This is a genomic window from Aureivirga marina, from assembly GCF_015767265.1.
GTDB lineage: Bacteria > Bacteroidota > Bacteroidia > Flavobacteriales > Flavobacteriaceae > Aureivirga > Aureivirga marina.
This window is the reverse complement of the sequence record NZ_JADPIB010000007.1, coordinates 115343-173013: the sequence shown is the minus strand read 5'-3', so window position 1 is coordinate 173013 and position 57671 is coordinate 115343. Positions and strand designations below refer to the sequence as shown.

Annotated in this window: 49 protein-coding genes (2 of these 49 running past the window's edge); 29 read left to right on the top strand and 20 right to left on the bottom strand. The window is 29.0% G+C overall.

The annotated features are described in order from the left end of the window. Positions 1–682, top strand: the 3' portion of a protein-coding gene (locus I1A51_RS14720) for a tetratricopeptide repeat protein (protein WP_196895232.1). The gene continues 143 nt to the left of window position 1, outside the view; only the last 682 of its 825 coding nucleotides appear in the window; the start codon falls outside the window, past its left edge; it ends in the stop codon at positions 680–682. A gap of 34 nt (positions 683–716) precedes the next feature. Here the strand turns inward: I1A51_RS14720 and I1A51_RS14715 are convergent, their stop codons facing one another. Beyond that, the gene (locus tag I1A51_RS14715) at positions 717–3101 is read right to left on the bottom strand and encodes an outer membrane beta-barrel protein (protein WP_196895230.1); all 2385 of its coding nucleotides are present in this window, start codon (positions 3099–3101) and stop codon (positions 717–719) included. A 452-nt stretch (positions 3102–3553) separates the two neighbouring features. Between I1A51_RS14715 and I1A51_RS14710 the strand changes: the two genes are divergently transcribed. The 5 genes from I1A51_RS14710 (at position 3554) to I1A51_RS14690 (ending at position 7092) form a co-directional block, all read left to right on the top strand. Further along, positions 3554–4141, top strand: a complete 588-nt coding sequence (locus I1A51_RS14710) for a hypothetical protein (RefSeq protein WP_196895228.1) — start codon at positions 3554–3556, stop codon at positions 4139–4141. Positions 4142–4179: 38 nt separating this feature from the next. Then, complete coding sequence (locus I1A51_RS14705) at positions 4180–5019, top strand: helix-turn-helix domain-containing protein (RefSeq protein WP_196895226.1); 840 nt, start codon at positions 4180–4182, stop codon at positions 5017–5019. 82 nt (positions 5020–5101) lie between these two features. Then, positions 5102–5500: a DUF4345 domain-containing protein gene (locus I1A51_RS14700; RefSeq protein ID WP_196895224.1), complete on the top strand. Its 399-nt coding sequence runs from the start codon at positions 5102–5104 to the stop codon at positions 5498–5500. Positions 5501–5525: 25 nt separating this feature from the next. After that, positions 5526–6116 (top strand): SRPBCC family protein, encoded by a 591-nt coding sequence (locus tag I1A51_RS14695; protein ID WP_196895222.1) that lies wholly within the window; start codon positions 5526–5528, stop codon positions 6114–6116. A gap of 55 nt (positions 6117–6171) precedes the next feature. Further along, complete coding sequence (locus tag I1A51_RS14690) at positions 6172–7092, top strand: SDR family NAD(P)-dependent oxidoreductase (protein ID WP_196895220.1); 921 nt, start codon at positions 6172–6174, stop codon at positions 7090–7092. Between the two features lie 184 nt (positions 7093–7276). Here I1A51_RS14690 and purE read toward each other — a convergent pair whose 3' ends face one another. From purE to I1A51_RS14675, 3 genes are read right to left on the bottom strand one after another with little or no spacing between them, the layout of a single operon-like run. Next, on the bottom strand, positions 7277–7768 hold the full coding sequence (gene purE, locus I1A51_RS14685) for a 5-(carboxyamino)imidazole ribonucleotide mutase (RefSeq protein WP_196895218.1): 492 nt from the start codon (positions 7766–7768) through the stop codon (positions 7277–7279). Between the two features lie 15 nt (positions 7769–7783). Further along, positions 7784–8239, bottom strand: coding sequence for a GNAT family N-acetyltransferase (locus tag I1A51_RS14680; protein ID WP_196895216.1), 456 nt, complete (start codon positions 8237–8239; stop codon positions 7784–7786). 5 nt (positions 8240–8244) lie between these two features. After that, complete coding sequence (locus tag I1A51_RS14675; RefSeq protein WP_196895214.1) at positions 8245–9393, bottom strand: 5-(carboxyamino)imidazole ribonucleotide synthase; 1149 nt, start codon at positions 9391–9393, stop codon at positions 8245–8247. A 432-nt stretch (positions 9394–9825) separates the two neighbouring features. On the opposite strand from I1A51_RS14675, the gene I1A51_RS14670 reads away from it, so the two are divergent. Together I1A51_RS14670 and I1A51_RS14665 are read left to right on the top strand one after the other, a co-directional pair. Next, positions 9826–12012 carry a glutamine synthetase III family protein gene (locus I1A51_RS14670; protein WP_196895212.1) on the top strand — a complete coding sequence of 729 codons (2187 nt, stop codon included), beginning with the start codon at positions 9826–9828 and terminating at the stop codon, positions 12010–12012. A 120-nt stretch (positions 12013–12132) separates the two neighbouring features. Further along, entirely contained in the window at positions 12133–13311 is a 1179-nt protein-coding gene (locus tag I1A51_RS14665) for a sensor histidine kinase (protein ID WP_196895210.1), read from the top strand. 15 nt (positions 13312–13326) lie between these two features. On the opposite strand, the gene I1A51_RS14660 is transcribed toward I1A51_RS14665, so the two are convergent. Together I1A51_RS14660 and greA are read right to left on the bottom strand one after the other, a co-directional pair. Beyond that, positions 13327–13725, bottom strand: a complete 399-nt coding sequence (locus I1A51_RS14660) for an HIT family protein (protein ID WP_196895208.1) — start codon at positions 13723–13725, stop codon at positions 13327–13329. A gap of 91 nt (positions 13726–13816) precedes the next feature. After that, entirely contained in the window at positions 13817–14293 is a 477-nt protein-coding gene (gene greA, locus I1A51_RS14655; protein WP_196895206.1) for a transcription elongation factor GreA, read from the bottom strand. 156 nt (positions 14294–14449) lie between these two features. Between greA and I1A51_RS14650 the strand changes: the two genes are divergently transcribed. Then, on the top strand, positions 14450–14872 hold the full coding sequence (locus I1A51_RS14650) for a Rieske (2Fe-2S) protein (protein WP_196895204.1): 423 nt from the start codon (positions 14450–14452) through the stop codon (positions 14870–14872). A gap of 55 nt (positions 14873–14927) precedes the next feature. Here the strand turns inward: I1A51_RS14650 and I1A51_RS14645 are convergent, their stop codons facing one another. The 4 genes from I1A51_RS14645 to I1A51_RS14630 form a co-directional block, all read right to left on the bottom strand. After that, on the bottom strand, positions 14928–16106 hold the full coding sequence (locus I1A51_RS14645) for an AIR synthase related protein (RefSeq protein ID WP_196895196.1): 1179 nt from the start codon (positions 16104–16106) through the stop codon (positions 14928–14930). 97 nt (positions 16107–16203) lie between these two features. Further along, positions 16204–17193, bottom strand: coding sequence for an ABC transporter ATP-binding protein (locus I1A51_RS14640; protein ID WP_196895194.1), 990 nt, complete (start codon positions 17191–17193; stop codon positions 16204–16206). 1 nt (position 17194) lies between these two features. Next, positions 17195–18820 carry an ABC transporter permease gene (locus I1A51_RS14635; RefSeq protein WP_317192852.1) on the bottom strand — a complete coding sequence of 542 codons (1626 nt, stop codon included), beginning with the start codon at positions 18818–18820 and terminating at the stop codon, positions 17195–17197. A gap of 116 nt (positions 18821–18936) precedes the next feature. Continuing rightward, positions 18937–19989, bottom strand: a complete 1053-nt coding sequence (locus I1A51_RS14630; RefSeq protein ID WP_196895190.1) for a Fe(3+) ABC transporter substrate-binding protein — start codon at positions 19987–19989, stop codon at positions 18937–18939. A 219-nt stretch (positions 19990–20208) separates the two neighbouring features. On the opposite strand from I1A51_RS14630, the gene I1A51_RS14625 reads away from it, so the two are divergent. Together I1A51_RS14625 and I1A51_RS14620 are read left to right on the top strand one after the other, a co-directional pair. Continuing rightward, positions 20209–20415, top strand: coding sequence for a PLDc N-terminal domain-containing protein (locus I1A51_RS14625; RefSeq protein WP_196895188.1), 207 nt, complete (start codon positions 20209–20211; stop codon positions 20413–20415). Between the two features lie 115 nt (positions 20416–20530). Further along, a complete protein-coding gene (locus tag I1A51_RS14620; RefSeq protein ID WP_196895186.1) occupies positions 20531–21190 on the top strand; it encodes a helix-turn-helix domain-containing protein in 660 nt (219 codons plus the stop codon). A 59-nt stretch (positions 21191–21249) separates the two neighbouring features. On the opposite strand, the gene I1A51_RS14615 is transcribed toward I1A51_RS14620, so the two are convergent. The 3 genes from I1A51_RS14615 to I1A51_RS14605 all read right to left on the bottom strand — a co-directional run bounded on the left by I1A51_RS14615 (position 21250) and on the right by I1A51_RS14605 (position 27027). Then, a complete protein-coding gene (locus I1A51_RS14615; protein ID WP_196895184.1) occupies positions 21250–23712 on the bottom strand; it encodes a TonB-dependent receptor domain-containing protein in 2463 nt (820 codons plus the stop codon). An 885-nt stretch (positions 23713–24597) separates the two neighbouring features. Then, positions 24598–25713, bottom strand: coding sequence for an imelysin family protein (locus I1A51_RS14610; RefSeq protein WP_196895182.1), 1116 nt, complete (start codon positions 25711–25713; stop codon positions 24598–24600). Between the two features lie 108 nt (positions 25714–25821). Next, positions 25822–27027 carry a DUF4856 domain-containing protein gene (locus I1A51_RS14605; protein ID WP_196895180.1) on the bottom strand — a complete coding sequence of 402 codons (1206 nt, stop codon included), beginning with the start codon at positions 27025–27027 and terminating at the stop codon, positions 25822–25824. Positions 27028–27213: 186 nt separating this feature from the next. Between I1A51_RS14605 and I1A51_RS14600 the strand changes: the two genes are divergently transcribed. Continuing rightward, complete coding sequence (locus tag I1A51_RS14600; RefSeq protein WP_196895178.1) at positions 27214–28749, top strand: YifB family Mg chelatase-like AAA ATPase; 1536 nt, start codon at positions 27214–27216, stop codon at positions 28747–28749. A 204-nt stretch (positions 28750–28953) separates the two neighbouring features. Beyond that, positions 28954–30168, top strand: coding sequence for an aminotransferase class I/II-fold pyridoxal phosphate-dependent enzyme (locus I1A51_RS14595; RefSeq protein WP_196895176.1), 1215 nt, complete (start codon positions 28954–28956; stop codon positions 30166–30168). A gap of 203 nt (positions 30169–30371) precedes the next feature. On the opposite strand, the gene lipB is transcribed toward I1A51_RS14595, so the two are convergent. Further along, positions 30372–31073: a lipoyl(octanoyl) transferase LipB gene (gene lipB / locus I1A51_RS14590; protein WP_196895174.1), complete on the bottom strand. Its 702-nt coding sequence runs from the start codon at positions 31071–31073 to the stop codon at positions 30372–30374. A 133-nt stretch (positions 31074–31206) separates the two neighbouring features. Here lipB and gldA point away from each other — a divergent pair, with 133 nt between their 5' ends. Together gldA and I1A51_RS14580 are read left to right on the top strand one after the other, a co-directional pair. Beyond that, positions 31207–32100 (top strand): gliding motility-associated ABC transporter ATP-binding subunit GldA, encoded by an 894-nt coding sequence (gene gldA / locus I1A51_RS14585; RefSeq protein WP_196895172.1) that lies wholly within the window; start codon positions 31207–31209, stop codon positions 32098–32100. Between the two features lie 294 nt (positions 32101–32394). Continuing rightward, on the top strand, positions 32395–33252 hold the full coding sequence (locus I1A51_RS14580; protein ID WP_196895170.1) for an AraC family transcriptional regulator: 858 nt from the start codon (positions 32395–32397) through the stop codon (positions 33250–33252). Here the strand turns inward: I1A51_RS14580 and I1A51_RS14575 are convergent. Both I1A51_RS14575 and I1A51_RS14570 read right to left on the bottom strand, forming a co-directional pair. Then, entirely contained in the window at positions 33243–33599 is a 357-nt protein-coding gene (locus I1A51_RS14575; protein WP_196895168.1) for an MmcQ/YjbR family DNA-binding protein, read from the bottom strand. The two genes, I1A51_RS14580 and I1A51_RS14575, sit on opposite strands and share 10 nt — an antisense overlap. After that, on the bottom strand, positions 33596–34342 hold the full coding sequence (locus I1A51_RS14570) for a cyclase family protein (RefSeq protein WP_196895166.1): 747 nt from the start codon (positions 34340–34342) through the stop codon (positions 33596–33598). Before I1A51_RS14570 ends, I1A51_RS14575 begins: the two co-directional genes overlap by 4 nt. A gap of 443 nt (positions 34343–34785) precedes the next feature. Here I1A51_RS14570 and I1A51_RS14565 point away from each other — a divergent pair, with 443 nt between their 5' ends. Further along, the gene (locus tag I1A51_RS14565; protein WP_196895164.1) at positions 34786–35862 is read left to right on the top strand and encodes a bifunctional 3-deoxy-7-phosphoheptulonate synthase/chorismate mutase type II; all 1077 of its coding nucleotides are present in this window, start codon (positions 34786–34788) and stop codon (positions 35860–35862) included. A 56-nt stretch (positions 35863–35918) separates the two neighbouring features. Here the strand turns inward: I1A51_RS14565 and nhaC are convergent, their stop codons facing one another. Next, positions 35919–37403 carry a Na+/H+ antiporter NhaC gene (nhaC, locus tag I1A51_RS14560; protein WP_196895162.1) on the bottom strand — a complete coding sequence of 495 codons (1485 nt, stop codon included), beginning with the start codon at positions 37401–37403 and terminating at the stop codon, positions 35919–35921. A gap of 341 nt (positions 37404–37744) precedes the next feature. Here nhaC and I1A51_RS14555 point away from each other — a divergent pair, with 341 nt between their 5' ends. The 10 genes from I1A51_RS14555 to I1A51_RS14510 all read left to right on the top strand — a co-directional run bounded on the left by I1A51_RS14555 (position 37745) and on the right by I1A51_RS14510 (position 49509). Then, positions 37745–38653, top strand: a complete 909-nt coding sequence (locus I1A51_RS14555) for a pseudouridine synthase (RefSeq protein ID WP_196895160.1) — start codon at positions 37745–37747, stop codon at positions 38651–38653. Between the two features lie 216 nt (positions 38654–38869). After that, entirely contained in the window at positions 38870–40759 is a 1890-nt protein-coding gene (locus I1A51_RS14550; protein WP_196895158.1) for a putative porin, read from the top strand. A 500-nt stretch (positions 40760–41259) separates the two neighbouring features. Next, positions 41260–42285 carry a Holliday junction branch migration DNA helicase RuvB gene (gene ruvB, locus I1A51_RS14545; protein WP_196895157.1) on the top strand — a complete coding sequence of 342 codons (1026 nt, stop codon included), beginning with the start codon at positions 41260–41262 and terminating at the stop codon, positions 42283–42285. Positions 42286–42288: 3 nt separating this feature from the next. Beyond that, positions 42289–44016 (top strand): SulP family inorganic anion transporter, encoded by a 1728-nt coding sequence (locus tag I1A51_RS14540; protein WP_196895155.1) that lies wholly within the window; start codon positions 42289–42291, stop codon positions 44014–44016. A 101-nt stretch (positions 44017–44117) separates the two neighbouring features. Beyond that, positions 44118–45530, top strand: a complete 1413-nt coding sequence (locus I1A51_RS14535; RefSeq protein WP_196895153.1) for an MBL fold metallo-hydrolase — start codon at positions 44118–44120, stop codon at positions 45528–45530. A gap of 32 nt (positions 45531–45562) precedes the next feature. Beyond that, positions 45563–45982: a rhodanese-like domain-containing protein gene (locus I1A51_RS14530; RefSeq protein ID WP_196895151.1), complete on the top strand. Its 420-nt coding sequence runs from the start codon at positions 45563–45565 to the stop codon at positions 45980–45982. Between the two features lies 1 nt (position 45983). After that, the gene (locus tag I1A51_RS14525; protein WP_196895149.1) at positions 45984–46253 is read left to right on the top strand and encodes a heavy-metal-associated domain-containing protein; all 270 of its coding nucleotides are present in this window, start codon (positions 45984–45986) and stop codon (positions 46251–46253) included. A 140-nt stretch (positions 46254–46393) separates the two neighbouring features. Then, the gene (locus I1A51_RS14520; protein WP_196895147.1) at positions 46394–47728 is read left to right on the top strand and encodes a cytochrome ubiquinol oxidase subunit I; all 1335 of its coding nucleotides are present in this window, start codon (positions 46394–46396) and stop codon (positions 47726–47728) included. A gap of 12 nt (positions 47729–47740) precedes the next feature. Continuing rightward, complete coding sequence (gene cydB, locus I1A51_RS14515; protein ID WP_196895145.1) at positions 47741–48817, top strand: cytochrome d ubiquinol oxidase subunit II; 1077 nt, start codon at positions 47741–47743, stop codon at positions 48815–48817. A 98-nt stretch (positions 48818–48915) separates the two neighbouring features. Continuing rightward, entirely contained in the window at positions 48916–49509 is a 594-nt protein-coding gene (locus tag I1A51_RS14510) for a LysE family translocator (RefSeq protein WP_196895143.1), read from the top strand. On the opposite strand, the gene I1A51_RS14505 is transcribed toward I1A51_RS14510, so the two are convergent. Beyond that, entirely contained in the window at positions 49506–50612 is a 1107-nt protein-coding gene (locus tag I1A51_RS14505) for a DUF4407 domain-containing protein (protein ID WP_196895141.1), read from the bottom strand. The two genes, I1A51_RS14510 and I1A51_RS14505, sit on opposite strands and share 4 nt — an antisense overlap. A 249-nt stretch (positions 50613–50861) precedes the next feature. Then, on the bottom strand, positions 50862–51650 hold the full coding sequence (nadE, locus tag I1A51_RS14500) for an NAD(+) synthase (RefSeq protein WP_196895139.1): 789 nt from the start codon (positions 51648–51650) through the stop codon (positions 50862–50864). A gap of 57 nt (positions 51651–51707) precedes the next feature. On the opposite strand from nadE, the gene gldB reads away from it, so the two are divergent. The 3 genes from gldB to I1A51_RS14485 all read left to right on the top strand — a co-directional run bounded on the left by gldB (position 51708) and on the right by I1A51_RS14485 (position 56546). After that, positions 51708–52679 carry a gliding motility lipoprotein GldB gene (gldB, locus tag I1A51_RS14495; protein WP_196895137.1) on the top strand — a complete coding sequence of 324 codons (972 nt, stop codon included), beginning with the start codon at positions 51708–51710 and terminating at the stop codon, positions 52677–52679. Then, on the top strand, positions 52679–53017 hold the full coding sequence (gene gldC / locus I1A51_RS14490; RefSeq protein WP_196895135.1) for a gliding motility protein GldC: 339 nt from the start codon (positions 52679–52681) through the stop codon (positions 53015–53017). Before gldB ends, gldC begins: the two co-directional genes overlap by 1 nt. Positions 53018–53159: 142 nt before the next feature. Then, a complete protein-coding gene (locus I1A51_RS14485) occupies positions 53160–56546 on the top strand; it encodes a hypothetical protein (RefSeq protein WP_231374048.1) in 3387 nt (1128 codons plus the stop codon). A 59-nt stretch (positions 56547–56605) separates the two neighbouring features. Here the strand turns inward: I1A51_RS14485 and I1A51_RS14480 are convergent, their stop codons facing one another. Further along, a protein-coding gene (locus tag I1A51_RS14480; RefSeq protein WP_196895133.1) for a choice-of-anchor I family protein crosses the window boundary here: on the bottom strand, positions 56606–57671 show its end. Its footprint extends 1598 nt past the window's final position; only the last 1066 of its 2664 coding nucleotides appear in the window; its start codon lies beyond the right edge, outside the window — the gene reads right to left on this strand; it ends in the stop codon at positions 56606–56608.

Below are 57671 nucleotides of genomic sequence, written 5' to 3'. Positions count from 1 at the left end.
CAAAAAATCACAAATGCTTTTGGACAAAGCGATTCTTTTAAACCCTAAAAATGACTTTGCTTTAAAAGAAAAATCTGTTCCTTTTTTAAAAAGAGGGTTTATTCTTGAAGGAATGGAAATCCTAAACAAAGCTGTAGAAGCGAATCCTAGAGATAATTTGGATTATAGAGCTTATTGGTTTTTCGCACTTGGAAATTATAAAATGTGTGTTGAAGATTTAGAAAGATATTATGCTTTGCCAAATGCATTTCCATATATTTATACATCAGGTGGAGATATGGATATGCGATTATTGTTAGCAATGTCTTATGCAAAACTTAATCAAAATAAGAAAGGACTTGATGTAATGAAAAAATATGTCGATAGTTATGAAGATACTTCTGATATTGGAAACTTAGATTATTACGTTCTTGGAATGCTTTATTATAAAAATGGTGAATTTGAAAATGCAATAAATGCAATTGAGAAACAGATGGCAATTTTACCTAATAAATATGGAAATTATTATTATGCTGCTCTTTCTCATAAAGCTTTAGGAAACACAGAAAAAGCGAAAGAAATTTTGAAGGATGCAATGTCAAAGTTCAGTAAACCTGATTATTATTCATTAATAAATTATAATTGTTTTAAAGTATATTTTGAAGATTTAGAAAACGAATATAATTTACTTGTAAAAGAATAAAAAAATCCCAAGAACTTTTCTTGGGATTTCTATTTTAATTATTACTATTAATTCTATTTTGTTCTTCTTGTGAGGAATTTTTTCTTTCTTTTTTCTTATTAAATCTTGAACCAAATTTATAAGTCAATTGAAAATACAACTTCTGTCTTGACCAATCACTAACGATATCTCCATCAATATTATCATATCGAATTGTTCCAAAAACTTTTCTATTTAAAATATCAGAAATTCCAAGATTTGCTTTTAATTTTCCATCGATAAATGTTTTACTCAAAGCAAAATCCATATTTGCTACCCAATCAACATCCAATTGTCCTTCTAAACTTCCTGTGTTATAATACATCGAAAATTCAGATTGAATGTCCCAAGGCAATTTATATTCAACACTTGTATACCAAGTTAAAGACCATTTATCAATATCTAAAGTTGGCATTAATCTATCTGACATATAACGATTATAATTCACAATAAATCCAGAATATCCATCTAAACTTTTTACAAAATTCACAGGAGCAAAAAGTCTAAAATTCCAATTTTCTCTTTCTTCTAAGTTAATCATCGACCTTGAAATTTGAGCTGTTTCATCATTTTGGGTAATTAACTGAAAAAGTGCATCTTTTGTAGTTCGATAACTAACACTAAAAAATGGTTGACTTTCATAAGTTAAATTGAACTGAAAACTGTTTGTAAAAGATGGTTTTAAATTCGGATTTCCTTCTTCAAAAGCATACGGATCATAATAATAAACAAATGAATTTAGAGAATCATAAGAAGGTCTTTGAATTCTATAACTATAAGAAAAACTTGCACCAAGAACTTTTGTAAAATTTCTACTTAAACTTGCGCTAGGAAAAATTTTTGAAATATTTCGAATTCTTGTTTCATTGGTACTTTTAGAAGTTCCGCTTGTTTTGCTGTCTTCCCAACGAAGTCCACCAGAAAAATTCCATTTTTCCCATTTCCAATTTACTTTCGCATAAACTGCAAAAATATCTTCATCAACAATAAATCGATTACTTTGATTTGGTTGAAAAACATAATCTTCATTTCCATTTTCTAAAAATGATTTTAAATCAGAATCTGTTTCGACCATAGAATATTTCACACCAAACATCCAATTTGATTCATCGTTAATCTTTCTTTTATAATCTGCTTTATACGTCTGAATATCATATTTTCCATCTTGAAAATAGCGTTGATTATCATATGGAACGGTACTATTTCCAACAGAAAAAAGCGTATTCATATTTTCATTATTATAGTTCACATAATTAAAATCAACTACTAATTTATTTTTCTCATTATCAAATTCATAATATGGATTTATATTGTAAATAATTCTCTTTTTCTCAAAATCATTTTCTGTATAAAGAGCATTTAAAAAACTATTTTCTGTGATTAATGTTCGATTTTCATCTGTTCTATCAGATTTTACTTGAATTCTTCTTCCACTTATTCCGAAATTATGATTTTCACTCACATAATAATCCATTCCACCTGTAAAACGATATGAAACAGGATGAAATGGCGATTCAGTAAACTGATCAAAAAGCGTTGGAGAAGTTTGTCCATCTTGCGGCGAAACTCTTCTACGGATTGTTAAATCTTCTCGCCAAGCAGATTTTCTATAAGAAGCGCTCGCTTGCCAATTTAATTTATTTTTATAGCTCGAAATAGAAGCACTTGTTCCATATTCTATTTCATTATCATAACCTGTATTTGCTTTTATATTTCCATGTGTCCCTAAAACCACATTTTTCTTTAAAATAATATTTAAAATCGGTCCAGAACCTTCAGCATCATATTCCGAACCTGGTTGTTGAATTAATTCAACTCTCGCAATATTATCTGCTGGAAAATCTCTTAAAAGTGTTTCTGTATCAATATAATTTGTTGTCTTTCCATTAATTAAAATCGTAATACCTTGTTGTCCTCCATAACTTATTTTTCCATTTGTAGCGATAATTCCAGGAACTTTTTTTACAACATCTTGTAAATTGGAATTTACCATAACAGATTTTTCAATGTCTACAATTAATTTTTCAGCAGTTTGTTTAATTACTGGACGAGTATTTATCTCGGTTTCGCCTAGCATTTGCATTTCTTCTTCTAAAGTAAAATGCATCGATTTTGAATTTCCTGTAATTTGAAAAGTTTCCGAAGTATGATTTTTAAATCCAATCATTGAAACTTCAATATGATATTTTCCGTTCGGAATATTTTTAAAAATATAATTTCCTTCATCATCAGAAGTAGTTCCTTTTATACTTTTAGAATCTTCTGAATTATGTAATAGAACATTTGCATAAGATAAAGGTAATTCGGAGGCATCAACGATTTTACCTGATATAGTGTTTTGTGCAAAAAGTAAAAATCCACTTAGCATAAAGAGGATATTTAATAGTAATTTTCTTTTCATTTTAAACTTTTTCGATTGTATAAATTATTTCTTGTTCATAAAAGCACTAATTTCTTTATTTAAAATTTATTGTCATAATTTGAAAATAATTCTTAACTTAAACTTGATTTAAAAAAGAAACCAACACATCTTAAAAGAAAGACGCATTGGCTTCTAAATAGTTGCCTCAAAAAAATTAATTTTGAAGATAAAGAAAATTGCAATAAGTAAATCCTATGGTAAAATGGGGTTTATATCAAAAAGAAAGAGTGATCCAAAATAACTTACGTAATTTCAAATCACTGCTTATCTTAACCTTTTATCTAGTAAATTCTCCCATATCTCCTAGAATCCTGATACAAATCTATTGCAGTTTCCCCAGTAAAACACTACACTATAGGGTAGTTTTTCATTTTATCTAACAAAATATCTATATTCGTAGAAAAAAGAAAAACAACTTCCAATTAGTACACATGAAGCATACATTTATTTTAATTCTATTATTTATCTTAAGTTTTTTATTCCTTTTTGTCATTCAAAAAAAAGGAAAGAAAAGTGAAGTTATTTCATTTATCTCAACTATAATCGCCACACTTATAGGAGTTTGGCTTGCAATTACACTTACAAATTCGGAAAGTTTAAAGAAAGAAAAAGAAGATACTGTCAAACTTTTACAATCTTCTATTTATATCATAAAAGAAACTTCTGATTACACTTCAAGTTTGAATGAAAAGCTAAATCAACAAAGAAATACTATTAAAAATGACTCTATTAAGGTTCAAGAAAGACTTAAAGAATTAAGAGATAAAAATCCGATTCCATATCCAGATTTATTTGAAGTAAATCTTTCAAATGATTTAATTACAAAAAATGTTTCAGAAGAAAGTTTGAGTAATATTTATAATATTCTTTTTAATTTAAAAAAAACTTCTGATTATAAACATGTAAAGATTCATCAAGAATTACTACTAAATTTAGAGACTATTCTTTTATTAGAAATTCAATATCAAAAAGAAGAAATTGATTTAGAAGAACTGGAGCAAAAAATAGATAAAATCTAGAATTTTTAATCTTTTTCAAATAATTTTAAATTTGTAAAATGGAATTTAGAGAACAAATAATTACATACAAAGATCGAGTAGTTTTTATCAAACTTTCGATGCCTTATTTCAACAGAACATTGAAACATTATGTGGAAGATGAAGCATGTTTCATGTTTGTAAATAAAGGAGAAGTAGCTATTCGTTCTCAAGAACATTTAATGACTTTAAATAAAAATCAAGGAGTTTTAGCCAAATGTTTGAATTATTTCTTTGAACCAGTTGATGGACGAAAAAACCAATGTGATAATGAAATTGAATCTGTTGGAATTTTTCTTTATCCTTCTCTAATTAAAGATATTTTTGAATTCGATTTGGCTTCTTCTAATTATACTTTAGATTATAATTTAAAACAAATTCAAGTAGACAAATTATTAGAAAACTATCGTGCAAGCATTGATATTTTATTAGATAATCCTGAACTTGCTGATGATAGTATGATTAAAACAAAGTTGAAAGAATTTGTTTTATTAATTACAAAATCACAAGATATTCCTTCGCAACTTGATTTTTTAGCTGCAATTTTCAAACCGAATGAAGTTGCATTTAAATCTACAATTCAACATAATTTATATGCTAATTTATCTATTGATGAATTGGCTACTCTTTGTCATTTAAGTACTTCTTCTTTTAAAAGAAAGTTTAAAGAAGTTTTTAATGATAGTCCAAAACAATATATTTTAAAGAAAAAAGTGGAAAAAGCTGCTGAGCTTTTAAAGAATAAAGAACTACGAATTTCTGATGTTGCTTTTGATGTTGGCTTCGATTCTTTGGCTACATTTAATCGAAATTTCGCAAAAATCTTCAAAAAAACACCTTCTGAATATCGTTTGAACTAAAATGATAAGTTTTTGAGCTGAAACAAGAAATTCAGCCGATGTCTTTTCAGGAACTTTGTAATGTAATTGAAAAGATAAAATCATGAAGAATTCAAAAGTATTAAAAATCTTCCTAATTATTTCGGGTGTAATTCTCGCATTTATAGGAGGTTCTACACTTATTATTCCAGCAGAAATGAAAGCAACTGCTGCAATTGATGTAAGTGGAAATGTAAATTTACTGAACGATGTCAGAGCTTTTGGTGTGCTTGTACTTTCTATAGGAATTTTGACAATTTCAGGAGCATTTAATAAAAAACTAACATTTACTTCCAATGTAACTTCATTCATTCTTTTTCTAGGTTTAGGAATTGGGCGTGTGATTAGTATTGTCGTAGATGGCACACCTGTAGACAGTTTACAAAAAGCTACAGGATTAGAATTTGTATTGGGAATTATTGGATTAATCCTATTCATTAAATATAGAGAAACAAAAAAGTAGTAGTAAAATTATTAAAAACAAAATCATGAAATCAGTATTTAAAATAGGATTTTCCATAATTCTTATTGTTTTTACGACGCAAGTTTTTGCACAGAAAACAGATAAGAAAGTGATTAAGTTTTCTGTGGAAAGAATCATCAATGCACCTATTGAAAAAGTTTGGAAAGTTGTAGGAGAAGATTTTGGTGCAATTGCAAATTCACATCCAAAAATTGTGAGTTCAGAATATAATCAAGGTCATATAACAGGCGGAGAAAATGTAACAAGAAAGTGTAATTATAATGAAAAAGGAACGAAATATTTAGAGGAAAAACAGATAGAGTTTGACGCTGAAAATCATACATTCAAAGTATTAATTTATCAAACAGATGGAATTCCATTAAACACAGATTATACATATGGAATTTATGATGTTGATAAAATTTCAGATACACAATCGAAACTTACAATGACAATGGTTTTACGAACAAAACCAGCTTTTTTAGGATGGATTGCAAAGGGTCAGTTTAAAAAAGATATTTCTAATTATCTAATAGCTGTGGAACATCATGTAATCACGGGTGAAAACGTGAACAAAGAAAATTTCAAAGAGATTAAAAAGAAATACAAAAACTAAAAATTTCTTTGAGTAAAGTCTTTAAAACCAACAAAACAATTTAAAATGTAAAGTGATGAACAAAGTAATAATGATAACTGGAGCTAATACAGGAATTGGAAAAGATACAGCAAGACAATTAGCATTAAAAAGCGAAACAACAAAAATATATCTAGCTTGTAGAAATAAAGCAAAAGCAGAAATTGCCAAAAAAGATTTAGAAAAAATCACTGGAAGAAAAATTTTTGAAATTATCATTTTAGATGTTTCTGATACAGATTCTGTAAGAAAAGCAGTCAGAAATTTAAAAGAACCAATTGATGCAATCATTTTAAATGCAGGAGGTGTTGGAGGGAAAACTCCGAGAGCATTAACAAAAGATGGTGTAACTACTATAACGGCAATAAATCTTTTAGGACATGTTGTTTTAGTGAATGAACTTTTAGATGCAAATAAATTAAGAAATACGGTTCTTTTTGCAAGTTCTGAAGCTGCTAGAGGAATTAAGAAAACAGGAATGAAACGTCCAGATTTAAAAACCTCATCAATAGAAGAGTTTAGAAATGTATTTAATGGGCAATATTTCGGAAGTGATTTTGATGCGCTTCAAGTTTATGGAGTGATTAAATATGGAGGAACATTATGGATGTCTTCTATGGCAAGAAAATATCCTCACATAAAATTCTTAAGTATCAGTCCAGGAGGAACTAGAGGAACAGAAGGTTTTGACAGTTTACCTTTCCTTCAAAAAATAATGTTTAAATATATTGGAATGCCAATATTTATGCCTTTAATGGGATTATCTCATAGTTTACCAAAAGGAGCGAAAAGATTTGTAGATGGGATTAACAATCCGAACTTAGAAAGTGGTGGGTTTTATGCTAGCAAAGAAAATGTTCTTACAGGGCCTATTATAGATCAAAGTGTTATATTTCAAGATTTAAAAAATGAACAATATCAAGACAATGCTTATGAAGCAATTCAAAGTTTTGCTTAATGTTGTAATCTATAATTCGTAATTCTTTTTTTTCTATTACACAATCACCCTTTTTAAGGTAAAAACCTCATTGTTTTATTACAATGAGGTTTTATTTTTCAGTTTTTACACTGGTCTCCACAAACGATTTATTTCTGTTTAAATATACTACTTATTTAAACATATAAAAATGAAAACCAGATATTTAAGAAATATTTTTCACTTCCTCAGACGCTTTATATACCTTCTGTTTTAAGCCTTCTTTATAAGCGATTATTTTGTCTAAAACTTTCGAATCACTTGCTCCAATAATTTGTGCAGCTAAGATTCCTGCATTTAAAGCTCCGTCTAAAGCAACTGTTGCTACAGGAACTCCTCCTGGCATTTGCAAAATAGATAAAACAGAATCCCATCCATCTATAGAATTTCTAGATTTTACAGGAACTCCAATAACTGGAAGTGGACTCATTGAAGCGACCATTCCTGGTAAATGTGCAGCACCTCCTGCTCCTGCTATAATTACTTGAATTCCTCTTTTATGTGCATTATTACTAAAATCCACTAATTTTTCTGGAGTTCTATGTGCAGAAACAATATCTACTTCTATTTCAATTTCAATGCTTTTTAAAAAATCAATTGCTTGTTGCATTACAGGAAGATCTGAATTACTTCCCATAATTATTCCTACTTGTGCCATATTTTTGTTGTGTTGTTAATCATTTATTTGTTTTTCAAAACAGCGACTATTTTCAACTTCAGCATATTGTCCGTAATTTGAAATTACCTTATATCCTTGTTTTTCGTATAATGCAATTGCCTCTGGTTGTTTTAATCCTGTTTCTAAAATACATTTTTCAAAAGAAAGCTCTTTTGCCCACTTTTCTAATTCTAAAAGAATTTTTGAAGCAACGCCTTTCCCTCTGCTTTCTAATTTCGTGAACATTCTTTTTATTTCCATCGTTTTAGAATCATATTGTTTAATAGCTCCACATCCTAAAGGATTTCCATTTTCATATGCTAAAACAACATATTTTATCGTATCAATGCCATTAAATTGATGGTAAAAATCATGTTCATCTCCATCTCTTATAGCTAATTCTTTATCAAGATTTTTCACTAAAGAAATGAAATCTTTATTTTCTGAATTTGTTCTTTTTAATGCAATCATAAAACTTATTCAGCAATCACACGAATTTTCTTTTTTACTTCTTGTGCAATTTCTCTTGCTCTATTGATGTCTTTATTTACAATAGTAACATGTCCCATTTTTCGGAAAGGTTTTGTCATTTTCTTTCCATAAATATGTGGCGTTACACCATCTAATTGCATGATTTCTTCAATATTTTCATAATGCACATTTCCAGAATAACCTTCCTCTCCAACAAGATTCACCATTACACCACCTACTTTGCTTTCCGTATTTCCAAGTGGTAAATTTAAAACTGCTCGAAGATGTTGTTCAAACTGATTTGTATAAGAAGCTTCAATACTATAATGTCCACTATTATGTGTTCTTGGTGCAACTTCATTTACTAAAATGGAATCGTCTTCTGTTTGAAACATTTCAACAGCTAAAAGTCCAACATGATTAAATGCTTCAGCAACATTTAAAGCAATTTCACGAGCTTTTGTCGCTACTTCATCTGAAATTCTTGCAGGGCAAATTACATATTCTACCTGATTTGCTTCTGGGTGAAATTCCATTTCCACCACTGGATATGTTTTCACTTCTCCACTCGCATTTCTCGCAACAATTACTGCTAATTCATGTTTAAAAGGAATCATTTCCTCTGCAATACATTGTGTTTCTGGTAAATTTTCTAAATCGGAAGCAGTTCGAACAACTTTTACTCCTGTTCCATCATAACCGAATTGTGTAGATTTCCAAACAAAAGGAAATTCATGTGAATCCTTTTTTAAATCTTCTACAGTTTCATATCGCTTATATGGAGCTGTAGGAATGGCATTTTTTGTATAAAAATCTTTTTGATCTCCTTTATTTTGAATTGTTTTTAAAACATTTGGTTGTGGATAAATTGTTTTTCCCTCCTTTTCCAATTGTTCTAATGCTTCAATATTTACATGTTCAATTTCAATAGTTAATACATCAACTGTTTTTCCAAAATTGTAAACAGTTTCAAAATCCATTAAACTTCCTTGTACAAATTCATTACAAAATTTCGCACATGGAGCATCTGGACTTGCATCCAAAATACTTGTAAATACATCATATTTTTGAGTTTCGGATAAAAGCATCCTTCCTAATTGTCCTCCTCCAAGAACTCCTAGTTTAAAATCTGTTGAGAAATACGATTTCTTCATTATGTCTTTAGTTGTGTTGTGTGTTGTTGTTTTTGATTTAAAGCTTTGTCCAAAATTTTAAACTTTAAAACAGGACAAAAATAAACAAGAATTAGAATTCTAACGAACAGAAAATCAAATATTTTATGCTAAAATTCAAAGTTCTTTTATTGTAAAATGAACTATTTTAAATTTTATAATATTCTTAAAATAAGCTATTTAAAAATTCAATAACTTTATATAAGGTTATCTTTTAAAAGTTTAAGATAGCTTTTATTTATGTAAAAATAATATTCATTAAAATTACATATTTAAAAATAAACACTTCATTTTTCAGGGGTAAAATTAATTTTTTATAACATTATTAACAAGTTACCCTATAAAAAAATAGGGTGTTTAGATTTTTTTTATAAATTTGTGTGCAACAAAACAACACAACTAATTTTTTTTACAATGTCAAAATTAAGATTTCAAGCATTAAAGGAAACGCTGAATCGTAAGCCAGTTCCTATTAAAGAAGAAAAAAGACGCTCAGAGTTATTTGGAAACGATGTATTCGATGAAACAAAGATGCGTCAATATTTGACAAAAGAAGCTTTCAAAGGTGTAATGAGTGCCATTGAGCACGGAGATAAAATTGATCGTTCTTTAGCTAATCAAGTAGCAGCAGCTATGAAAGAATGGGCAATCTCAATGGGAGCAACTCACTACACGCATTGGTTCCAACCTTTAACGGGTTCGACAGCAGAAAAACACGACGCATTTTTTGAGACAATTGGTGGAGGATTGGCTATCGAGAAATTTGGAGGTAGCGAATTAGTACAACAAGAACCAGATGCTTCTAGTTTCCCAAATGGAGGAATTAGAAATACATTTGAAGCAAGAGGATATACTGCTTGGGATCCAAGTTCTCCTGCATTTATTCACGGAACTACATTAAGTATTCCTTCTGTATTCGTTTCTTATACAGGAGAAGCTTTAGATTACAAAACACCTTTATTAAGAGCTTTACGTTCTGTAGATGAACATGCAACTGCAGTTTGTAAATATTTTGATAAAAATGTAAAAAAAGTAAACTCATCTTTAGGATGGGAGCAAGAATACTTTTTATTAGATTCTGCTTTAGCACAAAGTCGTCCTGATATTATTTTAACAGGAAGAACTTTATTAGGACATTCTGCTGCAAAAGGACAACAATTAGATGACCATTATTTTGGAACAATTCCAAGAAGAGCAATGGCATTTATGTCTGATTTAGAGCAAGAATGTATGCTTTTAGGAATTCCAGCAAAAACACGTCATAATGAGGTTGCTCCAACTCAATTTGAGTTAGCGCCAATTTTTGATGAAGCAAACTTATCTGTAGATCATAATTCATTATTGATGGATGTGATGCAGGCTGTTGGAAATCGTCATAACTTTAAAGTATTATTACACGAAAAACCATACAAAGGAGTAAATGGTTCTGGAAAACACAACAACTGGTCACTTTCTACTGATACAGGAGTTAATTTGTTAAGTCCAGGAAAAACTCCAATGAGTAACTTACAATTCTTAACTTTCTTTGTAAATACAATCAAAGCTGTTCATACTTATGAAGATTTATTAAGAGCAACTGTTGCTTCTGCTTCGAATGATCACCGTTTAGGAGCAAATGAAGCGCCACCTGCGATTATTTCTATCTTTATTGGAGAGCAACTTACTAAAGTTTTACAAGATTTAGAAGGAGTTAGTAAAGGGAAATTATCACCAGAAGAAAAAACAGATTTAAAATTAAATGTTGTAGGTAAAATTCCTGAAATTTTATTAGACAACTGTGATAGAAATAGAACTTCTCCTTTTGCATTTACAGGAAATAAATTCGAGTTTAGAGCTGTAGGTTCTATGTCGAATTGTGCAGATCCAATGACTGTTTTAAATTCAATCGTTGCAAAGCAATTAAAAGATTTCAAAATTGCTGTTGACAAATTGATTGATGAAAAAGACATGAAGAAAGATGATGCAATTTTCAATGTTTTAAGAGAATATATCAAGTCTTCTAAAGATATACTTTTCGAAGGAAATGGATATGGAGAAGCTTGGGAAAAAGAAGCTGCAAAGCGTGGATTAAGTAATAATAAAACTACGCCAACTGCATTAAAAGCAAAAATTTCTGAAAAAGCTGTAGAGTTATTCGAAGAAATTAATGTAATGAATAAAGTGGAAGTAGAAGCTCGTTATGAAATTGAGCTTGAAAACTACACACACAAAATTCAAATTGAATCGAGAGTAATTGGAGATATCGCAAGAAATCACATTATTCCTACAGCAGTAAAATACCAAAACATTTTAATTGAGAACGTAGCTGGATTAAAGAAGATTTTTAAAGATGATTTCGAAAATTATGCAGAAGAGCAAATTATCTTAATCAAGAAAATTTCAAATCATATTGCTGCAATTAACTCTCAAATTAGCAAAATGATTGATACAAGAAAAGTTGCAAACAAAATCGAAGATATCGAAGAAAAAGCAACTGCATATTGTGATCAAGTTCTTCCTTATTTTGATACAATTCGTTATCATTCTGATAAATTAGAATTAATTGTTGATGATGAGCTTTGGCCATTAACAAAATACAGAGAACTTTTATTTGTAAAATAAGACAATAAATTTTTAAATACGAAGAGCTATTTCCCCGTGAAGTAGCTCTTTTTTAATTTTGGAACATACTAAGTTCTTCAAATATTAGTTATATCTTTCGTGACAAATGGGAATGAATTTATGGATAGATTTAAAGAAATATTTTCTCCAAGAAAAATAGCTGTTTTAATTTCTTTCATCGTTGTTGCTTTGATTCTTTGGAATACTTATGATTTTTTCCAAAAATTTAAGCAAGAAGAAAGAAGCAAAATGGAGATTCTTGCAGGAGCTTATAAGAAAATTGCTACAATCGATGTGAATGATGATATTGGTTATTATGATCAAATCATTAACAAGAATAAAAATATTCCGATGATTGTAACAAATGAAAAAGGGGAAATTGAAATTTGGAGCAATTTAAAAATAGATAACAGTAAATATTTTGAAGAATTAGATGAAGATTCAAAAAAATATTTATTGAATCAACTGAAAAAAATGCGCCGAGAAAATGAACCAATTCATATAAGTTATACTAGAGAAAAAGAACAAGTAATTTTCTATCGAAATTCCGATTTATTAAATAAATTGACTTTATATCCAATCGCATTAATCTTCATTCTTTTCTTATTTTCTACTGTTGTTTATTTGTTTTTTAAATCTTCAAAAATTGCAGAACAAAACAAATTATGGACAGGAATGGCCAAAGAAACAGCACATCAAATTGGAACGCCACTTTCTTCTTTAGTTGCTTGGATTGAATTGTTGAAATTTGAAAACATCGATGAAACAATTGTTCCAGAATTAGAAAAAGATGTAAATCGTTTAAGCACTATTGCAGAACGTTTTTCTAAAATCGGCTCGGTTCCTGTTTTAGAAAATTATCCGATAAAAGAAGTTACAAAAACATCTATTGAATATTTACAATCTCGTGTTTCTAAGCAAGTGAAATTTACTATAAATCTTGATTGTAGTAAGGAAACACAAATCAAATTAAATTCGCAACTTTTTGGTTGGGTTATTGAGAATCTTGTGAAAAATGCTATTGATGCAATGCAAGGAAAAGGTTCGCTAAATATTGACATGTCTGAAAATCATAAATATGTTCAAATCTTAATTGCAGACACAGGAAAAGGAATTCCGAAAAACTTAAGAAAAAAAGTTTTTTCTCCAGGTTTTACAACAAAAAAACGAGGTTGGGGACTTGGACTTTCTTTAGCGAAAAGAATTATAAATGATTATCACAAAGGAAAAATATATATCAAAAAATCCGAAGTTGGAAAAGGAACAACATTTTGTATTTTACTAAAAAAGGAGCTTTAATTAGCTCCTTTCTCTTTATAATGAATTAAATTTTTCTGATATTAAATTCGCAGTTTCTTTAAATTCTTCCTCAGTTAATTTATCTTTTTTCATGAACTGAGCATCTTCCATTTTTTTTAATGGAATTAAATGAACGTGAACATGTGGAACTTCCAGTCCAATTACTGTCATTCCAATTCTTTCACATTCGATAACTTCACGCATTGCCAAAGCAATTTTTCTACTAAAAGTCATCAATTCTAAATAAGCAGCTTCATCCATGTCAAAAATCTTATTGATTTCTTTTTTTGGAACCACTAATGTATGACCTTTTGCATTTGGGTTTATATCTAAAAATGCTATAAAATTTTCATTCTCTGCAACTTTATAACATGGAATTTCTCCTTGGATAATTTTTGTAAAAATTGAGCTCATTTTTTTATTCGTTTTTGTAAAAATAAAAAACCCTTTTTAATTATAAAATCAAAAGGGTTTAATAATCTTTTCTTAATAGATTTAAGTAATTTTATGCTCTCGAAATTTCTAAAATTTCAAAATTCATCACTCCATTTGGAACTTTAATTTCTGCTATTTCTCCTACTTTTTTACCAAGTAATCCTTTACCAATTGGCGAGTTCACAGAAATTTTTCCTGCGCGTACATCTGATTCAGAATCTGCAACAAGTATATAATTAAATTCCATTCCGTTAGCTGTATTTTTAATTTTCGCTTTTGAATGAATTAAAATCTTCGAAGTATCAAGCATCGATTCATCAATAATACGAGCATTAGAAACAACTTGCTTTAACTGAGCAATTTTGAATTCTAAAAGAGATTGTTCTTCTTTTGCAGCATGATATTCTGCATTCTCACTTAAGTCTCCTTTATCTCTAGCGTCTGCAATTTCTTGAGAAACTCTTGGTCTTTCAACACTCTCTAAATGCTCTAATTCGCTTTTTAATTTCTTAAATCCTTCTTCTGTATAATATGAAACTTTACTCATAACTCGTCTTTTTATTAAAATAGAAAATCCCATCTGAACATTCTCAGAATAGGACCAAAAAACCAAATATACAAATAATTTGTAAATTGCAGCGTTCTTAAAATAACTGAATTACGAAGTAAGAACAATTATTTTAGAATTTAAAAATACACATTAATGAAAAATATATTTATCGTTTTAATATTTAGTTTTTTATTCATCTCTTGTGAAGAAAATGAAACTAATGATAATTTACCAGCACAAACTGTAAATCTATCTTTAAACCTGAGAAATCCTGAATTTATCTCTTTGAGAACTCCAGGTGGAATTGGTTATGCACAAGGTGGTTTTCAAGGTTTAATAATTTATAATGTAAATGGAAGAACTTTTAAAGTTTTTGAAAGAGCTTGTCCTCATTTAAATCCAAATACTTGTGGCGGAATGACCGTAAAAGGAAGCACAAGATTAGAATGTCCTTGTGATAATGCCGAATTCAATATTTTAAATGGTTCCCCTTTAACAGAAGGAATAAATTATTTTGCTCGAGAATATAGAGCAACGTATAATGAAGCAACAGATATTTTAAGAATTACAAATTAATACAAACAAAAAAGACTCTCAAATTGAGAGTCTTTTTTTATATCAATATTTCTTTTTAATATTCGAAAGTTCCGTGTTCTGAAGTAATTGTTAGTTTTTTAGAATCTGAAGCTTCTACTCTACCAATAATTTGTGCTTCTACACCAAATTCTTTAGAAATTTCCATGATTTCATTTGCGACTTCTTCTTTTACATATAACTCCATTCGATGTCCCATATTAAATACTTGATACATCTCTTTCCAATCAGTTTTTGATTGTTCTTGGATTAATTTAAATAAAGGTGGTGTAGCAAATAAATGATCTTTTATCACATGCACATTATCCACAAAATGCAACACTTTTGTTTGTGCTCCACCAGAACAATGCACCATTCCGTGAATATTTTCTTTAGCAACTGAATTTAAAATCTTTTTAATAATTGGTGCATAAGTTCTTGTTGGTGATAAAACTAATTTCCCTGCATCAATAGAAACTCCTTCTACAGCATCTGTAAGTTTTACATTTCCAGAATACACTAAATCTTCAGGAACAGCAGCATCAAAGCTTTCTGGATATTTTTCTGCTAAATATTTCGCAAAAACATCATGGCGCGCAGAAGTTAATCCATTACTTCCCATTCCTCCATTATATTCAGTTTCATAAGTCGCTTGCCCAAAAGAAGCTAATCCTACAATTACATCTCCTGCTTGAATATTTGCATTATCAATTACATCTTCTTTTCTCATTCTAGCAGTAACTGTAGAATCCACAATAATTGTACGAACTAAATCCCCAACATCCGCAGTTTCTCCTCCTGTAGAGTGAATTTTGATTCCGTGATTTGCTAAATCTTCTAAAAGCTCTTCTGTTCCATTAATAATTGAAGAAATTACTTCACCAGAAATTAAGTTTTTATTTCTTCCAATAGTTGAAGAAAGCATAATATTTTCCGTTGCTCCAACACAAAGTAAATCATCAATATTCATGATTAAAGCATCCTGTGCAATTCCTTTCCAAACAGATAAATCTCCTGTTTCTTTCCAATACATATAAGCTAAAGAAGATTTCGTTCCTGCACCATCTGCGTGCATCACGATACAATGTTCTTCACTTCCCGTTAAATAATCTGGAACAATTTTACAAAAAGCCTTTGGAAACAATCCTTTATCTACATTTTTGATTGCGTTGTGCACATCTTCTTTGGAAGCAGAAACACCTCTTTGGCTATATCTTTTACTTACTTCTGAACTCATTTTTATTTTGTTGTGTTGTTGTTTTCGCAAAGTTAATTGTTTCTATAAAACTAACTCTATGTATATCTGAAAATTATTTCACAACAAAATGAAAAGTTTAAAAAACCAACAAATCTTCTTTTTCAAAACCAATAGAAACAGTTTCTACATCTAATTTTTCTTTGGTATAAACTTGAAAAAACTGTTCATTATTTAAAGCTAATTTCAATTGGTAATTTTCACCAAGGAAGGTTGTATTGGCAATTTTCGCTAAAGATTTATAAGGTAAATTCTCCGAAATTTTCAGATTTTTATTTCGAATAGCATATTGTTTATTTTCTTCTACTTGATAATGAAATTGTTCTAAAATTTCTTTTTGTAATGGCAGAACTTCTCCAAAAAGCGAAGCAACATAAAGATTTTTAGGAAACTTATACAATGTTTCTGCATCTGCTTTTTGAATTAAATTTCCATGTTTTAAAATCAAAATTTCATCTGAAACTGCTAAAGCATCTTGTGTATCATGTGTTACAAAAATTGCAGTAATACCTGTTTTCTTTACAATTTCAAAAATTTCATTTCGAAGCTGAATTCGCAACATTGCATCCAAATTACTAAAAGGTTCGTCCAAAATCAATAATTCTGGTTTTGGAGCAATTGCTCTCGCCAAAGCAACTCTTTGTTGTTGTCCACCTGATAATTCATGTGGATATCTTTCTTCAAACCCTTTTAATCCAACTAATTCTAAAACCTCAGCAATTCTATTTTTAGCTTCTTTTTTATCTTGATGCAAACCGTAAGCAATATTTTTTGCAACAGTCATATGTGGAAATAAAGCATATTCTTGAAATACCATTCCAATATTTCTTTTTTCTGGTTTTACGAAAGATTTATTAGAGGAAACTAAATTTTCATTTAAATAAATTTCTCCAGAATCAGATCGTTCCAATCCTGCAATCATTCGAATTAAAGTTGTTTTTCCACTTCCACTTTCTCCAACAAATGAAACTATACTTCCTTTCATAATGGAAAAATCTATTTCATTTAAAACATTTGTTTTTCCTCTGTCGAAGGATTTTGAAAGTTTTTTTATTTGTAAAATTTCCATGTTAGTCAATGATTAATTTATTTAAAAATATTACGGGTAAAATTCCTGTAAAAATGATGAATAAAGAAGGAATCGAAGCTTCCATAATTAATTCATCACTTGCAAATTCATAAGCTTTTACAGCCAATGTTTGTACATTATATGGTTTTAAAATCAATGTCAAAGGCAATTCCTTCATCACATCTACAAAAACCAAAAGCATTGCACTTAAAATTCCTTTTTTAAGTAAAGGAAATTCAATTTTAAAAAAAGTACGAATATTTCCAATTCCTAACATTTTTGAGGATTCTGGCAAAGCATTTCCAATTTTCAAACTTGTGGCTTCAATTGGATTGTAAGCAACTGCTAAAAATCGAACAATATAAGCGTATGTTAATCCAATAATACTTCCATTAATGATTAATCCAATCGATTCGGAAGTAAAATTTTTTGCAACGCCAATCATCCATTTATCTAATGTTAACGTTGGAATCATCACACCAACAGCAATTACAGCTCCTGGGATTGCATATCCTAAAACACTAATTTTCGACAAATTTCCAATAAAAGGAATTCGATTCCATTTTGTGAAATAAATCAGACAAATTGCTACAAAAACAGTTCCAATTGCAGCTAAAATTGCAATTCCTAAACTTTGCATGGCAATTGTAAAGAAATCCGATGTAAAAACTTCTTTATACGTTAGAGTCGCCCAATAAATTAATTGTAGAACAGGTAGAATAAAACCAAGAATAACTGGAATACTTACCCAAGAAAAAACCAACCATTTCTGAGAATTTGATAAAGCTATTTTTTGTTGTTTTCTTTCTGATTTTACACTATTAGAATAAGATATTTTTCTTCTTTGGTATTTTTCTAAAAGTAATAATCCGAAAATAATTGCAACTAAAAGTGCAGCTAAATACACAGCTGTTTCAGGTTCTTCTAAAGCAAACCACGAACGGAAAATCCCAGTTGTAAATGTACTTACACCAAAATATTTTGCAGCTCCATAATCATTTAAAACCTCCATTAAAACCAAAACCAAACCTCCAACAATTGCTGGACGAGCCATCGGTAAAAGTAATTTGAAAAAAGTTTTAAACTCTCCTACACCTAAAAGCTTAGAAACTTCAATTAAATTAGCAGATTGATGTAGAAAAAAAGCTCTGGAAGCAACATATACATATGGATACAAAGAAACACTCAGAATTAAAGCTAAACCATGAATATTCATAATATCCAATTTAGGAATTTGAATAGCAATTTGTTTAAAAAGTAATTCTAAAGAACCTCCATAATCAAACAAACCAGCAAAAGCATAAGCAGTAATATAAGAAGGAATGGCAAGTGGTAAAATCAACAACCATTCTAAATATTTTTGAAAAGGAAACTTATATCTGGAAACAAACCATGCGGATGAAACTCCAAACAAAACGGTTAAAATTCCACAAACAATGATTAAATAAAGTGAATTACTAATATAAGAAGTCAATACATTTCTCACTAAATGAGACCAAGTTTCTCCTGGCCCACCAAATAGTTTTATAAAAATGGCGATAATTGGTAATGCGATAAAAAAAACAATGGCCAATAAAAAAATTGACCATCGATTAAAATCTCTTTTAAAATGCGTTGATTTAAACATAAATTGCATTTAGATTTTTATATTTTCAATGTTTCTTTTCAAATCTTAAGAAACAAACCTAGAGTTTCATTCAGAAATTGAACACACCTCTACCCCCTCTCAAGAAGGGAACAAAATTATTTCCACTGTGCTTCATCAAAGATGATTACAGCTTTTTTGTTGTTTTCTCCTAATTTCGACAAAGATAATGTATCTTCTTTAAATTCTCCCCAAGACTGTAATAATTCTGAAGGTTGAACTTCTGGATTTACTGGATATTCATAATTTGCTTTAGCAAAAACTTCTTGCGCATCTTTAGAAATTAAATAAGCGATGAATTTCTCAGCATTTTCTTTGTTTGGTGCATGCTTAGCAACTCCTGCTCCACTAATGTTAATATGCGTTCCAGTAGTTTCTTGATTTGGGAAGAAAATTGCAACTCCTTCTCCAGCTTTTACTTCTTCTGGTTTAGATGAGTTCAATAATTTTCCAATGTAATATGTATTAACAATTGCAACATCTCCTTCTCCATTTACAACAGCTTTTACTTGATCTCTATCATTTCCTTTTGGATTTCTAGCCATGTTTTTCACCATTCCTTCCGCCCAAGCTTTTGCTTTTTCTTCTCCGTCATTTGCGATGATTGAAGCTAAAAGAGATTGATTGTAAATATTATTTGAAGAACGAACTAATACTTTTTTATTCCATTTATCTGAAATTAAATCTTGATAAGTAGATAATTCTTCTGGTTTTACTCTATCTTTTGCATAAGCCATTACACGAGCTCTTTTTGTTAAAGCAACCCATTTATTATCCTCATCTTTTAAGTTAGCTGGAACTATTTTTAAGATTTCCTCAGAAACGATTGGTTGTAATAAATCTTTATCTTCTGCTCTAACTAATCTTCCTGCATCTGCTGTAATCAAAACATCTGCTGGAGAATGCTCACCTTCTTGAATCATCTTTTGGATTAACTCATCAGCTTTTGCATTTACAACATTTACTTTAATTCCAGTTTCTTTTTCAAATTTTGCAAAAATATCCTGATCTGCTGGATAATGTCTGTGTGTATAAACATTTACAACTTGCTCTTTTACTTCAGGTTTTTCTTTTGTTTCTTCTTTTTTCTTGTTATCTCCACAAGAAATTGCAACCATAGCTAATGCAAATATTGCGATTCTTTTTATCATGATGGTGTTTTTTAATTTTGATTTATTTTGAACAAATATAAAACATTATTTAAATCCAATCTAAATAATATTCAGTTAAAAGTTTAAAAGTAAATAGAATTTATAGAAGTCAACAAATTGATTTGAATTTTATATTAATTTTAATAAAAAGCTTAAATTCGTGAAAGATTCTTTTATAGAAGAAAAATGCTATATTATTAATTAGAAAAAATCATTATTATGTATTATTTAGCCATGCCTGGCCCTTATCAAATTATTTTATTACTATGTATTATTTTTGTCATAACAACATTTATCGACATTTTAAAAAGTAAATTCAACGGAAATTCTAAATTAGTTTGGTTTCTAGTTGTTTTCTTTTTAAATTTTTTCGGAGCTATTCTATATTTTACAATTGGAAGAAAACAAAAACTGGCAAAACAATAATATTTTTGATTATTCATTTTCAAGGTTTTAAAACCATGTCATAAAGATGACATAAGCATGACGCAAGCAAAAAGTACAATTTGAAAGTAGATTTGTTTTATAAAATTTTAGAAAAATGGATAATCAATTATTAGCACAAAATTTAAAAAGTCTGAGAACTCAAAAAGGAATGACACAAGAGTTTTTGGCAGAAGAATCTAAAGTAAGTTTAAGAACAATTCAACGAATTGAGAAAGAAGAAACTTCGGTTCCAACAAATGAAACTTTAAAAAGATTGGCTTTTGCTTTAGGAGTAACTTTTGAAGAATTAATTGGAAATTCTATTGTAAAAGAAAATAAAAGTATTCAAAACACAATTATACTTTTAAAACAATTACTTTCAAAAACAACTGATAAAAAAGAAATCAAGATTTTTAAGAATTTCATAAATCTTTTAAATTCTTTACAAGAAAAAGAATTAACCAAAGAACAAGAAACAGCAATTGAGTCGTATTTAAATTATTTAGAATTAGATAAAATTCCTTCTTTCAGCAATGAACTTTATAAAAAGAAGCTTTCCCAGTTCAAGAAATATTTAAAAACAAAACTGAAATTCATTCCAACAAATTTTTATTTAAGAATCGGTTTAAGCTTTTCTATTTCTTATATCGTTGCTTTTATCATTACAAAAGGTTTAGATTTTACTTTTGTGGCAATCGGATTAATTTTTCTTGTGTATTGCTTAATTATGGAATATAAAATAAACAAAAGTGGACGTTCACTTTCTAATTTATAGAATTAAAAAAGCCTACTAATTTCATTTTTTAGTAGGCTTTTTTTGTGTTTTATATAAACTTAGATTTTAATCTGTAATGTTGCATAATAAGTTCTTGGCGCTGAAGGAATAATTCCTGGTCCAGGATAACCTGTCGCTCTTCTTGTGAAATAACTTTTATCTAATAAATTATTGATTCCTGTTTCCAACTTAAACATTTTATAAGTGTAAGAAAAAGATAAATCTAAAATATCATAAGAAGGAATTGGACCAACAATTCCATTGTTTACACTTGTACTTGCAGCAACTCCAGAATTTTGTGCATCTGTATATTGCTTTGATAAATAAGTATATTGTAAATTTCCTAAGAAGTTTTTATATCCGAATTTCATTCCTGCACGCATATTTACTAAAGGAATAAATTCCACTTCATTTCCTTCCACATTTGTTTCTTCCGATTCTAAATATTCAGAAGAAGTAATTGCTACGTTTGAGAAAATATTCCACTGAAATTCTTCTTTTAAATCAAAAGTATTAATCAAATTCCAATCTAAAAGCGATTCAAATCCATAAATAAATGCTTTTCCAATATTCTTACGCTCATGATCTCCTTTGTTTGGACCTTCGCTAACTAAAACAATTCCAATTCTATTATCATATAAAAGTCCGAAACCACCAATATCATAAGAAAAAGCATTATTAATTCTTCCTCGAATTCCAAAATCTCCTGTAAATCCTTCCTCATCTTTGATATCTGGATCTACAATAAACGATGGATTTACTGTACGAATATCACTAAAAGTTACCGAACGATAATTTTGAGAGAAATTTCCATACATTTCTACTTTATTATTTGGTTTATAACTTGCTCCAATTCCAAGTAAAACGAAGTTTCTTGTCAACTCTCTATTATCAGGAATAATTTCTTCTAAAATTAAATTTCCTGCATTATCAAAAAGTCTTTTATAATAAGAACCTTTACTTTCTGTTTTAATATGTTCAAAACGAATTCCTGGAGTTAAAGAAAATTTATCTGTGATATTAAAGATATTTTCAGCAAAAACAGCAATATTCTCATTAGGGAAAACAAAACTTGATTTGTTTGGATATTCAGGATATAAATCATCTTTAAAAGAAAAATCTGCATCAGTTCCTTTAGATCCTGCTCCTTGTTGTTCTGAATTACTTGCTTTGTAATATTTTGTTCCAATTAAGAAAACAGATTCTTGATTTCCTAAATTATACCTAGTTAAAAGTCTCGCTTCAGCTCCCCAATTTTGATATTTTCCTTTTAACAAATCTCTTTCATAAATATAATTTCCATCCAAACCAATTGGATCTGGACTATTTACAGGTAAACCTCTATATCCAAGTGCATTTCTTTGCGCATCTAAACCAAAAACTTGTAAAGAAAAATCTGTCTTTTTTGAAAAAGTATGTTCTAGTTTAAAAGCATATAATTTCCAATCAACTTGAAACCAATTTCGACTTCTATTACTGAAATCTGAATTTTCATTAAATTGTGTATCAGTTAATCCTCCTGGTTGTTGTGCTAAATATTTTAAATAAGTAAATTCTCCAGAGATTTTTGTTTTTTCAGAAAGTTGGTAACCAATATGTGCATAAAAGTTTTTAGAATTAAAATGTGAATTTGGTCTAAATCCATCCCCTTCTTTAAAGTTGAAATAAGAATAATAACTTACTTTCCCTACGGTTCCGCTTAAACTATTAAAGCTTGTAAAAAGATTGTTTGAACCAACTGTCTGACGAGAAATTAATTCAAACTTTTTATTTGGATTTGGTTTCTTTAAAATAAAATTAATCAACCCACCGAATTGTGTTCCATATTGCAAAGAAGCAGCTCCACGAACTACTTGAATTTTTTCTAACGCTTCCGCAGGTGGTGTATAATAACTTTCAGGATATCCTAAAACATCCGCACTTATATCATAACCATTTTGTCTAGTATTAAAGTTAGAAGTTCTATTTGGATCCAATCCTCTACCTCCAACATTTAATTGCAATCCAGCATCATCATTTTCATAAATATTTAAACCAACAACTTGCGAATAAATCTGTCTAGGATTATTTGCAGCAAGATTTCCAACAGTTTGATCAACTAAAACTACTTCTGATTTTTTTCCTGCGTAAATTGCAGTTCCTTCTACAGGTTTTAATTTTTGAAGTGCAAAAACTTTTGCTTTTCTTTGGTTTAAAACAACTTCCGATAGCTGTTCTTGTAAAGGTTCTAAAGCAACTTGAATTGCTTTTCCAATTTGCAATGCAATTTTTTCTTCTTTTAATTGATATTGATAAGAAAAGAAAACCAACTCATAGTTTCCAGTTTTTAAATCATCTATTTCAAAAGATCCATCTTTTTTAGTTGTAGCTAGAAGTCCTCCAGTTTTGTTATAAATTTCAACATCTGCTACTCCATTTTTCGTTTGCGCATCAACTACTTTTCCTTTAAAAACTTCTTGCGCCAAAGCAACTGTTGACACACATAAGAAGAAAAAGAACATTTTTAAATCTCTTAGCTTCATTACTTAATAAAACCTTTATTGTTGTTTATTTTTTGTTTTGAATTCTAGAATTCAAACCGTTATCTTTTTTTATTCTAAATAAAAATATGAATTCTTGACAAAAGTAGTAGAAAGAGTTTAAATAAGAGAATAATTAAAACGTTATTTTTCCTAATTCTTTCATTTTCATGATTTTTGACAGTTTTAGCAACATCTCAATTTCAATACATTAATTTTAAATATTTAAAAAAATAAAAATAGTTTATTTATCAAAATACTATCTTAAAGAACATAACGTTAAGGAATATGTACAACTTTCATTAAGTTTTGATTTATAAACAAAAAACGGTATCCATTTGAATACCGTTTTTTTAGTTAAATATTTTTAGGATTAAAAAAGCAGAAATAGCTAAAAGAAAAATACTGAGAAGTATATCTTTTTTATTTGTTTGCTTTTTATCTAGATAAAATACGATTCCTATGATTAATAAAATTACTTTCATTAAAATAACAGGAAAACTAAGGGAGAACAAATAACGATTTATTAATTGAATATCTAAGTTGAGAAATTCATTTACATAAAGCGTAGAAAAAAAGAGTAAGATAAGCATGCTAATGCTAAGAAGTCTTTTTGTTTTTAGTTCTTGTCTCATAGTATCGATATATAAGTCTAACTAATGTAGCAAAAAATTAAAAACATCCTACTTAAAAGGAAGATAAATTTTAACATTATCCAAAAGCTGTTAAAAAATATGATATTGATTTTCAATAATTTGAATTATTCATTTTTTTCTTGATAAAAAACGAACCAAAAAATAGGTCAATTAAATTTTGAAACAATTTTCAAATAAAAAAGAGGATTATAATTAATCCTCTTTTTTATTTTTTATAACTATTAACTAAAATTTAATCTCCATCAGCATCGCTATAATCAACTGAAATACTCATTGCAGACATCATGTCTACTTTTAATAAAAGAACTGCTTTTTGAACTTCGTCGTATAATCCCAACATTTTTGCTTTATCATTTGTAATCTGATTTGCAAAATTAGCATCAACTGACTGAGAAAAAGTTCTTGCAGATTCCCATTGATTATTGATTGCAACATCTAAGTTTTCACCATTTTTCTTTGCATTTAAAGCAACTAAATATGATTTTAAACTTTCTCCAGTTGTTGCAGATGTATAATGTTTACCATTGAAGAAATTTTGTACAGCAGTTAAAGCTTCTTCGAAAAGCATTTTAGAATTTACTGCACTATAATATCCTTCTACCTTTTCTGGTAATGCTGTAGTTGAGAAAACTCCAACAGGAATACCAATTTTTCCAGCTCTTAAAAATTTCTCATAATAGAAAACATATTTGTTTACCATTGTGTTTACAGAACTTGAAGCTGTTCCTCCATTGTTATTTACAAAATCATTTCTAAAAGTACCTTTCCAATCTGCTACAACCTCATCTGTTAATGTTTTCATTCTTGAAACAACAGCTGTTAAATAATCTTTATATCCAGCAGCTTTTGGTCCAGTTGTAAAATGAATTTCATAAGAAATAGCAGCATCTGAAATTCCATATAATAAATAATCTAAAGCAGGAAAACCTTGTGCATCATAAGTAGATGGTAATTGTAAGTTGTAAGTTCCAGATGTTACAAAACCTTCAATTTTCGTTGCTGAAGTTGGGTAAATATTCATAAAATTTCTAAAAGTCAATTCTTCAGACTTCCCAATTTCATACATAGAAACGTGTTGCCAAATTTTGTAAGCATTTAACCAAGAAGTTCTTAAGCTTTCTAAATTTTCAGCAGTAGCATCTGCAACAAAAGCTTCTGTTTTCTGGTTTAAATCGTTCATTTTTGATTGAAAATCTTCGTAAGATGGAATAATGATATTGTCTGCCCAATTTTCCAACATTACTTTTCTATCAAAATTATCTGTTCCATTTCCATTCGATCCACTATCATCCGACCCACAAGAAATTGCTAGAACAGCAATAAGTAAGAATAAAACTTTTTTAATCATTTTTTGAATTTTTACCTTTATTTTAATTCACCGAAAATATGAATTTCCTATATACAAAAAAACTTGTTTAAAGCTTTTAACTTCAAACAAGTTTAATTTTTTTATGAATTATTTTGCTTGCTCAACAGTGAAGCTGAATTTTGCAGCAATTTCATTAGAAAGTTCTTCTAACGTAGCAGGAGTTACATCCCATAATCCGTTTGTACCTGCCATTAATTTGTTAATCATTGTTTCTACTTCTGCTTTCGTAAAGTAAGGTTGATTAGTTCCTGATTTTCTTGTAAACTGTAAACTATAGATAAATCCATATCCTTCAGATAAATCATGGAAAGCAGTTCCCATTTGATTTGCTTCAATAGCAGTTTTACCAGCTTGTAAATAGTGAACAGCTCTTACAGCAACAACTTTAGAAATTGCTTCTCTAATAATTGCAGCTTGTGCATCACGAGCTCCGTAATCTTTTGCTACAATTGCAGCTCTACCTTTTTTGAAAGCATTAAAAATTTCATCAGCGATTCCAGCAAAATCAGCATCAGAATTTACTTTTCCGATATATTTATTTAAGAAACTATCATCGTCTCCAATTGTAGTATTTGGTGTTGCTGGGTTTTGAGAAGCTCCGTAAATGTATCCATAAGCTTCATCCCACTTATGCTCCATTGTTGTATAAGTTTTCCCTTCTGCAACAGTTCCATTATTATTGTCTTCAACATTAGTTCCTGCATCTAAAACACCATCACCTAAATAGTTGTTTAATGCTTGGTCAGTCATTAATGCTCCGATTAAACTTTTACCAAAAACTTGGTTAAATTCTAATCCTTTTCCATTCACATAACGCGTGCTAGTTCCATCAGCAATTTGTCCTGCTGTTCCAGCTGCTGCTAATTGATCCCAATTTGGATAAACTTCTGTTACTTGTTTTGAAATCCAAGAATCAAACATTTCTTTGATTGCAGTTGCATCCGATTGATTATTTGAAAAGAAATCGTTTGAAGCTGCTGATTTACTTCTTACATTTTTACTTGAAGCATTTAAATCTGCATCCGAAAAATCTGCATTTCCTTCTTCATGAGCGAACATTCCATCTAATTGAGCTTCCGTATAGCTTGGATCTTTCAATTTAGAAATTATTTCTTCAGCCATTGCTATTCTAGTAGTTTGACCACTAAAACTTACAGTTGAACTTCCTTCTCTTGCGAATGTATAAGTATCTGGAACTTCAAATCCTGTTGTTGTATTGTTATCATCATCAGAAGAACATGCTGTGAAGAATAACGTTGAAAGTGCTACCGTAGATAATATGATTTTTTTCATTTATGTAAGACTTTAAAAGAAAATTAATTATTGAACATTTGCGGACAAATATATAGACTAATTCTAAATTAATGAAATTTATTTAGAATAAATTAAAATAATATGATTTTTGTCAGATTACTGATTTTCAGTGATTTATTATGTTTTTTAGAAAATTTTAGTATTTTTATCAAAAATCTATGAAAAATGTTAACAAAAATCTATGGAAGTGCCGTTTACGGTATTGAAGCCACAACTATTACTGTAGAAGTAAATATTGCAAAAGGAATCGGATATCATTTGGTTGGATTACCAGACAATGCTATCAAAGAAAGCAGTTATCGAATTACTGCTGCGTTACAAAACAATGGATATAAATTACCTGGAAAAAAAATCACAATTAATATGGCTCCCGCTGATATGCGAAAGGAAGGTTCTGCATATGATGTAACTTTAGCCATAGGAATTCTCTTTGCTTCCAATCAAATTCAATCAGAAATTATTGAAGATTATATTATTATGGGAGAACTTTCTTTAGATGGAAGTTTACAACCAATTAAAGGTGCTTTACCAATTGCAATTAAAGCAAAAGAAGAAGGATTTAAAGGTTTTATTTTACCAAAACAAAATGCAGAAGAAGCAGCAGTTGTCGATGGATTGGATATTTTAGGTGTTTCAAATATTTTAGAAGTTATTCAGTTTTTTGAAGGAGATTTAGAAATTACTCCTACTATATATAATATAGAACAATCAATTCAAGATTCTTTAGAAAATTTAGATGCAGATTTTTCTGATGTAAAAGGACAAGAATCTATTAAAAGATGTATGGAAATTGCTGCTGCTGGTGGACATAATATTATATTAATTGGTCCTCCAGGTGCAGGGAAAACAATGTTAGCAAAACGACTTCCTTCTATTTTACCTCCAATGACGATGAATGAAGCTTTAGAAACTACAAAAATTCATAGTGTTGTAGGAAAAACCTCAAATATTGGTTTAATGAAAAATAGACCTTTTAGAAATCCACATCATACAATTTCAGATGTTGCTTTGGTTGGTGGCGGACAATATCCGCAACCTGGAGAAATTTCTTTATCACATAATGGTGTTTTATTTTTAGATGAATTGCCAGAATTTAAGCGTTCGGTTTTAGAAGTAATGCGACAACCATTAGAAGATCGAGAAGTAACAATTTCAAGAGCGAAATTTACAATCACATATCCAAGTAGTTTTATGTTAGTTGCAAGTATGAATCCAAGTCCTAGTGGATTTTTTAATGATGGAAATAGTAATATGACATCTTCACCAAGTGAAATGCAACGTTATTTAAACAAAATTTCAGGACCTTTATTAGATCGAATTGATATTCACATTGAAGTTACTCCAGTTCCTTTTGAAAAATTAGCTGATAAAAGAAAAGGAGAATCCAGTTCTGAAATTCGAAAAAGAGTGATTGCATCTAGAGTTTTACAAACCATACGTTTTGAAAAAGAGGAAAATATTCATTACAACGCACAAATGAATACACGATTGATTCGTAAATTTTGTCCTTTAAGTAAAGAGAGCACTAATTTATTGAAAAATGCAATGGAAAAATTAAATCTATCTGCTAGAGCTTATGATCGAATTTTAAAAGTTAGTAGAACAATTGCAGACTTAGAAAATTCAAAAGAAATATTAGAATCTCACATTTCTGAAGCAATTCAATATCGAAGTTTAGATAGAGATGGATGGTTAGGTTAATTTTTTAAATTTTTGATTAAAAACATCTTTTAATATTGAGTTTCTATTTTTAGAACTTCTATATTTTATTACAAAAAATAAATAAAAATCATAATATTTTATCTTAACTAAAATATTATTCATAAAAATAATTTTTTTTCATAGGTCATCACCTAAATTAATTGTAATTTTTATAAATTGCGGGGAAAATTAAAAAGAGAATATATGAGCACAAAATCTGCGAATAACATACAAGACTTACAATTTTTTGGAGAATTTGGTGGGGTAAATCCATCTATTTCTGATTCAGCGACTTTCACATTTATGGCTGCAAAAACAATGCAGGATACTTTTGAAGGAGAAACAGAAGGTTGTTATTTATATTCTCGTCATACAAGTCCTAGTAATTTATACCTTTCTCAAGCTTTAGCAGCGATGGAAGGTACAGAATCAGCAAATGTTGCAAGTTCAGGAATGGGAGCTATTACTTCTACAATCATGCAACTTTGTAAAACTGGTGATCATATCGTATCTAGTAGAACAATTTATGGAGGAACTTATGCTTTCATGAAAAATTTCTTACCAAGATTAGATATTCAAACTTCATTTGTAGATATCACAAACTTAGAAAGTGTTGAGAATTCTATCAATGAAAATACAAAAATGATTTATTGTGAAACGGTAAGTAATCCTTTATTAGAAGTTGCAAATATTGCAGAACTTTCTAAGATTGCTAAAAAACACAACTTACCTTTAGTTGTTGATAATACTTTTTCACCTTTAATTGTAAATCCACAAGATTTAGGAGCAACTATTACAATTCATAGTTTAACGAAATTTATCAATGGAACAAACGATGCTGTTGGTGGAGTTGTTTGTGCTTCTAATGATTTCATCAATTCTTTAAAAGATGTAAATGATGGAGCTGCAATGTTATACGGACCAGTAATGGATAGTTTACGTGCTGCAAGTATTTTGAAAAACATGCGTACACTTCCAATTCGTATCAAGCAACATAGTAAAAATGCGCTTTATCTAGCAGAAAATTTTGAAAAAGATGGATTAAAAGTGGTATATCCTGGATTAAAAAGTCATAAAGATCATGAACTTTTTAACTCGATGAGAAATGAAGAATTTGGATTTGGAGGATTATTAACTGTAGATGTTGGTTCTCTTGCAAAAGCAAATCAATTAATGGAGTTAATGCAAGATAGAAACTTAGGTTACTTAGCTGTAAGTTTAGGATTCTACAAAACATTGTTTAGTGCTCCTGGTTCAAGTACATCATCAGAAATTCCAGAGGAAGAACAAAATGAAATGGGATTATCGGACGGAATAATTCGTTTTTCAATCGGATTAGACCACGATATCGAAAGAACTTATAACGAAATGAAAAAATGCATGGAAGAACTTGAGATTCTTTCAGCGACCGTATGTTAACAAGTAGTTGTTAACTGTTTTATCTATCATGTTTTAAGAAATTGTCTATTTTATAGGCAATTTCTTTTTTTATATACATACTACTTTGATACTGTCTAATTTCAGTGTTATATTTTCTTCGTTTTAATTAATTCAAATGAAACACTTTAAAAAATATAATTATAATGAAAACAAAGATACTTTTATGAAAAAAATACTGAAGATTACTCCCCAATTATTTCAGCTTCAAAAAGTGATTTAAAGTGTTTAAGTATTTTATTCTGAACTTCCTCCATTGGAATTTTCTTATTTAATTCAGCTTCCATAGAAGTGACTGCTTTATCTTTAATGCCACAAGGAATTATATTATCAAAATAACCCAAATTAGCATTTACATTTAAAGCAAATCCGTGCATTGTCACCCAACGACTACTTTTTACTCCCATCGCACAAATCTTTCTAGCAAAAGGCGTTCCAACATCTAACCAAACTCCGGTTTCTCCTTCACTTCTTACACCTTTTAGCCCATATTCGGCAATCGTCAAGATTATTGCTTCTTCTAGAAAGCGTAAATATTTATGAATATCAGTAAAAAAATTATCTAAATCTAAAATTGGATATCCAACAATTTGTCCTGGACCATGATACGTTATATCACCTCCACGATTAATCTTATAAAACTTCGCTCCTTTTTCTTCTAATTGTTGTTCATTTAGAAGTAAATTAGACATATCGCCACTTTTACCAAGCGTATAAACATGTGGATGTTCTACAAACAATAAATAATTTGGAGTTGGCACATTTTCATCATTTCGTCTATTGGAAATTTTAGTATCTAAAATTCCTTGAAATAATTCTGTTTGATAGTCCCAAGTTTCCTTATAATCTTTTTCTCCCAGATTAATATACTTTATTTGCTTATTCATTGTTTATACTAAGTAAAATTTGCTTAAAAGCTTTTAAGAGCTGCAAATTTCAGAAAAAAAATTAACATAAGTAAAAGCATTGGCATTTTAACATTAATTTATAAAATGTATTTTTGCTAAAAACAAGTAAAATATGGCAATAGAAGTAGTAAATCTTTCCAAAGAATACGGAACACAAACCGCTTTGAATAATATTAATTTTTCCATTGGAAAAGGTGAAATTGTAGGGTTTTTAGGACCAAATGGTGCAGGAAAATCTACTACGATGAAAATTCTAACTGGCTATATTAAAGCTACTAATGGAAATGCTTCTATCAATGGAATTCCTGTAACTGAAAATATATTGGAAGTCCAAAAACATATTGGATATTTACCAGAACATAATCCACTTTACTTGGAAATGTATGTAAAAGAATATTTACTTTTTCATGCAAGAATTCATAAAATTTCAAAATCAGAAATTTCAAAAATTATTGAAAAAGTTGGTTTAACTCCTGAATCTCACAAAAAAATCGGTCAATTATCTAAAGGATATCGTCAAAGAGTTGGCCTTGCAGCAGCAATGTTACACGAGCCAGATGTATTAATTTTAGATGAACCAACTACAGGTTTAGATCCAAATCAATTAATTGAAATTCGCGATTTAATCCGTGATTATGGAAAAACTAAAACCGTTTTATTCTCCACACATATTATGCAAGAAGTAGAAGCTGTTTGTGATCGTGTTATCATTATTAACAAAGGAGAAATTGTTTTAGATAAAAAAATGCAGGAATTAAAAGAAAATCAAGATCAAATAATTGAAGTAGAATTCGATTATCAAATTGAAAGAAGGTTTTTAGAAAAAATTCCAAATTTAAAATCTGTTGACAATATCTTTGATACAACTTGGCAATTTGTTTTTAATACATCAGATGATATGCGTTCAATGATTTTTGATTTTGCACAAGAAAATGGATTGAAAATTTTGAAAATGGATAGTAAAAATCAAAATTTAGAAAGCTTATTTACGGAGCTTACAAGCTAATTTTATAAAAAACAGAGGTTGTATTATTTTAAATACAACCTCTAATGAAAATCATTTTTTACTAATTTTTATTTTTTTAAAAGAATCCTACAACTTTTATAATATTTCAGAATATGACTTTCATTTTGTAATATATTTTTATTTTTTCTTACAAATCATTATAACAAATATAATTTATTCTTCTAACAAATTAACACAACATTTTTAACAAATACAAATACTATTTTAACTTTTTTTATTGCATATCTCCTTTTTTTTAACAATTTTTGTAGAAACCTAATAAGATAAAGTTCTATGAAAATAATACCTTTCAAAGTTTCTAAAGCTATCACAGAAACTATTGTTATCCAAAGAGATTATGGTAGTCACTTTTATAATCATCTTCACCAGCATTCAGAAATTCAAGTGACTTTAATTCTTAAAGGTGAAGGAACTTATATCATTGGTGATGCAATTGGTAACTTTAAACCTCTCGACTTATTTATTATTGGTGAAAAATTACCTCATGTTTTTAAAACCGATACCAATGAACAAAGCGACCGATGCGAGATGATTTCCATTTACTTTTCTCCCACTTCATTTGGAAGTCATTTTTTCGAACTGCCTGAAATGATTCACTTAAATCCAATCTTAAACGACTCACTTAGAGGTGTCAAAATGAATAATATTGACAAATCTATCATTCGAAGAATTAAACAAATTGAGTTTTTAAACAACTTTCAAAAATTTGTTTCTTTCTTAAATATAATGAGCGATTTATCAACTATTGAAAGTAATAAATATGTACTTTCTTCTTTAATAGTTGAAAAGCAATATTCTGAGGAAGAAGAGTTGAGAATGGATGAAATCATTCAGTTTACATTAAGAGAATTTCATCGAAATATCACGCTAGAAGAAGTAGCAAATATTGCAAATATGACACCGAATGCTTTTTGTAGATATTTCAAACAAAGAACAAACAAAACCTTTATCAATTTTCTAACAGAATTAAGAATTGGAAATGCTTGTAAATTATTATCCAAAAGAAACGAGTTAAATATCATGGATATTTGCTACAAATCTGGTTTTAATAATTTGGCTAATTTTAATCGAAAGTTTAAAGATATCAAAGGAATGACACCATCTAAATATCGACAAACGCATTATAAATAACCAAATTCTTCCTTTTCTCTCCTAGATAATCCTTCTATTACGCATTCATATGAATGATCAATTAGGTGTTTTAAAAACTCATTGGATAACCTTCCCTCAAAGTCGATTGTATTCCAATGTTTTTTATTCATATGATATCCTGATGTAATTTCATCATAAACTTCACGATATTCAATCGCTTTATCAGGATCGCATTTTAAATTTACTTTCATCGGATATTCATCCAAAGTAGTTATTGCAAAAACTTTTCCTGCAACTTTAAATACTAGTGTTTTTTCATCAAAAGGAAATCCTTCTGTTACATTTGATTTTTTAAGGCAATATTCTCTTAACGCTTCTATGTTCATAATTTTATCTTATATAAAATTGGTTTGCTTGGCGAGGCATCATTTTCAAACGATGCAATTTGTAAATTCATAAAAAACAAACCATCTTTTACTTCAGTTGGAACATAAATGAATTCTGTAATTGTCGCATCTAACCTTCTCTCTCCTTCAAAATTCCAAAATGCTTTATGCGCCACCAATTTCCCTTCATCCTTCTCTTTATCTACAGATGGTAAGTCAATTAATAAATGCTTTATCTGCTTCTTTCTTAAAAATAAAGCAGCTTCTTCTGTTAGGTATGCGGGGTTGGTATTTGAATATTGTTTATTTAATTTTTCTGCCGTATTTGGTAAAGTTCGGATAATAATCGCTTCTTTGAAATATTGCATTTTTTCTTCTAAAATCGCTTTTGTTATCACCAAATCTTCACCTATTTCTTCAGGTTTCACAGTAATTAATTCTGCTAAAAAATGAAATTCTTTTAAACAATTATTAATACTATAAAACTCTTCCGTAATATGCCCAATACACTCTGTATGTGTTCCATGGGCATGTGGATTAAAATGTATATTAAAAAAATTTGTCGATGATCCTTCTGTTACTTTTCCAATAAAATCTCCCATAACAACTGGCTCAATTTTCGGATGTGGAACATACCAAGCATTTGGCGTTTTTTCGTGTCCATAAATTGTTGTTGAAATATCAATTGGTTTTGATAAATCTACTTTATATGCTACATCATCAACATTGATTTTTATTTCCATACTCTTAAATATATAAAATTTTAGTTTTTATTTTCTGATTTTTTAACATTCAACTTAAAATTAAAAGTAAATTCTATTAAAAAATTGAAACTAATAATTAATTAAAAGAATACTCTTAAAAAATATTTATTAAAATCTCAAAATTACATACTTATTCAAAATTTATTCTTTTTTTAGTAAAAGAAATTTCCTTTATTTTAATCATTCATTTTTCCAAAAATCATGTTAAAATAAAGAGTAACTTCTTGCAATTAATTAATTTATAATTATTTTTGCGAGAAATTAAACAGTAATGATATATAATAACACTTGGTGGAGCTACTCTAAATTTTATCCCAACAGATAAAGGAGGCTATGCTATGGTGTATTATAAAATAAACTAAAGTCTCGATTTATCGGGACTTTTTTTGTATAATAGATTTTCAAAAAGTAAGTAAATAATAATGGAGAATACAGCAACTTTTAAAACATGGTTAGAAGGAATGCAACTAGAACATCCTCTAGTAATTGCAGGTCCTTGTAGTGCTGAAACGGAAGAGCAAGTTTTGCAAACAGCACACCAATTAAAAAATACGGACACCAATGTTTTTAGAGCTGGAATTTGGAAACCTAGAACAAGACCAGGACAATTTGAAGGAGTTGGTGAAATTGGTTTGAAATGGTTACAAAAAGTTAAAGAAGAAACTGGACTTTTGGTTACAACAGAAGTTGGAACTGCTGATCATGTTGAGAAAGCTTTACAACATGATATTGATATTTTATGGGTTGGTGCAAGAACAACTGTAAATCCTTTTGCTGTGCAAGAAATTGCAGATGCTTTAAAAGGAGTTGATAAAACAGTTTTAATCAAAAATCCTGTAAATCCTGATTTATCTTTATGGCTAGGAGCTGTTGAACGAATTAAAAATGCAGGAATCCAGCAACTTGGAGTTATTCACAGAGGTTTTTCTACATATCAAAAAACAGAATATAGAAATAATCCAAAATGGCAAATCGCTATTGAATTAAAAAAGGAATTTCCTGATTTACCAATGATTTTAGATCCTTCTCATATTTGCGGAAGAAGAGATACTATTTTCGATACTTGCCAAATGGCTTTAGATTTAAGGTATGAAGGATTAATGATTGAAACACATATCGATCCAGATAATGCTTGGAGCGATGCAATGCAACAAATTACTCCAAATAGATTGTCTGAAATTACGAAAGATTTAAAAATTAGAATTGATAATACAAACGAAAAAGATTATCAACATAAAATTAAAGCTTTCCGAAAAGATTTAGATGTTTTAGATAAAAACCTTTTGGATTTATTGGCACACAGAATGGGAGTTGCAAGTAAAATTGGTCGTTTAAAACACGAAAAGAATGTCGCAATTCTTCAAAGTGATCGTTGGGCGCATGTTTTAGAAAAAATGATTGTAAACGGTGAGAAAAATGGATTAAGCCAAGAATTTATCGAAAAGATTTTTAAGGCAATTCACATTGAATCTATCAGTGTACAACAAAGAAGTAAATAATTTATCAAATAAAAAAGGCAGCTTATTTAGCTGCCTTTTCTTTTCTATTTTATTTTTTAGAAGTTACTATCTGTAATTCCTGAAGGAATCGTAGTTTTCTTTACTAATCTTTTGATTTTAATTCCAAATGCTGCAAATGTTAAAGTCATAATTGGACTTAAATAATTAAAAATTGCAAATGGTAAATAGGTCAATGTAGGAACTCCTAATACACCAGCTTGAAATGCTCCACAAGTATTCCAAGGAATTAATACAGAAGTTACTGTTCCAGAATCTTCTAAAGTTCTACTTAAGTTTTCTGGAGCTAAATTTTTATCTTGATATGCTTTTGAAAACATTCTTCCTGGAACTACTATTGCTAAATATTGATCTGAAGCTGTAATATTTAATAATACACAAGATCCAACTGTATTTGCAAATAATCCAAATGTACTTCTAGCAATACTTAACAATGCATTACTCAATCTTTCTAAAGCTCCAATAGCTTCCATAATTCCACCAAAAACCATTGCACAAAGAATTAACCAAATTGTTCCTAACATTCCTGCCATTCCTTTTGCACTAAATAATTTTTCAGCATCAAAAATTTCATTTCCTGAAGCAATATATGTCTTATCTACGATTGCGTTCATAATCCCTTTATACATCACTTCAAAATTATAAACTCCATTTTCAGCTCCCGCAATTTTCTGAACGATTTCTGGTTGAAAAATAGCGGCAAAAACAGCTGCTAATAAAGTTCCTGCAAGTAGTGCTACCAAAGGAGAAGCCTTCTTTAAAATCATTAAAATAACAGCTACAGGTACTAAAAATAAAACTGGACTGATATAAAAAGTATCTTTAATACTAGCTAATAATTCTGTATGATCCATCATATTTCCAGATTCGTATTTAAACCCTAAAATAATAAACACAACCAGCGTTATTATAATCGATGGAACCGTTGTTAAAGCCATGTATTTAATATGATCAAAAAGTGTTGCTCCAGCCATTGCTGGTGCTAAATTTGTCGTATCCGAAAGTGGCGACATTTTATCTCCAAAATAAGCTCCAGAAATTACTGCTCCTGCAACCATTCCTTCTGGTAAACCTAAAGTTCTTCCAATTCCAACTAACGCAATTCCAATTGTTGCTGAAGTTGTCCAAGAACTTCCTGTTGCTAAAGAAATTATTGCTGTAATTATTACAGTTGCAGCTAAAAACCATGTCGGATTTAAAATTTGTAATCCATAATAAACCATCGCAGGAATTACACCACTAATTAGCCAAGTTCCCGCTAAAGCTCCAACCATTAAAAGAATTAAAATTGCAGAACTTGTAGATTTAATATTTTTGGAAACAAACTCCATCATTCTTTCATAACTGAAATGGTTTTTAAAACCAACAGCAGCAGCTACAGCAGCACCTAAAATTAATGCAAATTGATTTGGTCCTCCTGTTGCTCCATCTCCGAAAACATATACATTATACGCTAAGATTATTACTAATATAATTACGGGAAGTAATGCCTCGAATATAGAGATTTGTTTATTGTTTGTCATTTTGTAGTAAAAATTTTTTGAGAGGTGTAATTATACAGCTTTTTAAAAAAGTACACAAATAAAAGAAGTTAAAGAAATCAGCTTATTTTCTTCATTTTTAACAGAAAACAAATGTTATATATAACACATTTCATTAATTTAAGTTAAAAATAACACCAGAATCCTATTGCATTATTTTATTATTTTGATAAAAAGTAATATCTCTTTTTTTAAATTTCACAAAAAAGAATCTTTAAAAATTCCGTACATTTCAAAATCAATACTTTATTTATTAAAATATTAGAGGTTTAGTTTATTAATATTCAGAAGATTTAATGTAATTTTGCAAAAATTTTTAAACGATGAATGCAAATAGAAACTCGTCGAGAGGACGACACCAAGCAGGAGGAAGAAAATCATCAACTTCGAGAAATTCAAATTCAAGAAGTGGAAATGGAAAATTTAATCCAAGAAATCAATCTGGTACAAACAAATTTTCTGGAAGAAACGAAAGAAGGTTTGAAAAAGATGTAAAAAAAACGGTTAAAATCAAAAAAGAAAATGATGGAATCCGTTTAAATAAATACATTTCAAACTCAGGAATTTGTTCTCGTCGTGAGGCAGACAAATATATTCACGCTGGTAGTGTTACTGTAAATGGGAAAGTAATCACAGAAATGGGATATAAAGTTCAGCCAACAGATGAAGTTCGTTTTGATGGAACACTTCTAAATCCTGAAACAAAACGTTATGTTTTATTAAACAAACCAAAAAATTACATTACGACAATGGAAGATGAAAGAGGTCGTAAAACAGTAATGGATTTGGTTCGTAATGCAGCAAAAGAACGCATTTATCCTGTTGGAAGGTTGGATAGAAATACAACAGGACTTTTACTTTTCACTAATGATGGTGAAATGGCAAAAAAACTTACACATCCAAAACATAAAGTTCGTAAAATTTACCATGCAACTTTAGACAAAAAATTAGCTTTAAAAGATTTAGAAAAAATCGCAGCTGGTTTTGATTTGGACGGAAGAAGAGTAATTGTAGATGAAATTTCTTTTATCGAAGGACAAAAGAAAAATGAAATTGGATTAGAAATTCATTCAGGAAGAAACAGAATTGTTCGTAGAATTTTCGAACATTTTGGTTATACAGTTACAAAATTAGATAGAGTTTCCTTTGCTGGATTAACTAAAAAAGACATTCCAAGAGGTAAATGGAGACATTTATCACAACAAGAATTGAACTATTTAAAAATGGTTTAAACCAAAAATAAATTAGATTATCCTTTTATAAAGCGCAATCCACATTCTTTTTGAGTGTGGATTTTTTTATTAAAATATTAACGTCTTTGCGCAATTTTGACATAAGAAAAAACTTTAAAAGTTGTTTTAGATGTTGTATTGTAAATTGATTATTTTTGTGAGATAAATTTAATTATGAAAAAACATTTTATAACCATATTTCTGATTCTTCTTTCTATGAAAAGTTTCGCACAATTTTCTGGTGGGAACTTGAATAATAGAAATGTAAACGATAATGTAAGAAAAGGAGAATTATCAGTCGATTTAAGTGGAAAAACAAATTATACAGATTATAAAGTTATCTCTTATGATAACGATACTACCTACATTGACACTACGCTAACAATAAAAAAAGTTTATAAATATAATCCTAGAAGAAAAGACAATTTTGAATTGTTGGCTTTTAATAATATCGGTCAAACTTATACACGTTTAGGATATAATTTTCGAAATGAAAGTTGGATCCCAAACATGGGAGCAACAGCAAAAACTTTCGAATATTTTAATGTAGAAAATGTGCATTATTATTATGTTCCCACTCCTACTTCAGAAATATTATATAAAAATGCTTTTACACAAGGACAAGTTTTGAACTCATTTTTAACGATGAATACTTCAAGGCAATTTAATTTTTCTGTTCAATACAATGGATTGAGATCTCTTGGAAAATATCGTAATCAATTGAGTAGTCACGGTAATTTTATTGCAACTTTTAATTACCAAACTAAAAATAAAAAATATAAAATACGTGGACATTATACTTCTCAAGATTTTAGTAATAATGAGAATGGAGGATTAACTGCGGAATCTTTAGCTAATTTTAAATCTGGAAATACAGAATTTAACAATCGTGAACGTTTAGATGTAAATTATACTGATGCAACTAATTTTTATATCGGAAAACGCTATTATTTTGATCATGAATATAATTTCTTAAAAGAAAATGATTCCATTCAAAAACAAAATCAAATTAGTATAGGACACGCTTTTACTTATGAAACTAAACATTATGATTTTTCTCAAGAAACAGCCAATCAGATTTTTGGAGAATCTTTTAAAAGTGTTGTAAACGATCGAGTTTCTAACAAAACTATGTTGAATGAAGCTTATATCAATTTCGAATCTCCATATTTATTAGGAACTTTAAAAGGGAAAGCACAATATTATACATACGAACATGCATATAAAAGTGTCGTATTTTTAGACAGCCAAAGAATCCCAGCTCAAATTGATGGAAATGCAACTTCTATCGGAGCGGAATGGCATGCAAATATTAAGAAATTTCATCTAAATGCAGATGTAAATCAAGTTGTCGCAGGAGATTTAACTGGACATCGTTATATGGCAAATGCAAGTATTGGAGAAAAAGATAAATTTTTCATGAAATTAGAAGTTTCTGAAACTTCAAGAACGCCAAATTTTAATTTCCTTTTAAATCAAAGTTCTTACGTTGCTTATAATTGGTTTAATGATTTTAAAAATGAAATCTATCGAAATGGAAATTTCAATTTAGATACAAAATGGATTGATATTTCTGCGGATTATACTTCTATTGATAATTATGCTTATTTCAATGATGCAGAACAAACACAAGCTTCTCAATATTCTGGAACTATAAATTATTTAAAAATTAAAGCAGAAAATACTTTTAAAGTTGGTAAATTTTCTTTGACAAATACAGTAATGTATCAAAATGTCTTAGATGGACAGGAAGTTTTTAGAGTTCCAGAACTTTTAACAAGAAACTCTCTTTATTTTACAGATTATGTTTTTAAAGGAGATCCTTTATTACTTCAAACAGGTGTAACTTTCCGCTATTTTACAGAATATAATGCAAATGCTTACAATCCTTTATTAAGTGAGTTTTCAATTCAAAACGCTGAAAAAATAGGAAACTTTCCAATTTTTGACTTTTTTGTAAGTGGCCAAATTAGAAGAACTCGAATCTTCTTAATTTTAGAAAATTTCACTGCAAGTTTTACAGGAAGAGATTATTTTAATGCTCCAAATTATCCTTACAGAGATTTCAGTTTCAGATTTGGATTGGTATGGAATTTCTTTATTTAAAAGACGATTTATTACATCAATAATATTTTAAGAAGTGTTTAGATTTTTATATATCTAAACACTTTTTTCATAATTCCATTTTTAGATTCATTTGTTAAATATTTATTAAATATATTTTTTTAATACAATAAAAATATACTTTCATTTTTTTATAAGTTAAATAAATAGCATATAAATATTTTATTGATTTACAAATACTTGAACAACACTACTCTAATATTTATTCATTCATAAACTAATTTTAACGTAAAAATTAAACAATTTTCTTAAAAGTTAATTTTACTAAAAAAGCATTTTATATGAAAAACCTTTATTATCTTCACCTCGCAAGTGAATTTTCTTGTAAAATTTAAATCATCAAAATTTATTTTATGACTTTATTTTACTCAAACAGGGGAAACTTTGCTTCATATTGAAAAAGAGTATGGAGGTTGTAATTCAACCTCTTTTTTTGGCTCTTTAATACTCCAAAATCTTCCTATTCTCTGTATCTTTGTTTTATGAATGAGAATTTGAATCCGAATAAAGACCATTTTTCTAACGAAGAAATGGATGTCGAAAAAAAATTGAGACCTCTATCGTTCAGTGATTTTACTGGGCAAGAACAAGCTCTTGAAAACTTAAAAATCTTTGTACAAGCTGCAAATTTACGAGGAGAAGCTTTAGATCACACTTTATTTCATGGTCCTCCAGGATTAGGAAAAACTACATTAGCTAATATTTTGGCAAATGAACTTGGTGTTGGTATTAAAATAACTTCTGGTCCTGTTCTTGACAAACCTGGTGATTTGGCTGGTTTATTAACTAATTTAGATAGTCGTGATGTTTTATTCATTGATGAAATTCATCGTTTAAGCCCTGTTGTAGAAGAATATTTATACTCTGCAATGGAAGATTTTAAGATTGATATCATGATTGAATCTGGACCAAATGCTCGAACAGTTCAAATTTTCTTAGAACCGTTTACTCTTGTTGGAGCTACAACACGTTCAGGATTATTAACTGCTCCAATGCGTGCTCGTTTCGGAATTAGTAGTCGACTTCAATATTATAGCACAGAACTTCTGGCAACAATTCTTCAGAGAAGTGCAATGATTTTAAACTCAAAAATTTCTTTAGAAGCAGCAATAGAAATTGCTGGAAGAAGCCGTGGAACACCTCGTATTGCAAACGCTTTATTACGAAGAGTAAGAGATTTTGCACAAATTAAAGGAAATGGTGTAATTGACATTGAAATTGCAAAATTTGCTCTTGAAGCATTAAATGTAGATGCACACGGATTAGACGAAATGGATAATCGTATTTTGACAACTGTTATCGATAAGTTCGGTGGCGGACCAGTAGGAATTAGTACAATTGCTACAGCTGTTGGAGAAAGTGCAGAAACAATTGAAGAGGTTTACGAACCATTTTTAATACAAAAAGGATTTATTGTTAGAACACCTAGGGGTAGAGAGATTACAGCTGCTGCATATAAGCATTTAGGCAAAACGAAAGAAGGAAAACAGGGTGATTTATTTTTCTAAAAAATGAAGTTTAAAAAATACATTCCCATTTTAGATTGGCTACCTAAATATTCTTTAGATATTTTTAAAGGAGATTTAACTGCCGGAATTACTGTTGGTATTATTTTAATTCCACAAGGAATTGCATATGCATTGATTGCTGGAATTCCACCAATTTATGGATTATATACTGCCTTAATCCCACAATTTATTTATGCAATTTTTGGTTCTTCTAGACAAGTTTCTACTGGACCTGTTGCAATGGACTCCCTAATTGTAGCTGCTGGAGTTTCAACAATTGCAGTTGCAGGAACTGAAAATTATATTGCAATCGCAATTCTCCTTGCGCTGCTCGTTGGAGCTTTTCAGTTTTTGATGGGAATTCTAAAAATGGGATTTATCGTCAATTTTCTATCCAAACCTGTAATCACTGGATTTACTGCTGCTGCTGCTTTAATTATTGGCTTTAATCAATTTAAAAACCTCCTTGGAATTGATGTTTCTAGAAGTAACCAATTTCATGAATTAGTTGTTGATATTTGGAATCATATTGACACAATTAACTGGCATGCATTTCTAATTGGAGGAATTGCAATTCTTTTTATTAAAATTTTAAAAAAGATTAATAAAAAAATTCCTAGTGCAATTTTAGTGGTGATTTTGGGAATTTTAACCATGAAATTTGGAGCTACTTATTTTTCTACAGTTGAAATTGTAAAAGATATTCCAACAGGATTACCAAGTTTTACAGTTCCAGATATTAAAATGGAAATGATGGGAGATTTACTTCCAATTGCATTTACACTAGCAATGGTTGGTTTTTTAGAAATGATTTCTATTGGAAAGTCTTTGGAATGTAAACAAAATGAATATCGAATTCATCCAAATCAAGAATTAATTGCACTTGGACTTGGAAATATGGTTGGTTCTTTATTTCATTCATATCCATCTACAGCAAGTTTTTCAAGATCTGCTGTAAATCAAGAAATGGGAGCAAAAACAGGAATTGCAGCTTTAATTTCTGCTGGAATTGTTCTTATTACTTTATTATTTTTAACTCCTTTATTTTATCATTTACCAAAAACGATTCTTGCAGCAATAATTATCGTTGCTGTTTTTAATTTAATTAAGATTAGTGAATTCAAATATTTATGGAAAAGTAATAAAATTGACTTTTGGATGTTAATCGTTACTTTTTTGATGACACTTTTTGTTGGAATTAAAGAAGGAATTGGAACAGGTGTTGCTCTTTCTTTATTAGTTGTTATTTATCGATCTTCAAAACCTCATATGGCAATTTTAGGTCAGGTTGAAAACACACAATTTTATAGAAATATTCACCGATTTGATAATTTAAAAGTTGATCCAAGAATTTTGATTTTCCGTTTTGATGCAGAATTGTATTTCGCAAATACAACATATTTCAAAGAGAAATTAAAACACATGGTAAAACAGAAGGGAAAACAATTAGAAGTTATAATTTTAAATGCTGAAAGTATTAATGCCATAGACAGTTCTGCTATAGAAATGCTTGGTGAAAGTGTTAAGTTTTATAAAGCAAAAAATATCAAATTATATTTTACAAATCTAAAAGGTCCAGTTCGTGATGCGTTACACAGAAGTGGAATTTTGGATATTATTGGAAAGGAAAATTGTTTTTTATCTATTCATAATGCTGTTGAATATTTTGAAAAAAAGAATTCAGATTATCATCAGAAATATGATATATATTTAAATCAATCAAATACTTAGCATATTTTTTGTGGCATAAAAAAATGACAATTATTAGCTTTTGAAAGAAAACAAACACATAAATTTGTAAACAAACGCGTATCAATAAAAATTAAAATTACATGAAAGTTCAACAAATATTTACAGGATGCCTAGCTGAAATGGCATACTATATAGAATCGAATGGAGAAGCCGCAATTATTGATCCTTTAAGGGAAACTCAACCTTATTTGGATTTGGCTGAGAAAGATGGTGCGAAAATTAAATATATCTTTTTAACACATTTTCATGCAGATTTTGTTTCTGGTCAAGTTGATTTAGCTAAAAAAACTGGAGCTACAATCGTTTTTGGACCAAATGCAAATCCAAATTACGAAATACACCAAGGAACAGATAATGAAGAATTTATAATCGGAAATGGAAAAATAAAACTTTTACATACACCTGGTCATACAATGGAATCTTCTTCTTATTTATTAATTGACGAAGAAGAAAAAATGCCTTGTGTTTTCACAGGAGATTGCTTATTTATCGGAGATGTTGGTCGTCCTGATTTAGCTGTAAAATCTGATTTATCAGAAGCAGATTTAGCAGGACATTTATTTGATTCTCTTCGTAATAAAATCATGACTCTTCCAGATGATATTATTATTTATCCAAATCATGGAGCTGGTTCTGCTTGTGGAAAAAATATGAGTAAAGAAACTTTTGATACTTTAGGAAATCAAAAGAAAACAAACTATGCTCTTCGTGAAGACATGACAAAAGAAGAGTTTATCAAAGAAGTTACAGATGGATTAACAACTCCTCCACAATATTTCCCAAACAATGTAAAAATGAACAAGCAAGTGAATACAGAGTTTGACGAAATCGTTAATAAAGGAACTACTCCTCTTTCAGTTAAAGAATTTAATGATTTAGCAAATCAGGATGATGTTTTAGTAATTGATACTCGTTCAAAAAGTGCTTATACTGATGAAGGAACTATTCCTGGAGCTTGGTATTTTGGAATTGACGGAGGATTTGCGCCTTGGATTGGAGCTTTAATTAAAGATATTGATCAAAAAATCATATTTTTAGCTGAAGAAGGAAGAGAGAAAGAAGTTGTAACTAGACTTTCAAGAGTTGGTTATGATCATTCTTTAGGATATTTAAAAAGAGGATTACAAGCATGGATTGATGCAGGTTTAGAAGTAGATAAGATTGGTTCTATTTCTGCGGAAGAATTCAAAGAAAATCTTACAAATAATTCTATGGAAGTTCCAATGGATGTAAGAAAACCAAACGAATTTAATTCAGAACATGTTTTAGGAGTTTCAAGCTTTCCTCTTGATTTTATTCATGCTACTATTGATGATTTAGACAAAAACAGAAATTATTTTGTGCATTGCCAAAGTGGATATCGTTCGTTAATTGCTTCTTCAATTATGAAATCAAAAGGAATTAAGAATGTTACAGATGTTCGAGGTGGATTTAAGGCACTTAAAGCTTGTGGAGCAAAAACTTCTGATTTTGTTTGTCCTTCAACAATGTAAGAACTTAATAATTAACAAATACTAACTAATAAATGAAAGCCCTTAAATACTTTTGGATTTTTGTAATTGGATTAGCCTTGACAAGCTGTAATACTTCTAGTTCTAAAAGTTCAAATAATCAAGAAGTTCAAAAAGTGATCGTTGATATTACTCCTGAACAATTAAAAAAAGATCAAGAGGAAGATATCCAAATTGTGGATGTTCGTACTCCTGAAGAATTTAAAGAAGGTCACGTTACTGGTGCAAAAAACATTAACGTTTTTGATGATAATTTCGTAAAAGAAATGGAAACACAATATAAGAAAGATGAACCTCTTTATTTATATTGTAGAAGTGGAGCAAGAAGTATGAAAGCAGCAAAAATGTTGAAAAAAGCTGGTTATACAAAGATTTATAATGTAGATGGAGGGTTTTTAGCTTGGAAAAGCAAAAATTATAAAATCGAAAAATAAAATGACGCAAACTATTAAAATAAATAATTTAAAATGTGGTGGTTGTGCAAATTCAATCATCAAAAAAATAAATGAATTAGACGGAGTTTCAAATGTAGAAGTAAATGTAGAAACTTCAGAAGTTTCTGTAGATGTTTCTAATGATGAAATTTTAAACTCTGTAAAGGAAAAATTAGCACAAATCGGTTATCCAGCAGAAGGAATGGAAAATACATTCGTTCACAAAACGAAATCTTTTGTGAGTTGTGCTGTTGGAAAAGTAAGCAGCTAATTTTCAAAAAAATAGTTTTAAATATAAAATACTATTACTTATCTTAGTGATAGTATTTTTTTATGCTCTTTTTCTTTTCAACTCCTCCATTTCTACTCTCTATAAAAGGCATAAAAATCATCATATTAAAACTTTTCATTATGGAGGATATGATTTTTTATGATCGTATGCAATTTGCATTTACAATCACTTTCCATTATTTGTTTCCACAATTAACAATGGGTTTATCATTAATCATTGTTTTTTTTAAAGGGAAATTTCTTTTAACTAAAAAAGAAAATTACAATAAAGCCGCACATTTCTGGATGAAAATTTTCGCTCTGAACTTTGTAATGGGTGTTATTACAGGAATTCCAATGGAATTTCAATTTGGAACTAATTGGGCTAGATTTTCTGAATTAACAGGGAGCGTTATCGGGCAAACTTTAGCCATGGAAGGTATGTTTTCATTCTTTCTAGAATCTTCTTTTCTTGGTTTATTTCTTTTTGGTGAAAAATTACTTGGACAAAAACTACATTTTCTTACTGGATTTCTAGTTTTTCTTGGTTCTTGGCTCAGCGGATGGTTTATCATTGCAACAAACGCTTGGATGCAACATCCTGTAGGCTATGAAATTTTAGAAAATGGAAAATTTGTTTTGAATAACTTCTCTGCTCTTTTTACAAATCCTTGGCTACTTCCTGCATATCTACACAATCAAATGGCTTCTTTGGTTACCTCGTCTTTTGTTGTTGCTGGAATTGGCGCTTTCTATGTTCTTCAAAACAAAAATCATTCTTTAGGTAGAATCTTTCTTAGAATGGGCGTACAATTTGGAATTGTTGCAACAATTATAGTTGCAGTTCCTACAGGTGATATGGTTGCAAAAAATGTTGTCAAATATCAACCAATTACTTTTGCTGCAATGGAAGGTGTTTTTGAAACAGAACAAAGTGCTTCTATTGTGTTAATTGGGCAACCAAATATGCAAGAACAAAAGCTTGATAACGTTATTAAAGTTCCTGGAATTCTTAGTTTCTTAACTTATAAAAACTTCGAAACTGAAGTCAAAGGATTAAATGAATATGATAAAAAACTTTGGCCAACAAATGTTCCTGGACTTTATTATGCATATCATATTATGGTCGGTCTTGGAACCATTTTTATTCTTATAATGTTTCTTTCTTTTTTAAATCTTTGGAAAAAGAAATTACCAAATCGAAAATGGCTTCTTTGGATTTTAATTCTTTCCATGCCTTTTCCTTATATCGCAAATACTGCTGGTTGGTATACAGCCGAATTAGGCCGTCAACCTTGGCTTGTTTATAATCTTTTAGAAACACAACATGGAACTTCTCCAACTGTTTCTTCAGGAAATACACTTTTTACTCTTCTCGGATTTATAGGTTTATATCTTTTATTAGGAATGCTGTTTTTAGTGCTTGTTGGAAAAATAGTTTACAAAGAATTAAAACAAGAAAAAATCACAAATTAAAATCAAATCACTATGGAATTATTTTGGTATATCGTTTTACTTAGTATGCTTGCCATTTATGTTGTCTTAGATGGTTATGATTTTGGTGTTGGAATTATTCATTTGTTCTTTGCAAAAAATGAAAAAGACAAAAAAATTCTGAAAAATGCTATTGGTCCTTTTTGGGATGCAAATGAAGTTTGGCTAATCGCTTCTGGAGGTGTTCTATTCTTTGCTTTTCCACTTGTTTACGCTTCTTCTTTTAGTGGCTTTTATCTTCCATTAATCATGATTCTTTGGCTTTTGATTTTTAGAGCAATTGGATTGGAATTTCGTGGTCAAGTTAAAAATGTTCTTTGGTATAAAATCTGGGATACTGCTTTTGGTGTTTCTAGTTTATTACTCGCGCTTTTTTTTGGATTGGCTCTTGGAAATGTTGTTCGCGGCGTAAATCTTGGTGGTGTCATTGACGGTGTTGCAAAATATGATGAAAGTTATTTTTTCCTTCCTCTTTGGAATAGTACTTTAAATCCACATGCTGAATCTCTTGGAATTATTGATTGGTTTACACTTTTATTAGGTTTAATTTCTCTTTTAATTATAACTATTCACGGTGCAAATTGGCTTATTTTTAAAACAAATTGTTCTTTTAAAGAAAATCTAAAAAATTATATTCTTTATTGGAATTCTGGCGTTGTTTTTTTAACTATTATTGGAATTATCACTTGGCATTATGTTAGAGAAAATCCATTTGACAATTTTAATAAAAATCCTATTTTGTGGATTATTCCTTTAATTAGTTTAATCAGTATGCTAATGCTTTTTAGAGTTAAAAGCTTTAAAAAAGAAAGTACAGGTTTTATTTATTCTTCTTTATTTATCATCGCTTCTTTTTTCTCAACAGCAATCGCAATGTTTCCTGAAATTTTACCTTCTTCTAATACAATTCACGAACCATTGACAATTTACAATAGTGCAGCTCCAGAATATGGATTAATAATCGGAAGTTATTGGTGGATTTTTGGAGTAATTCTAGTAATGATTTATGTTTTTGTACAATACAGAATTTTTAAAGGGAAATTAGACGGAATTAATTATGGAGAACACTAAATATTAAAATAAACTTAATTTTCATAAACACCTGATTATCAATTAAAATATTCTTTAACTTTAAAATAACAGATCAACTTTCTAAACTTTTAAAGAATATGGTAAAGGCTTTTATGTTTGCTTTTATGGTTTCTATTGTCATTGGTCCAGTTGCAATTTTAATCATAAATTACGGATTAAATGGTGGTTTAAAAAAAGCATTATTAGGATGTTTAGGCGTTTGGGTTGCAAATTTCACCATGACTTTTGCTGCATATTCAATCAATTTAGTTTTTGAAGATTCTCTTTCTTTGGATGAAGATATTTTAGACATTGTCAGTTCTGCAATTCTTATTGTTTTTGGTTCTATGATTGCCTATAAAGCCATTAAAACAAATATTCTTAGTTCGTATGTTAAATGTAAAAAAAGAACAATGCATCCTGTTCTTGGTGCATTTTTACTTGCTGTAATTAATCCTTTAAGCTTTGTAGCATATTTTTCTTTTGCAAAAGAATTAAATGTTATGAATGTTCAAGAATCTTTTCAACTTGGTCTCGCTTCTTCTATAGCTGCCTTAATCGCCATGACTGCTTATGCTTTTTTAAGCGGACATTATTTAAATAAAATTTCAAATCCAACCATCTTAAAGTTTATCAATATTGGAAGTGGTGTTCTAATTATTGGGTTTGGTATTTTTAATTATTTCTATTAAATTTTAAATACTTGTCCTTGCTTTTGTAAATATGCTTCTGTTTGTGATTTCTGAACTTCTAATTCTTTCCCTGTTTTATATCGAATCAATTCTTCATTTTTTCGAACATTTTCATGCACAACTTTATTAATATGATTCGCAGATTTCAACATCTGATCTAATTTCGTTTCTTCTTGTTCCGCCCAATTTTTCACATGTGATTCTTCATTCTGAAAATGATAGTCATAAATTCCTTTTGGTGTTAAAAATTTTGTAATAATTGGAGCTGTTTCTACAATAATAAAAAGCAACATTATGAAAAATTGTGGTAAAAAATCCAATTTTCCCATCGCTTTAATTCTTCGTAACAAACCATCGGATTCTTTTAAAACTGCCAATGCAGCTGCTTCTTTTTCTGTTTGCAATAATTTATAATTCTTATTTGCTTCTTCTAAAGCTAAAATCTTATCTGAATTTATTTTTTGCAATAATGTCAATTCATTTTGTGCAAAATCATGCTTTTCTCTTTTCTCTTTATATACTGGTCCTTTTCCTAATTTTCCCGTCCCTGCTTTTCCTTCTGCTTCTGTAATATATGTTGTATAAAGTGAATCTACTTCGGCTTTTTTCGTCGAAATTTCAGCTTTTAATAAATCTATTTTCGCATTATTTTCCTTAATATCTTCCGTAAATTGTTGTCCGATAATATCTTTTTGTTGTAAAACTTTTTGATTTTCTTCTTCTTGTAAAATCTGATTTATTTCTTTCTCAAATAATTTTAATTCTAATGGTTTTGCAATCACAATTGCAATTACAACGGCTAAAACTATTCTTGGTAAAATCTGTGTAAATTCTTTCCATTTTGAATTTTGTTTTTTTAATGTAGAAACAATAAATCGATCTAAATTAAAAATTAATAATCCCCATAAAACCCCAAATCCTATGGAAACATATAAATTTTTAAAAACCGTAAATAATGAAAAACCTCCAGAAATACTTGCCATAATAGCAGTAAACAAGACCGTTCCACCTATTCCAAAATATTTTATTTTTTCTGACTTCGGACATTTTTCGAGCAATTCTGTATCTACACCAGAACACCATAAAAAGAATTTATTTAGCATAACCCAGTAGTTTGTTATACAAAGTAACGAAAAAATAATAGAAGTATTTTAATTTCCTTTCAATTTTTATTTGGAGCTTCCTTTTTCTCTTTCGCAAAACTCATAGAAAAAGTCGGGCTTTCCACTATATCTTTTGCTGCAAATCTGCAAGCAGCAAAAGGATGCCGTTTCAATCCCTAAGCCATAATTCAAAAAAAAATCCTACTTTCATAAAACTTGAAAAGTAGGATTTTTTATTTATTTAATTCTTTATTTATATTCTTCTGGAATCATGCAAACTGGAATCGGATTCATTTTATGTTTATTTGCTCGATTTCTATTTTTAAAAATTCTAAAAACTTCTTTTTTCCTTCCTTCAAAATCTTCTAAAGTTTTTCCATTTTCATCAGCTTTCATTGCCCATTCTAATTCATCATATGTTGCTCCAATTTGATCTTCATCAGTTCTATCATCACCAAAAAGTCCGTCTGTTGGTTTTGCATTTTGAATCGATATTGGAACATTTAATACGTTCGCTAAAGCAAAAACTTCCGATTTCATCAAATCTGCAATTGGACTGACATCTACACCTCCATCTCCGTATTTTGTATAAAATCCAACACCAAAATCTTCTACTTTATTTCCAGTTCCTGCAACCAGAGAACTATGCATTCCTGCAAAATAATATAAAGTTGTCATTCGAATTCTTGCACGAGTATTTGCTAAAGTTAAATCTAAAATAGGAGAACTTTCAGCAGTTGGCATCGCATTTTTAAAAGTTTCAAATGTTTCTGTTAAATCTGCTTCTATACTAGAAACATTCGAAAATCTTGATTTTAAATTCTCAATATGTTCTTTTGCTCTATTCACTTGACTTTGCTCTTGGTGAATTGGCATTTCCACACAAAGCGTATTAAAACCAGTCAAAGCACATAAAGAAGAAGTTACAGCAGAATCAATTCCACCTGAAATTCCAACAACAAAACCTTTAACTCCAGTATTTTCAGCATAATCTTTTAACCATGAAACAATGTGTTCTACTATTTTTTCAGAATTCATCTTAAACTAATTTTGTATTTTTGGCGTTTTACTAAAGCGGTAAATATATAAAATATAATGAGAATAAAATTTGTAGCCTTCACCCTATTGTTAGCACTTTTTGCTTGTGGAGAAAAACAGAAAAATCAAGTCGATGTATCAAACATTGCTATGGATACAGAAATTGTACGTTTTGAAAAGAAAATGTACGGAAAAAGTGATATCCCAGATCAAGAAAGATTAGAAAAATTAAAAGCAGAATTTCCAATTTTCTTTGATCACAGAGTTCCAGATTCTATTTATATAAATAAGATGAATTCGGAACAAAATAAAAGTTTATTTAAAGAAGTAGATTCTGTTTTTCCAAATATTGAAAAGCAAGAAAAAGAAATTAATGAACTTTTTAAACATGTAAAATATTATTATCCAAAATTTAAAGCACCAAAAGTAATTACAACTTTTTCGGAATTTGATTACACTTCTAATGTAATTTATGCTGATAGTCTTTTATTTATTTCTTTAGACATTTATTTAGGAAAAGAAAGTCCAGTTTATGAAGGTGTTCCAAGCTATATTGTAGAAAATTTTGAAGCTTCTCAAATCCCAGTTGATGTTGCAAAAGAATTTGCCTTACGCTTAAATCCAATGCGAAAAAACAGAACTTTTATTGAGAAATTAGTTTCAAAAGGTAAAATGATGTATGCAGTAGAATTATTTGCTCCATTCAAAACAGATGCTCAAAAGATTGGATATTCACAAGAAAAATTAGATTGGGCAGAAGCAAATGAAGCTTCAATTTGGAAATATTTCATTGAAAATAAATTATTGTATAGCACAGATTTCGAACTTGCAAATCGCTTTATAAATGAAGCTCCTTTTTCAAAATTTTATTTAGAAACAGATGGAGATTCTCCAGGTAGAATTGGAGAATGGGTAGGATGGCAAATTGTTCGTTCGTATATGAAAAATAATGATGTAACTTTGCAGCAATTATTTTTAACAAACGAAGAAGAAATTTTTAAAAAATCGAAATATAAACCTAAGAAATAATGGGAGTTATACATAAATCAGATATTAAATTCACTGTTGGATTAGACGAAAATAAAATTCCAGAAGAAATCAATTGGACAGCCGAAGATGGAGGAATTAAAGATGCAGAATCAAAAGCTTTAATGATTTCAGTTTGGGATCATAAAGCAAAAGATACTTTACGTATGGATCTTTGGACAAAAGATATGCCTGTTGATGAAATGAAACAGTTTTTTCACCAAACTTTAGTTTCTATGGCAAATACTTTTCAAAGAGCAACAGATGATCAAAAAATGAGCGATACAATGCGCGATTTCTGTGATTATTTTGCAGAAAAATTAGAATTGAAAAAACAATAATTTTAGAAAATTCGAATTTCAATTATAAAAGCACAATCCTTTAATTTATGTTTTGATGTAAAAATCGAGCTAAATTAAAGGGTTTTTCATTTCAATTCGTTAAAAAATAAACTAAAAATCACAACTCTTCGTTATTGCATCGATGAAGTATTTCTTTTACATAATTTTCCTATTTTTTTGCCAAATTACTTTTGCACAAATTGATACTTTACAACATTATTCTACCAAACATATTTCTTTACAAAAAAAAGAGATTAAAGTAGATTCTGTGAGTATTAATCCTGTGTATTTTGAAGTATTTAATGCAAAAAATCAAAAAATTGATACTTCTGCTTATAACATCGATTTTCAAACTGCAACTTTAACTTTCAAAACTGATTCTATTCCAAAAAATATTAAAGTTGTCTACAAAAAATATCCTTCTTTTCTTACTAGAAAATATGCAAAGTTTGATAAGAAATATATTACAAATTCAAGCTTTCAAGAAACTCAACGCTATGTTTTAAAACCTCGAAAATTAAAAAGTACTTTTAAACCATTTGACGGATTAAATACGAATGGAAGTATTTCACGAGGAATTACGGTAGGAAATAATCAAGATGCTGTTGTAAATTCAAATTTAGATTTACAAATTTCAGGAAAATTATCTGAGAAATTGACACTTCGCGCATCTATTTCTGATAGTAATATTCCTTTACAAGAAAATGGATACACGCAACAAGTAAATGAATTTGATCGTGTGTTTATTGAACTTTTCACAGATAATTGGAAAATAAAAGCTGGTGATGTTGATTTGCAAAATAGAGAAAGTAAATTTTTAAATTTTTCTAAAAAAGTTTCTGGAATTTCTGTAGATGGAATTATTAATGGTAAAAGAAGTGAAACAGATTTTATGGTTTCTGGTGCAGTTGTGAAAGGACAATTTACTTCCTATAAATTTGATGGAATTGAAGGAAATCAAGGTCCGTATAAACTTGCTGGGAATTTTAATGAAACGAACTTAATCATTGTAGCTGGAAGTGAAAAAATTTATGTAAATGGTCGTTTACTAAAGCGAGGAGAAAATAATGATTATGTCATTGATTATAATACAGCAGAACTTACTTTTACAGCAACATATCCGATAACTTCTTCAATGCGAATTACTGCGGAATATCAATATTCAGACAGAAATTATACTCGATTTGTAACTTATAATAAAGTTGGTCATAAACGAAAAGATTTTTCAATTCAAACATATTTTTATCACGAAGCAGATGCAAAAAATCAACCTTTACAGCAAAATTTAACAGAAGAACAAAAAGAAATTTTAGCTAATGCAGGAAATAATACTTCAGAAGTTTTTGCTCCTTCTGCGGTTCCTGAAGCTTTTTCTGAAAATAAAATTCTTTATAAAAAAGTATTAGCTGGTTCTGAAGAAATTTTCGAATTTTCAGACAATCCAGAAGATGAATTATTTCGAGTTACATTTACTTATATAGGAAACAATCAAGGGAGTTATGCAATAGAATCTACAATTGGAATTGGTAAAATTTATGAATATGTAGGCGAAAATCAAGGAGATTATTTACCTGTGGTTCGTTTAATTGCTCCAACTAAACTGCAAATTGTTGGTGTTCAAAGTGCAATTAACCCTACAGAAAAAACAGCTATTCAAACAGAATTAACTTTTAGCAATAATGATCAAAATTTGTTTTCTGATTTAGATAAGAATTTGGATCAGGGTTATGCTGGAGATTTTAATATTAAACAAACTATTTTTTCAAAGAAATATAAATTAGATGTAATTGGAAAATTCCTACATATTTCGGAAAATTTTAAAACTATAGAACGTTTTCAAAGTGTAGAATTTAATCGTGATTGGAACATTCCTTTAATTCAAGGAAAACAGCAAATGATTACAGGAGTTTTAGATTTTTATAATGAAAAAAATAAATTACAATTTACTTCTGAATTTTTAAATTTTGGAACAGATTATAAAGGAAATAAACAATCGATTCTTGGAATTATCAATACAAAACAATGGAAATTATTTTCTAATGGAAGTTATTTAACTACTGATAATACAACGATAGAAAGTAATTTTTTACGCTTTTATAGCAACTCTACATTTGATTTAAAAAAGAAATGGATTGGTGCGAAATTCAGCACAGAAAATAATGAAGAAACAGAAAAACAAACAAAACAATTGACGAATTTGAGTCAAAAGTTTGTAGAATATGAAGCTTCGTTTGGAATTGGTGATTCGCTGAATGTTTTTTCTGAAATTGGTTATAGAAATCGAATGACGGATAGTTTGCATTTACAGAAATTAGAAAGAGTTCAAAATGGAGAAACTTATTTCTTAAAGTCGCAATTAATTAATTCTAAAACTTCTAATTTGAAACTTTTTGTGAATTATCGAAAAGTAAACAATGTTTTTATAGAAAATGAGCAATCTTTAAATTCAAGAATTAGTTATCGACAAGTTTTTTGGAAGCAATTAGTGACAACAAATACAATTTATGAAACACTTTCTGGAACTTTACCTGAGCAAGAATTTACTTATGTAGAAGTGGAAGCTGGGCAAGGTTTTTATACTTGGATTGATTATAATGGAAATGGAATTAAAGAATTAAATGAGTTTGAAGTTGCACAATTTCCAGATCAAGCGACTTATTTACGTGTGAATCTTCCATCTTTAAAATATTTAAAAACAAATCAAGTAAAATTTAGTCAATCTTTACAATTAAATTTTAGTCGATGGCGACAAAAATCGGGAATTCGAAAGTTGTTATCACATTTTCATAATCAATCATTTATTTTAATTGATAACAAAAGAGAAAGAGAAGGTGAGCAATTTCATTTCAATCCGTTTGCAATTGATGAAGAAGATTTACTTGGTTTAAATTTCAGTTTTAGAAATAGTTTATTTTTCCATCGTGGACAAAGAAATTATTCTACAACCTATAATTTCACAAAGTCAGAAAACAAAATATTTCTTTCTATAGATGATGTTCAAAATACAATTACGCAACATCAAATTCAATTTCAACACGCATTGACGAAGTTTTGGGTTTTAGATATTTTGGGAACATTATCAGAAAATGAAAATCATTCAAGAAATTTTGCAAACAGAGATTATTTGATTAAAACAGAAAATATTAAACCTACAATTTCTTATGTTTTAAATCGAAATTCGCATTTAGATTTTTCATATGAATTTCAAGACAAACAAAATCAAATTGGCGAGCAAGAACAATTAGAACAACAAAATTTAGGATTTTCTTTTGCATTTTCGAAAGCGACAAAATATACAGTGACAGGAAACTTTAATTATATTTTAAATGCTTATGATGGAAATAATAATACACCTGTTGCTTATCAAATTTTAGAAGGGTTACAACCAGGAAAAAACTTTACTTGGGGAGCGATAATTCAGAAAAAACTGACAAGTTATTTAGATTTAAATATAAATTATTTAGGAAGAAAAAGTGAAGAAAACAAAGCTATTCATACAGGAACTGTACAATTAAGAGCTAATTTTTAAAAATAAAAAAGCGAGAAAAATTCCTCGCTTTCTTACTATTATGGGAAATATTAAATTGATTAATTCACAATTAATTTTGTATTATTTCCTTTTTCGAATTTTACAATATAAGTTCCTTTTGTCAGAGAAGAAATTTTAATTTTTGAAGCATTTTTTCCTTCTAAAACTTTTCTACCTAAAGTATCAAATACTTCAAAATTTGCTGGTTTACTTAAAAATACTACAGAATTTGATGGATTTGGATAAAGATTAATTTCAGAGGTTTTTGTATAATCTTCTACATGAATAGTTGGATCTACATTTTCCAAAGAATAAACTGAAATGGACGCACTTACTTCATTTGCGACAACAATTAATCCTTTTTCTAAGGAATTATCATTTGGAGCGATATAAATTAATCCTTCTGGACCTAAATCATCATTTTCCACATCGTCAAAAGTTCTATTATTCACATAAACTTCAAATATAGGAGCAGTTGGGTTTGTAATGTCAAAAACCATAATTCCTCCTATTCTTTCCAATCCAACAAAAGCATAAAATTTATCATTAATTTCTTGTACAATCACACCTTCTGGCTCTGGTCCTTTATCATCCGAACGATTTTTAAAACTATCGCTACTATTACTTGTGTTGAACATTTCGCTATACATCGGATTTTCTTTGATAATTCTTTCCATTAAATCTGCACTATCATAAACCAATTCTCCAGTTTGTGCATTAAAAATAGAAAACGAGCGAGCTCCATAAGAATATAATTCATCAAAATCACCATCGTTATCAGTATCTCCAAGAGCAGTTGTAATTTTTAGTCTTCCTAAGTTTCTTTTTTCTTGAATAAAATCAGCATTTGGAAAAGCAGTCTCATCAAGTTCTAAATCTTTTACTCTTTCTTCTTCGCTAAATCCATCATAATCTCTTCCATCACCTTCATTTGCAGTAACAATGTATTTCACACCATCTTTTTCAAAATTTGCAATTCCATCTGGTTGGAACATTCCTTTTACATTCCAAGTACTCATAAAGATAAAATCCGTGTCATTTGAAGTATCAAAAGCATTTTTTTCTAAAGAATGATCTTTAAAACCAAAAGACTTAATATCTGTGATTGTATTTGAAATTAAATCA

Bases quoted from the DNA above. Each gene is read 5' to 3' on its own strand.
- I1A51_RS14715 (WP_196895230.1), bottom strand. From the start codon at position 3,101: ATGAAAAGAAAATTACTATTAAATATCCTCTTTATGCTAAGTGGATTT.
- I1A51_RS14710 (WP_196895228.1), top strand. From the start codon at position 3,554: ATGAAGCATACATTTATTTTAATTCTATTATTTATCTTAAGTTTTTTA.
- I1A51_RS14705 (WP_196895226.1), top strand. From the start codon at position 4,180: ATGGAATTTAGAGAACAAATAATTACATACAAAGATCGAGTAGTTTTT.
- I1A51_RS14700 (WP_196895224.1), top strand. From the start codon at position 5,102: ATGAAGAATTCAAAAGTATTAAAAATCTTCCTAATTATTTCGGGTGTA.
- I1A51_RS14695 (WP_196895222.1), top strand. From the start codon at position 5,526: ATGAAATCAGTATTTAAAATAGGATTTTCCATAATTCTTATTGTTTTT.
- I1A51_RS14690 (WP_196895220.1), top strand. From the start codon at position 6,172: ATGAACAAAGTAATAATGATAACTGGAGCTAATACAGGAATTGGAAAA.
- purE (WP_196895218.1), bottom strand. From the start codon at position 7,768: ATGGCACAAGTAGGAATAATTATGGGAAGTAATTCAGATCTTCCTGTA.
- I1A51_RS14680 (WP_196895216.1), bottom strand. From the start codon at position 8,239: ATGATTGCATTAAAAAGAACAAATTCAGAAAATAAAGATTTCATTTCT.
- I1A51_RS14675 (WP_196895214.1), bottom strand. From the start codon at position 9,393: ATGAAGAAATCGTATTTCTCAACAGATTTTAAACTAGGAGTTCTTGGA.
- I1A51_RS14670 (WP_196895212.1), top strand. From the start codon at position 9,826: ATGTCAAAATTAAGATTTCAAGCATTAAAGGAAACGCTGAATCGTAAG.
- I1A51_RS14665 (WP_196895210.1), top strand. From the start codon at position 12,133: ATGGATAGATTTAAAGAAATATTTTCTCCAAGAAAAATAGCTGTTTTA.
- I1A51_RS14660 (WP_196895208.1), bottom strand. From the start codon at position 13,725: ATGAGCTCAATTTTTACAAAAATTATCCAAGGAGAAATTCCATGTTAT.
- greA (WP_196895206.1), bottom strand. From the start codon at position 14,293: ATGAGTAAAGTTTCATATTATACAGAAGAAGGATTTAAGAAATTAAAA.
- I1A51_RS14650 (WP_196895204.1), top strand. From the start codon at position 14,450: ATGAAAAATATATTTATCGTTTTAATATTTAGTTTTTTATTCATCTCT.
- I1A51_RS14645 (WP_196895196.1), bottom strand. From the start codon at position 16,106: ATGAGTTCAGAAGTAAGTAAAAGATATAGCCAAAGAGGTGTTTCTGCT.
- I1A51_RS14640 (WP_196895194.1), bottom strand. From the start codon at position 17,193: ATGGAAATTTTACAAATAAAAAAACTTTCAAAATCCTTCGACAGAGGA.
- I1A51_RS14635 (WP_317192852.1), bottom strand. From the start codon at position 18,820: ATGTTTAAATCAACGCATTTTAAAAGAGATTTTAATCGATGGTCAATT.
- I1A51_RS14630 (WP_196895190.1), bottom strand. From the start codon at position 19,989: ATGATAAAAAGAATCGCAATATTTGCATTAGCTATGGTTGCAATTTCT.
- I1A51_RS14625 (WP_196895188.1), top strand. From the start codon at position 20,209: ATGTATTATTTAGCCATGCCTGGCCCTTATCAAATTATTTTATTACTA.
- I1A51_RS14620 (WP_196895186.1), top strand. From the start codon at position 20,531: ATGGATAATCAATTATTAGCACAAAATTTAAAAAGTCTGAGAACTCAA.
- I1A51_RS14615 (WP_196895184.1), bottom strand. From the start codon at position 23,712: ATGAAGCTAAGAGATTTAAAAATGTTCTTTTTCTTCTTATGTGTGTCA.
- I1A51_RS14610 (WP_196895182.1), bottom strand. From the start codon at position 25,713: ATGATTAAAAAAGTTTTATTCTTACTTATTGCTGTTCTAGCAATTTCT.
- I1A51_RS14605 (WP_196895180.1), bottom strand. From the start codon at position 27,027: ATGAAAAAAATCATATTATCTACGGTAGCACTTTCAACGTTATTCTTC.
- I1A51_RS14600 (WP_196895178.1), top strand. From the start codon at position 27,214: ATGTTAACAAAAATCTATGGAAGTGCCGTTTACGGTATTGAAGCCACA.
- I1A51_RS14595 (WP_196895176.1), top strand. From the start codon at position 28,954: ATGAGCACAAAATCTGCGAATAACATACAAGACTTACAATTTTTTGGA.
- lipB (WP_196895174.1), bottom strand. From the start codon at position 31,073: ATGAATAAGCAAATAAAGTATATTAATCTGGGAGAAAAAGATTATAAG.
- gldA (WP_196895172.1), top strand. From the start codon at position 31,207: ATGGCAATAGAAGTAGTAAATCTTTCCAAAGAATACGGAACACAAACC.
- I1A51_RS14580 (WP_196895170.1), top strand. From the start codon at position 32,395: ATGAAAATAATACCTTTCAAAGTTTCTAAAGCTATCACAGAAACTATT.
- I1A51_RS14575 (WP_196895168.1), bottom strand. From the start codon at position 33,599: ATGAACATAGAAGCGTTAAGAGAATATTGCCTTAAAAAATCAAATGTA.
- I1A51_RS14570 (WP_196895166.1), bottom strand. From the start codon at position 34,342: ATGGAAATAAAAATCAATGTTGATGATGTAGCATATAAAGTAGATTTA.
- I1A51_RS14565 (WP_196895164.1), top strand. From the start codon at position 34,786: ATGGAGAATACAGCAACTTTTAAAACATGGTTAGAAGGAATGCAACTA.
- nhaC (WP_196895162.1), bottom strand. From the start codon at position 37,403: ATGACAAACAATAAACAAATCTCTATATTCGAGGCATTACTTCCCGTA.
- I1A51_RS14555 (WP_196895160.1), top strand. From the start codon at position 37,745: ATGAATGCAAATAGAAACTCGTCGAGAGGACGACACCAAGCAGGAGGA.
- I1A51_RS14550 (WP_196895158.1), top strand. From the start codon at position 38,870: ATGAAAAGTTTCGCACAATTTTCTGGTGGGAACTTGAATAATAGAAAT.
- ruvB (WP_196895157.1), top strand. From the start codon at position 41,260: ATGAATGAGAATTTGAATCCGAATAAAGACCATTTTTCTAACGAAGAA.
- I1A51_RS14540 (WP_196895155.1), top strand. From the start codon at position 42,289: ATGAAGTTTAAAAAATACATTCCCATTTTAGATTGGCTACCTAAATAT.
- I1A51_RS14535 (WP_196895153.1), top strand. From the start codon at position 44,118: ATGAAAGTTCAACAAATATTTACAGGATGCCTAGCTGAAATGGCATAC.
- I1A51_RS14530 (WP_196895151.1), top strand. From the start codon at position 45,563: ATGAAAGCCCTTAAATACTTTTGGATTTTTGTAATTGGATTAGCCTTG.
- I1A51_RS14525 (WP_196895149.1), top strand. From the start codon at position 45,984: ATGACGCAAACTATTAAAATAAATAATTTAAAATGTGGTGGTTGTGCA.
- I1A51_RS14520 (WP_196895147.1), top strand. From the start codon at position 46,394: ATGGAGGATATGATTTTTTATGATCGTATGCAATTTGCATTTACAATC.
- cydB (WP_196895145.1), top strand. From the start codon at position 47,741: ATGGAATTATTTTGGTATATCGTTTTACTTAGTATGCTTGCCATTTAT.
- I1A51_RS14510 (WP_196895143.1), top strand. From the start codon at position 48,916: ATGGTAAAGGCTTTTATGTTTGCTTTTATGGTTTCTATTGTCATTGGT.
- I1A51_RS14505 (WP_196895141.1), bottom strand. From the start codon at position 50,612: ATGCTAAATAAATTCTTTTTATGGTGTTCTGGTGTAGATACAGAATTG.
- nadE (WP_196895139.1), bottom strand. From the start codon at position 51,650: ATGAATTCTGAAAAAATAGTAGAACACATTGTTTCATGGTTAAAAGAT.
- gldB (WP_196895137.1), top strand. From the start codon at position 51,708: ATGAGAATAAAATTTGTAGCCTTCACCCTATTGTTAGCACTTTTTGCT.
- gldC (WP_196895135.1), top strand. From the start codon at position 52,679: ATGGGAGTTATACATAAATCAGATATTAAATTCACTGTTGGATTAGAC.
- I1A51_RS14485 (WP_231374048.1), top strand. From the start codon at position 53,160: ATGAAGTATTTCTTTTACATAATTTTCCTATTTTTTTGCCAAATTACT.